Source organism: Lentzea californiensis, from assembly GCF_024648825.1.
Taxonomy (GTDB): domain Bacteria; phylum Actinomycetota; class Actinomycetes; order Mycobacteriales; family Pseudonocardiaceae; genus Lentzea; species Lentzea californiensis.
Genome location: NZ_JANBBE010000001.1, coordinates 1,016,756 through 1,073,867, shown reverse-complemented (window position 1 = coordinate 1,073,867; position 57,112 = coordinate 1,016,756). Strand labels below are relative to the sequence as shown.

The 57,112-nt window shown below is 69.1% G+C and carries 57 protein-coding genes and 1 tRNA gene (2 of these 58 cut by a window edge); 26 read left to right on the top strand and 32 right to left on the bottom strand.

Annotation, left to right across the window (positions count from 1 at the left end; translation table 11 throughout):
* From LX88_RS05680 to LX88_RS05670, 3 genes are all read left to right on the top strand, one after another.
* A protein-coding gene (locus LX88_RS05680) for a CPBP family intramembrane glutamic endopeptidase (protein WP_443674873.1) crosses the window boundary here: on the top strand, positions 1–300 show its 3' end. It extends 399 nt beyond the left edge of the window; 300 of the gene's 699 nt are visible here — the last part of the coding sequence; the start codon falls outside the window, past its left edge; it ends in the stop codon at positions 298–300.
* Between the two features lie 147 nt (positions 301–447).
* A complete protein-coding gene (locus LX88_RS05675) occupies positions 448–1,635 on the top strand; it encodes an arginine deiminase (RefSeq protein ID WP_258947616.1) in 1,188 nt (395 codons plus the stop codon).
* Positions 1,636–1,761: 126 nt separating this feature from the next.
* Positions 1,762–2,322 carry a ferritin gene (locus tag LX88_RS05670; protein WP_258946740.1) on the top strand — a complete coding sequence of 187 codons (561 nt, stop codon included), beginning with the start codon at positions 1,762–1,764 and terminating at the stop codon, positions 2,320–2,322.
* Positions 2,323–2,391: 69 nt separating this feature from the next.
* Here the strand turns inward: LX88_RS05670 and LX88_RS05665 are convergent, their stop codons facing one another.
* The 9 genes from LX88_RS05665 to LX88_RS05625 form a co-directional block, all read right to left on the bottom strand.
* The gene (locus tag LX88_RS05665) at positions 2,392–3,525 is read right to left on the bottom strand and encodes an RNA polymerase sigma factor (RefSeq protein WP_258946739.1); all 1,134 of its coding nucleotides are present in this window, start codon (positions 3,523–3,525) and stop codon (positions 2,392–2,394) included.
* Positions 3,526–3,527: 2 nt separating this feature from the next.
* Positions 3,528–3,935 carry a YciI family protein gene (locus tag LX88_RS05660; RefSeq protein WP_258946738.1) on the bottom strand — a complete coding sequence of 136 codons (408 nt, stop codon included), beginning with the start codon at positions 3,933–3,935 and terminating at the stop codon, positions 3,528–3,530.
* 104 nt (positions 3,936–4,039) lie between these two features.
* A complete protein-coding gene (locus LX88_RS05655; RefSeq protein ID WP_258946737.1) occupies positions 4,040–4,621 on the bottom strand; it encodes a hypothetical protein in 582 nt (193 codons plus the stop codon).
* Positions 4,622–4,712: 91 nt separating this feature from the next.
* The gene (locus LX88_RS05650) at positions 4,713–5,330 is read right to left on the bottom strand and encodes a hypothetical protein (protein WP_258946736.1); all 618 of its coding nucleotides are present in this window, start codon (positions 5,328–5,330) and stop codon (positions 4,713–4,715) included.
* Positions 5,331–5,494: 164 nt separating this feature from the next.
* Positions 5,495–6,304 (bottom strand): hypothetical protein, encoded by an 810-nt coding sequence (locus LX88_RS05645; RefSeq protein ID WP_258946735.1) that lies wholly within the window; start codon positions 6,302–6,304, stop codon positions 5,495–5,497.
* Positions 6,305–6,307: 3 nt separating this feature from the next.
* Positions 6,308–6,841: a SigE family RNA polymerase sigma factor gene (locus tag LX88_RS05640; RefSeq protein WP_372511187.1), complete on the bottom strand. Its 534-nt coding sequence runs from the start codon at positions 6,839–6,841 to the stop codon at positions 6,308–6,310.
* Positions 6,842–6,970: 129 nt separating this feature from the next.
* The gene (locus LX88_RS05635; protein ID WP_258946734.1) at positions 6,971–7,306 is read right to left on the bottom strand and encodes a DUF952 domain-containing protein; all 336 of its coding nucleotides are present in this window, start codon (positions 7,304–7,306) and stop codon (positions 6,971–6,973) included.
* A gap of 38 nt (positions 7,307–7,344) precedes the next feature.
* On the bottom strand, positions 7,345–8,280 hold the full coding sequence (locus LX88_RS05630; protein WP_258946733.1) for a DUF5926 family protein: 936 nt from the start codon (positions 8,278–8,280) through the stop codon (positions 7,345–7,347).
* Between the two features lie 27 nt (positions 8,281–8,307).
* Positions 8,308–9,048: a glycerophosphodiester phosphodiesterase gene (locus LX88_RS05625; protein ID WP_258946732.1), complete on the bottom strand. Its 741-nt coding sequence runs from the start codon at positions 9,046–9,048 to the stop codon at positions 8,308–8,310.
* Between the two features lie 88 nt (positions 9,049–9,136).
* Between LX88_RS05625 and LX88_RS05620 the strand changes: the two genes are divergently transcribed.
* Positions 9,137–10,321, top strand: coding sequence for a cytochrome P450 (locus tag LX88_RS05620; RefSeq protein ID WP_258946731.1), 1,185 nt, complete (start codon positions 9,137–9,139; stop codon positions 10,319–10,321).
* The gene (locus tag LX88_RS05615; protein ID WP_258946730.1) at positions 10,318–10,932 is read left to right on the top strand and encodes a hypothetical protein; all 615 of its coding nucleotides are present in this window, start codon (positions 10,318–10,320) and stop codon (positions 10,930–10,932) included. The genes LX88_RS05620 and LX88_RS05615 overlap by 4 nt, the downstream gene beginning before the upstream one ends.
* Here LX88_RS05615 and LX88_RS05610 read toward each other — a convergent pair.
* From LX88_RS05610 to LX88_RS05560, 11 genes are all read right to left on the bottom strand, one after another.
* Complete coding sequence (locus tag LX88_RS05610; RefSeq protein ID WP_258946729.1) at positions 10,929–11,936, bottom strand: glycerophosphodiester phosphodiesterase; 1,008 nt, start codon at positions 11,934–11,936, stop codon at positions 10,929–10,931. The genes LX88_RS05615 and LX88_RS05610 overlap by 4 nt on opposite strands.
* Positions 11,937–12,002: 66 nt before the next feature.
* Complete coding sequence (locus LX88_RS05605) at positions 12,003–12,908, bottom strand: DUF4328 domain-containing protein (RefSeq protein ID WP_258946728.1); 906 nt, start codon at positions 12,906–12,908, stop codon at positions 12,003–12,005.
* Positions 12,909–12,910: 2 nt separating this feature from the next.
* Positions 12,911–13,249 carry a rhodanese-like domain-containing protein gene (locus LX88_RS05600; RefSeq protein ID WP_258946727.1) on the bottom strand — a complete coding sequence of 113 codons (339 nt, stop codon included), beginning with the start codon at positions 13,247–13,249 and terminating at the stop codon, positions 12,911–12,913.
* A 66-nt stretch (positions 13,250–13,315) separates the two neighbouring features.
* Positions 13,316–14,206 carry a hypothetical protein gene (locus LX88_RS05595; protein WP_258946726.1) on the bottom strand — a complete coding sequence of 297 codons (891 nt, stop codon included), beginning with the start codon at positions 14,204–14,206 and terminating at the stop codon, positions 13,316–13,318.
* Entirely contained in the window at positions 14,206–14,697 is a 492-nt protein-coding gene (locus LX88_RS05590) for a SigE family RNA polymerase sigma factor (RefSeq protein ID WP_258946725.1), read from the bottom strand. Before LX88_RS05590 ends, LX88_RS05595 begins: the two co-directional genes overlap by 1 nt.
* A gap of 119 nt (positions 14,698–14,816) precedes the next feature.
* Complete coding sequence (locus LX88_RS05585; protein WP_258946724.1) at positions 14,817–16,409, bottom strand: monocarboxylic acid transporter; 1,593 nt, start codon at positions 16,407–16,409, stop codon at positions 14,817–14,819.
* Entirely contained in the window at positions 16,406–16,756 is a 351-nt protein-coding gene (locus tag LX88_RS05580; RefSeq protein ID WP_090072094.1) for a DUF485 domain-containing protein, read from the bottom strand. Before LX88_RS05580 ends, LX88_RS05585 begins: the two co-directional genes overlap by 4 nt.
* Positions 16,757–17,013: 257 nt before the next feature.
* Entirely contained in the window at positions 17,014–18,813 is a 1,800-nt protein-coding gene (locus LX88_RS05575) for a sodium/solute symporter (protein ID WP_258946723.1), read from the bottom strand.
* 1 nt (position 18,814) lies between these two features.
* Complete coding sequence (locus LX88_RS05570; protein WP_258946722.1) at positions 18,815–19,243, bottom strand: hypothetical protein; 429 nt, start codon at positions 19,241–19,243, stop codon at positions 18,815–18,817.
* Positions 19,240–20,106 carry a LytR/AlgR family response regulator transcription factor gene (locus LX88_RS05565; protein WP_258946721.1) on the bottom strand — a complete coding sequence of 289 codons (867 nt, stop codon included), beginning with the start codon at positions 20,104–20,106 and terminating at the stop codon, positions 19,240–19,242. The genes LX88_RS05570 and LX88_RS05565 overlap by 4 nt, the downstream gene beginning before the upstream one ends.
* 63 nt (positions 20,107–20,169) lie before the next feature.
* Entirely contained in the window at positions 20,170–21,030 is an 861-nt protein-coding gene (locus tag LX88_RS05560) for a S49 family peptidase (protein WP_258946720.1), read from the bottom strand.
* A 97-nt stretch (positions 21,031–21,127) separates the two neighbouring features.
* On the opposite strand from LX88_RS05560, the gene LX88_RS05555 reads away from it, so the two are divergent.
* The gene (locus tag LX88_RS05555) at positions 21,128–21,295 is read left to right on the top strand and encodes a hypothetical protein (RefSeq protein ID WP_166048541.1); all 168 of its coding nucleotides are present in this window, start codon (positions 21,128–21,130) and stop codon (positions 21,293–21,295) included.
* Positions 21,296–21,530: 235 nt separating this feature from the next.
* On the opposite strand, the gene LX88_RS05550 is transcribed toward LX88_RS05555, so the two are convergent.
* Positions 21,531–22,793 (bottom strand): sensor histidine kinase, encoded by a 1,263-nt coding sequence (locus tag LX88_RS05550; protein WP_090072091.1) that lies wholly within the window; start codon positions 22,791–22,793, stop codon positions 21,531–21,533.
* A 111-nt stretch (positions 22,794–22,904) separates the two neighbouring features.
* Between LX88_RS05550 and LX88_RS05545 the strand changes: the two genes are divergently transcribed.
* The 3 genes from LX88_RS05545 to LX88_RS05535 are packed head-to-tail and all read left to right on the top strand — an operon-like array spanning position 22,905 to position 25,599.
* Positions 22,905–23,612, top strand: a complete 708-nt coding sequence (locus tag LX88_RS05545; RefSeq protein WP_258947614.1) for a (Fe-S)-binding protein — start codon at positions 22,905–22,907, stop codon at positions 23,610–23,612.
* Complete coding sequence (locus tag LX88_RS05540; RefSeq protein ID WP_258946719.1) at positions 23,594–25,018, top strand: LutB/LldF family L-lactate oxidation iron-sulfur protein; 1,425 nt, start codon at positions 23,594–23,596, stop codon at positions 25,016–25,018. Before LX88_RS05545 ends, LX88_RS05540 begins: the two co-directional genes overlap by 19 nt.
* Positions 25,015–25,599: a LutC/YkgG family protein gene (locus LX88_RS05535; RefSeq protein ID WP_258946718.1), complete on the top strand. Its 585-nt coding sequence runs from the start codon at positions 25,015–25,017 to the stop codon at positions 25,597–25,599. Before LX88_RS05540 ends, LX88_RS05535 begins: the two co-directional genes overlap by 4 nt.
* An 8-nt stretch (positions 25,600–25,607) precedes the next feature.
* Here LX88_RS05535 and LX88_RS05530 read toward each other — a convergent pair whose 3' ends face one another.
* The 3 genes from LX88_RS05530 to LX88_RS05520 all read right to left on the bottom strand — a co-directional run bounded on the left by LX88_RS05530 (position 25,608) and on the right by LX88_RS05520 (position 28,338).
* Positions 25,608–26,474 carry an Fpg/Nei family DNA glycosylase gene (locus LX88_RS05530; RefSeq protein ID WP_090072087.1) on the bottom strand — a complete coding sequence of 289 codons (867 nt, stop codon included), beginning with the start codon at positions 26,472–26,474 and terminating at the stop codon, positions 25,608–25,610.
* A 15-nt stretch (positions 26,475–26,489) separates the two neighbouring features.
* A complete protein-coding gene (locus tag LX88_RS05525; RefSeq protein ID WP_258946717.1) occupies positions 26,490–26,927 on the bottom strand; it encodes a DUF983 domain-containing protein in 438 nt (145 codons plus the stop codon).
* A 94-nt stretch (positions 26,928–27,021) separates the two neighbouring features.
* On the bottom strand, positions 27,022–28,338 hold the full coding sequence (locus LX88_RS05520) for a sigma-70 family RNA polymerase sigma factor (protein ID WP_258946716.1): 1,317 nt from the start codon (positions 28,336–28,338) through the stop codon (positions 27,022–27,024).
* A 159-nt stretch (positions 28,339–28,497) separates the two neighbouring features.
* Between LX88_RS05520 and LX88_RS05515 the strand changes: the two genes are divergently transcribed.
* The 3 genes from LX88_RS05515 (at position 28,498) to LX88_RS05505 (ending at position 29,676) form a co-directional block, all read left to right on the top strand.
* The gene (locus LX88_RS05515) at positions 28,498–28,896 is read left to right on the top strand and encodes a DUF7674 family protein (protein ID WP_258946715.1); all 399 of its coding nucleotides are present in this window, start codon (positions 28,498–28,500) and stop codon (positions 28,894–28,896) included.
* Between the two features lie 33 nt (positions 28,897–28,929).
* A tRNA-Gly gene (locus LX88_RS05510) sits at positions 28,930–29,002 on the top strand.
* A 245-nt stretch (positions 29,003–29,247) separates the two neighbouring features.
* The gene (locus LX88_RS05505) at positions 29,248–29,676 is read left to right on the top strand and encodes an OsmC family protein (protein WP_090072083.1); all 429 of its coding nucleotides are present in this window, start codon (positions 29,248–29,250) and stop codon (positions 29,674–29,676) included.
* Here the strand turns inward: LX88_RS05505 and LX88_RS05500 are convergent.
* On the bottom strand, positions 29,651–30,697 hold the full coding sequence (locus LX88_RS05500) for a cytochrome P450 (RefSeq protein ID WP_258946714.1): 1,047 nt from the start codon (positions 30,695–30,697) through the stop codon (positions 29,651–29,653). The two genes, LX88_RS05505 and LX88_RS05500, sit on opposite strands and share 26 nt — an antisense overlap.
* A gap of 57 nt (positions 30,698–30,754) precedes the next feature.
* Here LX88_RS05500 and LX88_RS05495 point away from each other — a divergent pair, with 57 nt between their 5' ends.
* From LX88_RS05495 to LX88_RS05485, 3 genes are read left to right on the top strand one after another with little or no spacing between them, the layout of a single operon-like run.
* A complete protein-coding gene (locus LX88_RS05495; protein ID WP_258946713.1) occupies positions 30,755–33,544 on the top strand; it encodes an AfsR/SARP family transcriptional regulator in 2,790 nt (929 codons plus the stop codon).
* A gap of 39 nt (positions 33,545–33,583) precedes the next feature.
* On the top strand, positions 33,584–34,633 hold the full coding sequence (locus LX88_RS05490) for a contact-dependent growth inhibition system immunity protein (RefSeq protein WP_258946712.1): 1,050 nt from the start codon (positions 33,584–33,586) through the stop codon (positions 34,631–34,633).
* A gap of 45 nt (positions 34,634–34,678) precedes the next feature.
* Entirely contained in the window at positions 34,679–35,035 is a 357-nt protein-coding gene (locus LX88_RS05485; protein WP_258946711.1) for a septal ring lytic transglycosylase RlpA family protein, read from the top strand.
* 464 nt (positions 35,036–35,499) lie between these two features.
* Here the strand turns inward: LX88_RS05485 and LX88_RS05480 are convergent, their stop codons facing one another.
* On the bottom strand, positions 35,500–35,592 hold the full coding sequence (locus LX88_RS05480) for an LPXTG cell wall anchor domain-containing protein (RefSeq protein WP_258946710.1): 93 nt from the start codon (positions 35,590–35,592) through the stop codon (positions 35,500–35,502).
* A gap of 97 nt (positions 35,593–35,689) precedes the next feature.
* Positions 35,690–36,358 (bottom strand): peptide-methionine (S)-S-oxide reductase MsrA, encoded by a 669-nt coding sequence (gene msrA / locus LX88_RS05475; protein ID WP_258946709.1) that lies wholly within the window; start codon positions 36,356–36,358, stop codon positions 35,690–35,692.
* Positions 36,359–36,480: 122 nt separating this feature from the next.
* Here msrA and LX88_RS05470 point away from each other — a divergent pair, with 122 nt between their 5' ends.
* The 6 genes from LX88_RS05470 (at position 36,481) to LX88_RS05445 (ending at position 46,211) form a co-directional block, all read left to right on the top strand.
* Positions 36,481–37,110 carry a hypothetical protein gene (locus tag LX88_RS05470; RefSeq protein WP_258946708.1) on the top strand — a complete coding sequence of 210 codons (630 nt, stop codon included), beginning with the start codon at positions 36,481–36,483 and terminating at the stop codon, positions 37,108–37,110.
* Entirely contained in the window at positions 37,107–38,159 is a 1,053-nt protein-coding gene (locus LX88_RS05465; RefSeq protein ID WP_258946707.1) for a hypothetical protein, read from the top strand. The genes LX88_RS05470 and LX88_RS05465 overlap by 4 nt, the downstream gene beginning before the upstream one ends.
* Entirely contained in the window at positions 38,156–39,241 is a 1,086-nt protein-coding gene (locus tag LX88_RS05460) for an acyltransferase family protein (protein ID WP_258946706.1), read from the top strand. Before LX88_RS05465 ends, LX88_RS05460 begins: the two co-directional genes overlap by 4 nt.
* A 12-nt stretch (positions 39,242–39,253) precedes the next feature.
* Entirely contained in the window at positions 39,254–41,614 is a 2,361-nt protein-coding gene (locus tag LX88_RS05455; protein ID WP_258946705.1) for a glycosyltransferase family 4 protein, read from the top strand.
* A 69-nt stretch (positions 41,615–41,683) separates the two neighbouring features.
* Positions 41,684–42,808 carry a hypothetical protein gene (locus tag LX88_RS05450; RefSeq protein WP_258946704.1) on the top strand — a complete coding sequence of 375 codons (1,125 nt, stop codon included), beginning with the start codon at positions 41,684–41,686 and terminating at the stop codon, positions 42,806–42,808.
* 1 nt (position 42,809) lies between these two features.
* Positions 42,810–46,211 (top strand): glycosyltransferase, encoded by a 3,402-nt coding sequence (locus LX88_RS05445; protein WP_258946703.1) that lies wholly within the window; start codon positions 42,810–42,812, stop codon positions 46,209–46,211.
* Here the strand turns inward: LX88_RS05445 and LX88_RS05440 are convergent.
* Complete coding sequence (locus LX88_RS05440) at positions 46,208–47,479, bottom strand: glycosyltransferase family 2 protein (protein WP_258946702.1); 1,272 nt, start codon at positions 47,477–47,479, stop codon at positions 46,208–46,210. The two genes, LX88_RS05445 and LX88_RS05440, sit on opposite strands and share 4 nt — an antisense overlap.
* Complete coding sequence (locus LX88_RS44175; protein ID WP_258946701.1) at positions 47,476–48,699, bottom strand: hypothetical protein; 1,224 nt, start codon at positions 48,697–48,699, stop codon at positions 47,476–47,478. Before LX88_RS44175 ends, LX88_RS05440 begins: the two co-directional genes overlap by 4 nt.
* Before the next feature lie 355 nt (positions 48,700–49,054).
* Here LX88_RS44175 and LX88_RS05430 point away from each other — a divergent pair, with 355 nt between their 5' ends.
* Together LX88_RS05430 and LX88_RS05425 are read left to right on the top strand one after the other, a co-directional pair.
* Entirely contained in the window at positions 49,055–49,429 is a 375-nt protein-coding gene (locus tag LX88_RS05430) for a hypothetical protein (protein ID WP_030480275.1), read from the top strand.
* A 278-nt stretch (positions 49,430–49,707) separates the two neighbouring features.
* Positions 49,708–50,052: a hypothetical protein gene (locus LX88_RS05425; protein ID WP_258946700.1), complete on the top strand. Its 345-nt coding sequence runs from the start codon at positions 49,708–49,710 to the stop codon at positions 50,050–50,052.
* Positions 50,053–50,131: 79 nt separating this feature from the next.
* Here LX88_RS05425 and LX88_RS05420 read toward each other — a convergent pair whose 3' ends face one another.
* Complete coding sequence (locus LX88_RS05420) at positions 50,132–51,913, bottom strand: gamma-glutamyltransferase family protein (protein WP_258946699.1); 1,782 nt, start codon at positions 51,911–51,913, stop codon at positions 50,132–50,134.
* A 335-nt stretch (positions 51,914–52,248) separates the two neighbouring features.
* Between LX88_RS05420 and LX88_RS05415 the strand changes: the two genes are divergently transcribed.
* The gene (locus LX88_RS05415; RefSeq protein ID WP_090072060.1) at positions 52,249–53,007 is read left to right on the top strand and encodes an SDR family NAD(P)-dependent oxidoreductase; all 759 of its coding nucleotides are present in this window, start codon (positions 52,249–52,251) and stop codon (positions 53,005–53,007) included.
* Between the two features lie 11 nt (positions 53,008–53,018).
* On the opposite strand, the gene LX88_RS05410 is transcribed toward LX88_RS05415, so the two are convergent.
* On the bottom strand, positions 53,019–54,662 hold the full coding sequence (locus LX88_RS05410) for a TM0106 family RecB-like putative nuclease (RefSeq protein WP_258946698.1): 1,644 nt from the start codon (positions 54,660–54,662) through the stop codon (positions 53,019–53,021).
* Between the two features lie 83 nt (positions 54,663–54,745).
* Between LX88_RS05410 and LX88_RS05405 the strand changes: the two genes are divergently transcribed.
* Positions 54,746–55,180: a DUF6474 family protein gene (locus LX88_RS05405; protein ID WP_258946697.1), complete on the top strand. Its 435-nt coding sequence runs from the start codon at positions 54,746–54,748 to the stop codon at positions 55,178–55,180.
* Here the strand turns inward: LX88_RS05405 and LX88_RS05400 are convergent.
* Positions 55,158–56,807 (bottom strand): BCCT family transporter, encoded by a 1,650-nt coding sequence (locus LX88_RS05400; protein ID WP_258946696.1) that lies wholly within the window; start codon positions 56,805–56,807, stop codon positions 55,158–55,160. The two genes, LX88_RS05405 and LX88_RS05400, sit on opposite strands and share 23 nt — an antisense overlap.
* 59 nt (positions 56,808–56,866) lie before the next feature.
* Here LX88_RS05400 and LX88_RS05395 point away from each other — a divergent pair, with 59 nt between their 5' ends.
* Positions 56,867–57,112 carry the 5' portion of a hypothetical protein gene (locus LX88_RS05395; RefSeq protein WP_258946695.1) on the top strand. 270 nt of this gene lie beyond the right edge of the window, so the window shows 246 of its 516 coding nt (coding positions 1–246); its start codon is at positions 56,867–56,869; its stop codon lies off the right edge, out of view.

Below are 57,112 nucleotides of genomic sequence, written 5' to 3'. Positions count from 1 at the left end.
GCCGCCGGCAACGCGTGGGCGGAGGAGGTGCTCGTCGTCGGGTATCTGATCACGCGACTGGAGCAGCTGGGCTGGCGCCAGTACACGGCGCTGTTCGCGGCCGCCGTGCTGCGCGGCTCGTACCACCTCTACCAGGGCTTCGGCGGGTTCGTCGGCAACGTGGTCATGAGCCTGGTCTTCGGCTTCTACTGGCAGCGCACGAAGCGGTTGTGGCCGTTGGTGATCGCTCACACGATCCTCGACGTGGTCGCGTTCGTGGGCTACACAATGTTGCGCGGCAAAGTCAGCTGGTTGCCCTAATGATCAGATGGTCGATTCCGATTTCACGCCCCATTCGTTGCGTTTTCGAGCTCACAAGCGGCGATTTGTGCTGTTCAGGGTTACGCTCGATCGGTGACCGCGCACACGATCGCTGAGACCGAAGCACTTCCGGACGCCGCACCCCGGGTGGACAGCGAGGTCGGCCCCTTGCGCACGGTGCTGCTGCACCGGCCGGGCAACGAGCTCAAGAGGCTCACCCCGCGCAACAACGACCAGCTGCTGTTCGACGGCGTGCCGTGGGTCGGCAGGGCCCAGGAGGAGCACGACGCGTTCGCCGCGACGCTGACCTCCAGGGGCGTCGAGGTCCTGCTGCTGGCCGACGTGCTGGTGCAGGCGCTGGAGGACAACCGCGCGCGCATCGCGGGCATCCACAGCGCGGTCAACGAGCGCCGCCTGGGCATCGACCTGGCCGACGCGCTGCGCAGCCACCTCACGTCGCTCGACGCGCCGACGCTCGCGCAGGTGCTGATGACCGGCATGACGTTCGAGGAACTGCCGGCCGCCGAGGGCGCGTCGCTGGTGCGCAAGATGCACCTGCCGATCGACTTCGCCGTCGACCCGCTGCCGAACCTGCTCTTCACCCGCGACTCGTCGGTGTGGGTCGGCGACCGCGTGGCCATCACGTCGCTCGCGCTGCCCGCCCGTGACCGCGAGACGACGCTGACCGACCTGATCTACGCCTACCACCCGCGGTTCCGCCGCACGGGCCGTGCGTACGGCGCGCACTCGGCACCGCTGGAGGGCGGCGACGTGCTGCTGCTGGCCCCTGGTGTGATCGCCATCGGCGTCGGCGAGCGGACCACTCCGGCGGGCGCCGAGTCGTTCGCCCGCTCCGCTCTCGCGGACGGCCTCGCGCACACGGTGCTGGCGGTGCCGATCGCGCAGGAACGGGCCACGATGCACCTCGACACCGTCTGCACGATGGTCGACCGCGACGCCGTGGTGATGTACCCGGCGATCAGCGACGCGCTCACCGCCTTCCCGCTGCGCTCCGACGGCGACGGTGGCGTGCGGGTGGACGGCCCGGTGCCGTTCCTGGAGGCGGCGGCCGAGGCGATGGGCATCGAACGGCTGCGGGTGATCGACACCGGCCTCGACGTCGTCACCGCCGAGCGCGAGCAGTGGGACGACGGCAACAACACCCTCGCCGTGGCTCCCGGTCTCGTCGTGGCGTACGAGCGCAACGTCGAGACGAATGCGCGCCTGGAGGACGCGGGCGTCGAGGTGCTGCGGATCGCCGGTTCGGAGCTGGGCTCCGGCCGCGGTGGTCCCCGCTGCATGTCGTGCCCGATTGACCGCGCGCCATTGGTCTAGCGATGTGGGCCGGGCCACACCATTAGATCCTTAGGAATGCCTAACCTTTGTTTGGATTACCTTTCCAAACAAAGGTTAGCTTTTCCTGGAATGCAAGTAACTACGTTTTGGGTTAACGTACCGCTCATGGCCTCGAACGTGAAGAAGATCCTGTCCGGAAAGTCTGACTTCCACGAGCTGCTGCGGGCTCAGGTCGGCAACGAGTTCTCCGCTTCGCAGCAGTACATCGCGCTCGCCGTGTGGTTCGACAACGAGGACCTGCCGCGCCTCGGTGCGCACTTCTACAAGCAGGCGCTCGAAGAGCGCAACCACGCGATGATGATCGTGCAGTTCCTGATGGACAACGACATCGCGGTCGCGGTTCCCGGCGTCGAGACGCCGATCAACGACTTCAAGTCCCCGCGTGAGCTCGTCGCCCTGGCCCTGAGCCAGGAGCAGCAGGTCACCGCGCAGATCATCGCCCTCGCGAAGGCCGCTCGCGAGGAGAGCGACTACATCGGCGAGCAGTTCATGCAGTGGTTCCTGAAGGAGCAGGTCGAGGAGGTCTCCTCGATGAAGACGCTGCTCACGATCATGGACCGCGCGGACGGCAACATGTTCTACGTGGAGACGTTCCTCACCCGCGAAAGCGTCGGCGACGAGGGCGGCGACTCCAGCGCTCCGACCGCTGCCGGCGGCAAGATCTGAGTTTCTTCGCACGCTTGAGTGCCTGATCACAAAAGGACCGCCTGACCCGTTTCGGGGCAGGCGGTCCTTTCAGTTGTTGAGCCGGGCTGCCTGACGGGTGAGATGTTCCCGTTCGGCGAGGTTCGACGCTTTTCCGGCGGCCTCGGCGTAGAGTTTCGCGGCCGTTCGCCGCTCGCCGTCGCGCTCGTGGAGATAAGCCGCCACGGCCGCGTAGCGGGGCAGCGTGTCGTCCAGTTCCGCCAACGCTTTCAGCCCGGCCCGCGGTCCGTCCGCCTCACCTACGGCCACCGCCCGGTTCAGCCGGACGACGGGACTGTTCGTGAGCGCGAGCAGTTCGTCGTACCACTCGACGATCTGCACCCAGTCGGTCTCCGCGGCCACGGGCGCGTCCGCGTGCAGTGCCGCGATGGCCGCCTGCGCCTGGAACTCCCCCAGCCGGTCCTGTGCGAGCGCCGCCTGCAGGACCTCGACGCCCTCGGCGATCAGCGTGGTGTCCCACCGGCCGCGGTCCTGCTCGGCGAGCGGCACCAGACGGCCACTCGCCGTGGTCCGGGAGGCGCGGCGGGCGTGGTGCAGGAGCATGAGCGCGAGCAGCCCCGCGACCTCCGGGTGGTCGATCACCGCCGCGAGCTGCCGGGTGAGCCTGATGGCCTCGGCGGCCAGGTCGACGTCACCGGAGTAGCCCTCGTTGAACACCAGGTAGAGCACGCGCAGCACGGTGGCGACGTCGCCGGGCTGGTCGAACCGCACGTCGCCGACCGTCTTCTTGGCCCGGCTGATGCGCTGGGCCATCGTGGCCTCGGGCACCAGGTAGGCCTGCGCGATCTGACGGGTCGTGAGCCCGCCGACGGCCCGGAGCGTGAGCGCGACGGCCGACGACGGCGTGAGCGACGGATGCGCGCACAGGAAGTAGAGCTGCAAGGTGTCGTCGGTGTCCGGCGCGAGCCCCTGCTCCGGTTCGGCGTCGACGACGTCCTCCCGCCGGCGCCGCGCCGTCTCCGCCCTCGTGGCGTCGAGGAACCGCCGCCAGGCCACCGTGACCAGCCAGCCCAACGGATCCCGCGGCGGATCCTCCGGCCACACGCGGACGGCCTCGACCAGCGCGTCCTGCACGGCGTCCTCGGCCGCCGCGAAATCGGCTCCGCGGCGGACGAGGATGCCGAGCACGGCCGGCGTGAGGCTCCTGAGCAGTGCCTCGTCCACAGTTACTCCGTGATCGTCGGCGCGTGGCCGTAGAACGGGCGGATCTCCAGCCACTCGTGGATCGGCTTGCCGCCCTTGCCGGGCGCCGCCGACAACTCCGCGGCCAGTTCGAGCGCGCGCTCGTAGCTGTCGGTGTCGATGATCATCCAACCGGCGATGAGGTCCTTCGTCTCCGCGAACGGGCCGTCGGTGACCGGCGGCCGTCCCTCACCGTCGTAACGGACCCAGGTGCCTTCCTGAGCGAGCGCCTGTCCGTCCACGAACTCGCCGGTGCTCCTGAGCCTGTCCGCGAAGTCGTTCATGTACTTGACGTGCGCGGAGATCTCGTCCTGCGTCCACTGGTCCATGGGGACGTCGTTGATCGGGGCAGGGGCGCCGCGGTAGTGCTTGAGCAGCAGGTACTTGGCCATCTCGGGTCGTCTCCCTCGGTGCGGTCGCGACCATCCTGGCCGCTTTCACCGGGGAGACGGAGCCGAAACGCGGATCTCGACATCGCGGGCCGAGATCTTCTCGCCTAGTTGTTGTGGCAGTCCTGGCCCTTGTTCATCAGGTAGGCGCCGGTGAGCTTGCCCTCGCGCACGCCGAACAGGAAGTAGGCGTCCGGGTTGTTGTCGGCCTCGGCCCGGTAGGAGTAGTTCGGCCCCGCCGGCACCAGGTTGGTGTACTCGACCTTGAGCTTCTGCTCTGTCGCTCCCACGCCGACACCGTCGGAGGACATGCCGGCGCTGAAGCCGACGGACGCCACACCCTTCGCTTTGGAGATCCACGTTCTCTCACCGGTACCGGTGATGTCGTGGAGCGTGCACTCATCCCCGTTCAGGGCAGGACCGATCAGCTTGGTGTTCAGCGCGTCCTGCAGTGACATGCCGAGCTTGAGGTCGCCGTAACCGAACGAGCCGATCACCGGCTTGGCCGGCGGCGCGACCGGCTTGGTGACGGTCTCGGTCACGACCTGGGCCACCACCGAGTTCGACGGTGTGGTGGTGGCGCTGGACGGCGTGGTCGTGGCTGTGTTGTCCGGCGCCGGCGGTGTGGACGTGCACGCGGCCAGGCCGAGAGCGGCGGCGATCGTGACGATGGTGAGCGAGCGGTTCATCTTTCTTCCCCCAGGAAGCGTTGTCGTGGTCAGTGCTGGCTGCTGTGCCCGCCCCACCCCCAGCGGGGCGGGCACAGCGGTTCGGTGAGGTTCAGAGATCGGCCATCGAGCAGTTGACGGCTCCCGCGACGAGCTTGACGCGCTGGATCTTGTCCGCGTCTCCGAACCGGGCGAGGTCGAAGCTGCCGATGAAGTGGTAGTACGCGTTGTCCGCGACCTTGGCCGACCAGCCGGAGCGGTACTCGGAGGCGCTCGGGTAGGCCCGCTGCACCTCGCCGAAGGTCGAGCCGACACCGATGCCCTTGGACGTCCTGGCGTCCGCGGGCAGCGTGATCCGCTCGACGCCGTTCGCCTTGGAGATCGCCACGTGCCTGTCCACGACGCAGTTGTCAGCGACGGCCTTGTCCCAGGTCAGGTCGGTCAGACCGGCGGCACGCGCCTCCTCCAGCGTCATGCCCAGCTTGAGACCGCCGTAGCCGAGCCGGTCGTCCACCTTCGCGATGGCCTGCGGCGCAGCGGTCACCGTCGCGGTGATGACCTCCGTGACCACTTGGACGGGCGGCGGCGCGATCGAAGACGTGGACGTGGACGGGGTGGAAATCGGCGTGACGGGAGCGGAGTTCTGTTCCGGCGCCGGCGCGGAGGTGCACGCGGCAATTCCAGCAATGGCGATCGCAGTGACGAATGCAGTCTTGATCGAGTTCTTCATTTTGGTTTCCCCCATGTTTGATGAGACAACCGTAAGACGTCACCTCCACAACGAGGTTGCGCAGGTCGGAGTCACGAAGAAGTCACGGCGGAAAGGCCGCACAAGCGCACGCCGAAGTCCCGCTGCACCAACAGGAGCAGCGGGACTTCGGCAATTCTCAATGATCAGACGGAGGCGCAGTCGTTCGCATTCAGGCGCATGAACACGGCCGTCACCGTGGCGCCGTCAGTCTCGAAGACATATGTCCACGGAGGCGTTGCGGACATTGGTGCGAGCACACTGGAACCGCTTTGCGTGGAATTCTTGTAGGCGGCTTTCACATCGGAAACCGACGAACCCGCGCCGACGTTCTTGGGGGTCTTGGCGTAGCTCGGCATGGTGATCCGCACGATTCCCTTGGCCGGTGAGACGATAACGGCGTCGGCGTCGGGCACCGACTTCGTCGCGTAGGCCTTGCACCTGCCGTCCGGGTCGGCGGGACTGCTGGGTTCGACCAGCGAGCCCGTCGCCAGCGCGTCGGCCTCGGACATCCCCAGCGCGAGCGTTCCGTACCTGCCCGCCTGCGACTCCGGTGTGGGCGGTGATGACGACGGTGTCGAGTTCGGCCTGCTCGTGCCGCCGGGGTTGGGCTTGCCGGTGTTGCCACCGGTCGAGTTCGGTGGTTGCCCCAGCGTCACGGTCTCGGTCGAGATGACCGTGCTGACCGGCGGTGGCGGCGTGGACGTCGTGGGGGCCGAGGTGGACGTCGTCAGGAGCGCACCGACCGTGCTGTCCGGTGACGGCACGCCGAGGCGACTCAGCCCGATCCCGGCACCGACCAGTGTCACCAGCGCGAAGGTCCCGGCCACGGCGGTTCGGCGCCGCCTGCGCCGCTCCGCGCCGCGGAGCACGTCCTCGGTGGAGACCGGCGCGGAGTGGACGTCCAGCCGATCGTCGCTGAAGAGCCTGCGCAGATCATCGTCTAGATCACCCACCGGTCAGTCCTCTCCCAGGCGTGTTCGAAGACTCGCCATCGCCTTGCTGCTCTGACTCTTCACCGTGCCGCACGAGATCCCGAGCGCGTGGGCGATCTCGGCCTCGGAGAGGTTCTCGTAGTAGCGCAGCACGACGACTGCTCGCTGCCGTGGCGGCAACGAGCGCAGTGCTTGCCAGAGCGGTTCGTTTTCGAGCCTGCTCAACTCGGGAGCCACGGCCCCGCTGTCCGGGATGTCGGCCACGAGGTTCTCGCGGCGACGCCGGCGCCAGATGCTGATGTGCGTGTTGGCCATGGCCCGGCGGACGTACGCGAGCGGGTCGTCGCCCTTGCGCTGCACGGCGACCCAGCGTGAACCGACCTTCTCCAGCACCGCCTGCACCAGGTCCGCGGAGTCGTGCGGGTTTCCGGTCAGTGCGTGGCCGTAACGCAGTAGTCCTGGCATCGAGATGCGCACGAACTCAGCGAAGTCCCCCACGGCTTCCGCTCTTCCCCCGCCGTGTTCGACGGCTGATCCCAGCTGCAACACCGCCGTCACGGCACGCCCCCTCCCCCGAAGCAAACTGGCTCGGGGTGTTCACGCGTGGGTCCGAGAAGCGGTTGCCGCCACTTTAATCACGGAAAGGCAACGGCCGCAGGCAGTTCCGTCATTTCCGGTACCAGGCCGTCACGGAGCGGCGACGGCCTCCGGCAGGACGAACGAACCGTCGGGCTCGCACGGGAAGTCGTGCACCTCCAGCACCGCCGCGACCGGGATGTGGCCGTACACGTGCGGGAACCACAGCGGCGAGTCCGCCACGGCCTCCCACCGCACCGGCACGTCGAGCAGCTCCGGGTCGACGACGAGCAGCAACAGCCCGCTCTGCCCGTGGAAGAACTTGCCGGCCGTCACGTGCACGACTCCCCGATCGGAGCAGTGCACGAAGTCCTCGCCGACGGGCGCGATCGAGCCGGCCGGCTGGGCGGCTGCCCAGTCGGCCTTCGAGATGATGTGCAGCAGCACTTATCCACAGCTCCTTGTGGACAACCCTGTGGACAGGGTCAGCGAAGCGTGATCTGACGGCCGCGCAGGCCGTCGCGGGCGCGGCGTTCGGCGTCGGACAGCGGCTCGTCGGAGGCGAGGGCCTCCAGCAGGCGCTTGCCCAGCGCCTCGGCGGGCTCGGCCCACTCGCGGGCGTGCATCTCGCGGTCGAGGTCCCAGACCGGCACGAGCAGGCCGTGCGCGCGGAACGAACCGGCGTAGCGCGAGCCCTCGCCGAGGTCGAGCTCACCGCGGGCGGCCAGCCTGGCCATCGCGGGGACCAGCTTCTCCTCGGGCTCCGGACGGACCCAGCGCAGGTGCGCCTTGTCGCCCGCGTCGACCCAGTAGGCGGCCTTCACGCCGGGGGCGTCGAGGCGCTCGGTCGGCAGGATCGCGGCGTTCGCGCGCTCCAGGGACAGCGCCACCTCACCGGTCGGCTCGGTGCCCTCCGGCATCCACCACACGAAGTCGGTGTGCAGCACGGGGGTGATGTCCGCGTCGGTGTCGAGCAGGTCCTGCAGCCGGGCGGGGTTCTCGCCGGCGTCCGGGCCCACGACGGGCAGCACGTCACCGGTCTTCGCCTGCTGCGCCCACTGCACCGCGCGCGCCAGGTCGCGGCTGATGTCACCGGACCGCGTCTGCACCTGCAGGCCCACGAACGGCACGTCGTCGCCGCGGATCAGACCGGCGGCGGCCATCGGCAGCACGGTGGCGAGCGTGACCTCGCGACCCTCCTTGACCGGCAGCTTCACGATCGCGGACGGCACGAACTCACGCAGGGCGATCAGCTCGCACTCGGCGGTCAGGCCCTCGAACGGCCGGGACACGATCACGTCCGTCGCGCCGCCGGGCGCGCCGTGGCAGGCCTTGTAGCGCTTGCCGGACCCGCACGGGCAGGGCTGCTTCGGGTTGATGCCGTCCTTCGGTGCGTCCTTGACCGCGGTCCGCTTGGCCACCTTGGCCCTCCTCGTGCTCAGGCTTGTCTAGGTGGCCAAATTAGCCGTCAGCAGGCGGCGGGTGTTCGCCGGGGCATTGGTCGCGAGATACCGGACCCCCAGGTCACGGCACAGCGCGACGTCCTCGGCGCCGTCCACCGTCCACACGTAGGTCTCGTGACCGGCGCGCCGCGCCCGATCCACGTAGCCGGGGTCGTTGCGCAGCACGTGCACGCCGGGCCCGGTGTAGTCGGCGAACGACGGCAGCGCACCGCTGCGGTACCGGCCCAGGCGGTCGAGGAGCAGCACCGTGCGGATGTCCGGGGCGTGGTCGCGGAACGCCTTCACCGCCGTCGGCGAGAACGACATCATGACGATCTGCGAGCTCAGCCCGTGCCTCTTCAACGCCTCGGCGAGCTTGCGTTCGACCTCGTTGCGGTACCGGACCGGGTGCTTGGTCTCGACGAAGAGCTGCACGTTCGTACCCCGGACCAGCTCCAGCAGCTCGTCGAGCACCAGCAGTCCGGCCGGTTGACCGTGGCGGTGCCAGCTGCCGTAGTCGAACGCCTTCAGCTTTTCGACCGTGAGCGCGCTGACCGTGCCACGGCCGTTGGACGTGCGGGCGAGCGAGCGGTCGTGCACACACACGAGCTCGCCGTCCTTCGACAACCGGATGTCGCACTCAAGGCCGTCAGCACCCTCTTCGAGCGCGAGCTCGTAGGCGCCGATGGTGTGCTCGGGACGGTCTGTGGACGCGCCGCGGTGCGCGACGATCGCAGGCTGCTGCACACCCCGAACGATAGTTCCTCGGCAACAATTTGAGTCATCAATCAAATCGGCGTGGACGAAACACGAATCGCGACCTACCGTCCGCCTTGTGACGTTCGACCAGCGTGATCCCGAGTTCATCGCCGACCCGTACCCGGCCTTCGCGGCCCTGCGCGAAGCCGGTGAGGTCCATCACCACGAACAGATGGACGTCGCTGTCGCCGTCTCGCACGCCGCCTGCTCCGCGGTCCTGCGGCACCGCTCGCTCGGCCGGATCTGGTCGGACGTGAAGCCGGTCGAGCAGTTCATGGCCTTCAACCTGCTGCACCGCAACTCGCTGCTGGAGAACGAGCCGCCCACGCACACCCGCCTGCGCCGCCTGGTCGCCGCCGCGTTCGGCCGGGGCCACGTCGAACGCCTGCGCCCGTGGGTCGCCGACCTGGCCGACAAGCTCGTCGACGAACTCGTCGCCAAGGTCAAGGACCAGGGCCAGGCGGACCTGCTCGCCCACGTCGCCGCGCCGCTGCCGGTCGAGGTGATCGCCGAACTGCTCGGCGTGCCGGGTGAGGACCGCTACCTGCTCCAGCCGTGGTCGAACGCCATCGTGAAGATGTACGAGTACGGCCTGCCCGCCGAACAGCAGAACGCCGCGGAACGCGCCGCCACCGAGTTCGTCGCCTACCTGCGCGAGCTGATCGCGTTGCGCCGCGTCTCCCCCGGCGACGACCTCGTGTCCGACCTGGTCGCCGTCACCGACACCGACGGCGCGAGGCTCACCGAGGACGAACTCGTCGCCACCGCGGTGCTCCTGCTGATGGCAGGCCACGAGGCCACGGTCAACGTCATCGGCAACGGCGTCTACGCGCTGATGCAGCACCGTTCGCAGTGGGAACGCCTCTCGCCGCAGCTGTTGCCCACGGCCGTGGAGGAACTCATCCGCTACGACTCGCCGTTGCAGCTCTTCGAACGCACCGCCACCGAACGCGTCGAGATCGCCGGCCACGTCATCGAACCCGGCGAGAAGATCGCCGCGCTGCTCGGTGCCGCCGCGCGTGACCCGCTGGTCTTCGAGAACCCGGACGTCCTCGACATCGGCCGCGAGAAGAACCAGCACCTCGGCTTCGGCATGGGCATCCACTACTGCCTGGGCGCGCCGCTGGCCCGCATCGAGGTGGAGGCGGCGCTGTCCTCGTTGCACCGCAAGCTGCCCGGCGCCGTGCTGGCCGAGGAACCCAGCAGGCGCGCGGAGTTCGTGATCCGCGGCCTGCACTCGCTGCCGCTCAGCGCTGAGTGAGCGACGAGGCGGAGTGGCTGCGTCGTGCCGACGCCGCGCTGGAGATCCGCATCAGGACGTCGCTGGGTGACGAGTCGCGAGCGGCGGCCCGCGCGCTGCACGAGCTGACCAGGGAACGCGACGGGGAGGTACGTGAGGCGCAGCGGCGTGCGCGGCAGGAGTGGGACGAGAACGGGCCCAAGGAGCCGCAGGTGTGGTTCGGGCGCTGGCAGCGCTGGTTCGCCTGGGACATGGCACGAACCGAGATCGTGCGGAAAGCCGAAGCAGCCGCGAGTCAGCAGTACCGCGCGACCTACCTGCAGGCTCACGGACAGGACTTCGACGAGCTGGTCCGCGCCGCGACGGAGAAGTCCGAACGGCTGGCGCGGGAACGGGCCGCGGAGATCTCCGCGGCGGAGCGCGAGATCGTCGCGGTGGTCAGAGCCCTCAACCGCCAGTTGCGCTGGGCTCCCGAACGGATCGTCCGCCGGCTGGGACTGGACTCGGCAACCGTCAGGTCCACGCTGGGCCTGCCCCAGCTACCGCGCCACTCCCACCGCCCGAGTGGCGGTGGAGGCGGCGACTTCAGCGACACCGGTGACGGTGACAGCGGCGGTGACGGCGGAGACTAGCCGCGGTACTTGCGCGGGAGCTTGAAACCCTTCTCCTGCATGACCTTCCGCAGCCGGTCCGGGTAGTCGGTGATGATCCCGTCGACGCCGTCGTCGATCAGCTTGTGCATCGTGGCCGGGTCGTTGGTGGTCCACGGGATCACTTTGAGGCCGTGCCGATGCGCGTCCTGGACCAACGCCTTGGTCGTGAACGGCACGTAGTCCGGGTCGCCGACTTTGCCGCCCTGCGGGTTGCCGTGCACCGGCGAAAGCGCTGCCGCACCGAAGCTCTTCGCCATCTTCGCGACGCTGCCGCCGAAGTCGGCGAGTTCGAGGCCGCCCGTCCACGGCGAGCCCGGCCGCAGCATCTCCGGCTGCGTCAGCGCCACCAGCGGGATACGCGGCTCGACCTGACGCAACCGCCTCAGGGTGCCCCAGTCGAAGGACTGGACGGTGATGTTGCGCAGGAAGCCCGAGCGGCGGATCTCGTGGACGGCGCGTTGCACGAACTGCTCTCGTGGCGCGGTCTCGTGCGGGGCCGCGGCCTCGACCTTGGTCTCGATGTTGAAGCGAATGCCCCACGCGCGGTGCTCGCGGGCGAGGTCGAAGAGCTCGGCCAGGGTGGGCATGCGGGCGCCCGGCGAGAGTTCCTGGTCCGGGTACTGCGACCACCTCGTGCTGCCGCAGTCGAGCGTGCGCACCTGGGCGAACGTCAGGTCCTTCACGTACTTGCCGGCGTAGGGGAACCCGGGGTCGCCGGGGAACGCGGGCGCGGTGTCGAGGCACTTCGACGGGTTCGTCCTGCGGTCGTGGGTGATGACCTCACGGCCGTCCCTGGTGATCTGCAGGTCGAGTTCCAGGGTCGTCACACCGAGTTCGAGCGCCTTGCCGAACGCCTTGAGCGTGCTCTCGACGGTCAGGCCGATGCCGCCGCGGTGCGCCTGGAGGTCGAAGTCACGGTGGTGTGCCTGGGCGACGCCTGGTGTGAGCAGTGCGATCACCAGAGCACCGATGAGTGTCCGCATTCCTCCAACCTGGCACTGCCCCGAGCACTTCGGAAGGGCCTTGCAGGCGAACGTGCGGGGAACAGATCAGCGGGGCGAGCCGGACGCGCGGAGTGGCCGCAGCGGCGGCTGCGGGGCGTCCTTGACCTCTACCACGCGCATCAGCCGGACGGACGCGGCGTCCACCGGCAGCAGCAGCGTAGTGATCCGGCGGACGACCAGCGCCGTCGTCACCGCGACGCTGGCGAGCACCAGGTTGGCGAACGCGTGCAGCAGCACGCCGTCCGCGAGGGCCTGGGTGCTGTCCCGAATCCTCCACAGCATCGTGAGCCAGAACATCACCCCGGCGGCGACCCAGAAGCCCCACCACCAGCGCAGCAGCTTCGACGGCCGGGGGCGTTCGTCGACCGGCTTGCGCTCCACCGCGTGTTCCAGTTCGGCGAGCACCGAGCCGGGCACGACGAGGTTCACACCGGGCACCGCCAGCAGGAGCAGCGCCTTGACGCCCGAACGGGACGGCCCGTAGCCCACGAGTTCCGCGGCCACGTTCCGCGCTCGCCGCACCCACAGCACGGTGAGCACCAACGCCACCTGCCAGACGAAGTAGAAGATCGTGAAAGAGGCGATGACCATCGCGTCCGACGTCAGCACGACGTTCTGGGACAGCGCGCCGTGACGGCTCTGCGCTACCAGCACGTACCGCCAGATCTCGGAGCCCATCGCCCATAGGTCGATCAGGGCGAGCAGCCACAGCGTGTTCTGCGCGGCCTTCGCCAGCCTGCGGACGCCGTCGACGGAGTTCGCCTTCTCCGCGGCGCCCGGCACGGCCGTGGGCCAGCGCCACGCGAGCAGCGGGAAGCCCCAGCGCGGCGTGACCGGGTAGTTCGGCGGGCCGCCGTAGGACGGCCGCTGCGACCGGTGCGACGGCTGCGGGTACGCACCGGGTGGCGGAGTCGCCACCCAGTCCACGCGCATCGGCTGCAGCGGTTGCACGATCAGATGACCTCGGGTGCCATGCCGTCGGTGCCGCCCTCGAGCGGACGACCGGCGGCTTCCCAGTGCTGCATGCCGCCCTCGACGTTGACGGCCTCCCAGCCGTTCTCGTTGAGGTACTGGGTCACGCGGGCGGAACGGCCACCGGCACGGCACACGACGTAGAGCTGCACGTCGTTCGGCACCTCTTCGAGCCGGGCAGCGATCTCGCTCATGGGGACGTGCAGCGCGCCGGGTGCGTGGCCGGCGTCCCACTCGTCCTGCTCGCGCACGTCCAGCAGAACGGCGCCCTCGGGCAGCTGCGCCGGCACGTCGGCGATCTCCACGCTTGGAACAGTCACGCCCTAGATGTTGCCATGCCGGAGGTTGCACGGACGTGAACCTCCGGCACGGCACACCCCCGGTCGCTACTCCGCGAAGATGGGACCGAGCCTCGAGAACTGCTCTTCGGACAACGGCAGCGTCGGACGGCCCGCACCGGTGCGCCGCCGCGAGCCGGGACTCTCCGGGTCGTCGCCGATGTCCGGGCTGCCGAAGTTGTGCAGTTCGACCTGGATCATCGAGCTGTCCACGCGGTAGACCCTCAGCACCTGCTTCAGCGACTGGAACGGCTCGTACGGCCTGATGCTGTGCAGCTGCATGATCGAGCCGCCCGACTGGAGCCGCCGGGCGGGCTCGCAGTCACCGGTCTCCCACAGCGAGTCGTTCGCGTGCGCCAGCGGCGTGCCGGTGAACCTGCCGACGGTGATCCTGATGCTGCCGGTTCCCCGGGAATCGGACACGTCGGCCTCGTAGGCGGTGCTCGTCTCGTTGGGCGTCGCGGCGCCGATGGTGACCTCCGGCAGCACCTTGCGCGCCTCGTCGAGCCACTTGTCGACGGCCTCGGGGTTGAACGCCACCACGCCCACGTCAGTCCTGTCCGGTCGCTTCGTCGGCTTGATGTCGCAAAGGGGGACGCCGATCGAGAGCCAGCCGGGAGGCGGCGGCGCGGTGGACGCGGGCGACCACGTCCCGTACGGCTTCTGCGGTGGCGTGTCGACCCGCGGCCAGTCCAGCACGTGCTCCACGGTCGCGGGACCCGCGTCCGGCCGGTCGGCCTGCTCGGGTGGCGGTGCGGCCTGGTTCAGCGTCGTGGCGCCGATCCCGATGCCGGCGACCACCGCGAACACGCCCAGCACGGCGCCGGCGCGCTGGGCGAACACCCGGCGGCGGCCGCGCTTCATGACCACGTCCAGCGTCGTCGTGGGAGGTGGTGCGGAGACGTCGAGAGCTCCGCGCAGCTCGTCTTCGATGTTCATCAGGCACTCTCCGAGTTGACCGGTTCGCCGTACGCCTCGCGGAGCGTCGCCAAACCCCTGGCTGTCTGACTTTTGACGTTGCCCACCGAGCAACCGAGCTCGGCGGCCGTCTGTTCGATGGACAGGTCGTGCACGAAACGCAGCACGAGCGCGGCCCGCTGTTTCGGCGCCACCTGTTGCAGCGCCGCGTTCAGCCGGGCGTCGGGGTCGGAGAAACCACCGCCGACGCCGTGTTCGGGCAGCTCGGCGACCGGGTGCTCGCGGCCTCGGCCACGGCGCCTGCTGTCGAGGAACAGACGCGTCACGATGGTGCGGACATAGCCCTCCGCCGTTTCCCGCCTGATGCTCGGCCACTTCGCATACGCCTTCACGAAAGCGTTCTGCGCCAGTTCTTCCGCCTCCGACCAGTCACCGCACAACGCGTACGCCGTGCGCCGTGCCCAGTCGAATCTGCTCGTGAAGAACTCCGAGAACTCCTCGTCTCGTCGCACTCCGGTCCCCCAAGTTTCTGCCGCGTTCGCAGTCAATACGCGGGCAGCACCGGCGGGGTTGCACACACGCGAAAACGGGCCGCCCCCGTGGAGGACGGCCCGTTCTCGTCGAACAGGAACTAGTGCGCGGTGGCCTTCTCGGCGCCCGCACCGGTGAGGGAGCGGACCTCCATCTCGGCCTGCTTGGTCGGGTCGGCCTTGTCCTTCGACAGGATCGTGCCGACGTAGCCGAGCAGGAACGCGACCGGGATCGACACGATGCCGGGGTTCGACAGCGGGAAGAGCGCGAAATCGGCGTTCTTGAACATCGAGGTCGGCGAGCCGGAGACGGCCGGCGACAGGATGATCAGGGTGATCGTGACGACCAGACCGCCGTAGATGCTCCACAGCGCGCCCGAGGTGTTGAACCTCTTCCAGAACAGCGAGTAGAGGATCGTCGGCAGGTTCGCCGAGGCGGCGACCGCGAAGGCCAGTGCCACGAGGAACGCGATGTTCTGGCCGTTGGCGATGATGCCGCCGCCGATGGAGACGAGACCGATGACGATCGCGGTGAGGCGAGCGACCTTGACCTCGGAGTCCTTGTCCTCCTCCTTGCCCTTCTTGATGATGTTGGCGTAGATGTCGTGTGCGAACGACGCCGACGCCGTGATCGTCAAGCCCGCCACGACCGCGAGGATCGTCGCGAAGGCGACGGCCGCGATCAGGCCGAGCAGGATCGGGCCACCCAGTTCCAGCGCGAGCAGCGGGGCGGCCGAGTTGGCCTTGCCGGGCGCCGCGTTGATCTTGTCCGGGCCGACGAGCGCACCGGCGCCGTAGCCCAGGACCAGGGTGAACAGGTAGAAGATGCCGATCAGCCAGATGGCCCACACGACCGAGCGACGGGCTTCTTTGGCCGTGGGCACGGTGTAGAAGCGCATCAGGATGTGCGGCAGACCCGCGGTGCCGAGCACCAGGGCCAGCGCCAGCGAGAGGAAGTCCAGCTTGCTGGTGCCGGTCTTGCCGTACTGCAGGCCGGGGCCGAGGAGCTTCTCGCCCGCCTTCGGCGCGGCGTCGACAGCGGCGCCGAGCAGGGACGAGAGGTTGAAGCCGTACTTGCCGAGCACCCAGACGGTCATGATGCCGGCACCGGCGATCAGCAGCACCGCCTTGATGATCTGCACCCAGGTGGTGCCCTTCATGCCGCCGATGAGGACGTAGGCGATCATCAGGGCGCCGACCACGGCGATGACCAGGGCCTGGCCACCGGCGCCCGTGATGCCGAGCAGCAGGGCGACGAGACCACCGGCACCGGCCATCTGGGCCAGCAGGTAGAAGAACGAGACGGCCATCGTCGACGTGGCGGCGGCGGCTCGGACCGGACGCTGGCGCATCCGGAAGCTCAGCACGTCGCCCATCGTGTACTTGCCGGTGTTGCGCAGCAGTTCGGCGACCAGCAGCAGCGCGATGAGCCACGCCACCAGGAAGCCGATCGAGTACAGGAAGCCGTCGTAGCCGTTGAGGGCGATGGCACCCGCGATGCCGAGGAACGACGCCGCGGACAGGTAGTCACCCGCGATCGCGATGCCGTTCTGCGGACCGGTGAACGCGCGACCGGCGGCGAGGTAGTCGGCAGCGGTCTTGGTGTTGCGGCTCGCCCGGATGACCACGAAGAGCGTGATCAGGACGAAGACACCGAAGATGCTGATGTTCAGGATCGGGCTGGACTCGTTCACTTGCCGTCTCCCTCGATCTCACCGCGGAGCTTCTCCGCCAACGGGTCGAGGTTCTTGTTCGCGTGCCGCACGTACAGCGTCGTGATGACGAACGTCGACACGAACTGCAGCAGGCCGAAGATGAGCCCGACGTTGATGTTGCCGAACACCTTGGTGGACATGAAGCCGTGCGCGTAGTCCGCCAGCAGCACGTACAGCAGGTACCAGGCGAGAAACAGGCCGGTGACGGGAAATACGAACTTGCGCAGTCGGTGCTTCAGCTCGATGAAGTCATCGCTCGCTTGGACGTCGACCCACTGTTGCGCGTCCGGGGCCGACTCAGACGGGGTGTGGTCAACAGAGCTCACAGTCCCCTCCTCGCGGTACTCGTCGTAGGTGTCAGCAACGTGACGTGCACGTAATGCCTCCAGGTGCGGTCTGTTCTTGGTCGAGACCGTATGGAGACTTGAGTCACTCAGGTAAGACCCCGACCGTGGCGTTGCGCCCAGCAGTCGGGTGATGCGACGAACGGTCAGTATGCGTAGACGAACAGCACTCTGCGTGACCTTGTTCACCGTTCACCGATTCGAGTGACCAATTTTCACCCATTCGAATCGGCGCCTACTCACCGTGTTCGACCAGCTCCCCTGCGCTTGTCGTCCGCCAGCCTGGCCTTCTCCTCGGCGGTCCCGAAGCGGGCGATGGAGCGGTCCTGGATGAAACCGAGCGGGTCCGGCGCGTGCAGCCGGAGCAGGATCTGGCTGACGTCGGCCGGCACCCGTCTGCGCGTCGCCTTGCTCACCACGATCATGATGATGAACGCGACCGGCACCGTGATCAGCGCTGGCTGGGTGATGAACGCGGGCGCCCAGCGTCCGGTGTAGGAGCTGACGACGCTGACGACCTGAGCGGTGATGACCAGGCCGCCGCCGACCACGAGGCCGCAGACCGCGCCCACCCAGGTGAGTCCCCTCCACCAGATGCCGAGGACCAGGAGCGGGCAGAACGTCGACGCCGCCAGCGCGAAGGACATCGCCACGGTCAGTGACGCGTCGGAGCGCGGCAGCAGCAGGGCGAGACCGATCGCGACGAGTCCGGTGAACACGGTCGCCCACCGGAAGTCACGGACCTTGCCCGGCATGATGTCCGTCGACACCACCCCGGCGACCGACACCACGAGTCCCGACGAGGTCGACAGGAACGCCGCGAACGCGCCCGCCGCGACGATCGCACCGACGATCTGACCGCCCAGGTTCGGCAGCATCGTCTCGGGCAGCATCAGCACCGCCGCGTCGGTGTTGCCGTTCACCAGCAGTTGCGGCAGGTACAGCTTCGACAGCACGCCCAGCACCGTCGGGAAGATGTAGAACAGGCCCAGCAGGTAGAGCACGTGCAGCGCCGTGCGGCGGGCCGCCTTGCCGTCCGGGTTGGTGTAGAAGCGCACCAGGACGTGCGGCAGGCCCATCGTGCCGAGGAACGTCGCGAAGATCAGCGAGTACGTCCTGATCAGCTCGGAGATGCCGCCGGTCTGCGGGCGCGACCAGTCGCGGTTCGTCGTCGGCGAGCCCTCGACCACCGGCACCGGGCTGCCCGCGGTGAACTCCAGCGTCGTGCCGGGGCTCAGCTCGTAGACGCCGCGGCTCCAGTACACCGACCCGTCCGCGTTCCTGCCGTCGATCCGGCCGCTCACCTTCAACCTGAGCGGCTCGTCGACGCGGACCTTCACGACCTGCTCGGCCACGGTGATCTTCTCGGCCTGCGGGAACCTGACCACGCCGTCGTCGCTGAGCGGCTGCGTGCCCCGGTCCGGAGAGGCAAGGAACACCACGAAGAGCACGAACGTGGGCGCGGCGATCGCGAAGAGCTTGCCCCAGTACTGGAACGCCTGCACGAGCGTGATCGCGCGCATGCCGCCGCCCAGCACGTTGACCACCACGATGGCCGTGACGATCAGGCCGCCGAACCACGCGGGCAGGCCGGTGATCGTGGTCAGCGTGAGGCCGGCGGACTGCAGCTGCGGCACCAGGTACAGCACGCCGATGCACACCACGAAGAACGTGCTGAAGTGCCGCACGTTCACCGATCCCAGCCGGGCCTCGGCGAAGTCCGGCAGCGTGTACGCGCCGGAACGGCGCAGCGGTGCAGCGACGAACAGCAGCAGCGCGAGGTAGCCGGCGGTGAAGCCGACCGGGTACCAGAGCGCGTCGACGCCGTCCTTGAGCACGAGCCCGGCGACACCGAGGAACGACGCCGCGGACAGGTACTCGCCGGAGATCGCGGCGGCGTTGCGGGTGGCCGGGATCGCGCGGCGGGCCACCAGGAAGTCCGGGGTGGTGTTCGCCTTGCGCGACCCGACGTAGCCGAGCAGGAACGTCACGGCCGCAACGGCGACGATGGCGCTGAGGCTGTAGATGGTGGCGTTCACGTCAGCGGTCGACCATGTTCACGAAGTCGCGTTCGTGCCGTTCGGCCTGCCTGCGGAAGATCCACCCGACTCCGTAGAGGATCGGGAAGGGGGCGAGACCGAGCACGAGCCACGGGATGGGAATGCCGAGGATCTTCAGTTCCCCGATCGAGGGGACCAGGTAGAAGGTGATCGGGAGCAGGCACATCCCGATCAGGACGGCGAACGCGAGCCCGAACGCGGACTTGAGCTGCTGGCGGATGAGGTCGCGTACCAGCTTCTCACCGACGCTGGTCTGCTCCTCCAGCTCGATGATCGTCCGTAACGCCTTGCCGCTCTTCTTCGTGGAGTCCGCGAGCACGACCCTGCGGCGGCGAGGCCTGCTGCCCTGCTCGCCGAGCCAGGCCTCCCGGGCGGGTGGCTCGGGCTTTCCCGCGTCGTGCCTGCTCACCAGCCGCTCTTCGGCGGTCGCACGATCCGTTCCTTGAGCTCCTTGGTGCGCCGGCGGCTCACCGGGAGCTCCTTCGCACCGTCACCGGTGCCGATGACGACCGCGTAGCCGTTCGCCGTCATCCGCAGCTCGCTCACCAGAGGCAACGCCACCAGGTACGAGCGGTGGATGCGCACGAAACCCGCGTTCGCCCAGCGCTCCTCGAGCTGCGCGAGCGGGATGCGGACGAGATGGCTGCCGTCCTGCGTGTGGAGGCGGGCGTAGTCGCCCTGCGCCTCGACGTACCGCACGGACGCGCGCGGCACGAGCTTGATGGTGCCGCCGAGCTCGACGGGGATGACCTCGTCATCGGTCGGTTCGGCGGGGTTCTGCGCGGCCTGGCCCGACGGGTTCGCCGGTGCCGCCGTGCGACCCACCCGGTCCGCGACCCGGGAGATCGCCTTGAGGACGCGCTCCTCGTTGATCGGCTTGTTGATGAAGTCGAGCGCGCCCACGTCGAACGCCGTGACGAGCGCGTCGCGTTCCTCGACGCCCGTCACGAAGACGAGCGCGGGCGGGTACCGGAACGCGCTGAGCACCCGTGCGAGGTCCATTCCGGACAGTCCGGGCATGTTGATGTCCGCGAACACCGCGTCGACCGGCGGCAGGCCGGCCTTGGTCCGCGCCATGACCTCCTGCTCGTAGTCACCCCTCAGGATGCGCAGAGCCTCGGCGGCGTCGAACGCCGTGAGGACGCGCCTGATGTGAGGGCTGCTCTCGAGCAGGAACTTGATCTCGCTCAGGCCAGGGGCCTCGTCATCGACTGCGAGGACGAGGAGACCGGTGTTGTCATGGGTACTCACTGTGTCGGGCATCTTGCCCATCAATGTGCGGTCATGTCTACGCCGGGGTAGGCCTCGACACGCCCTGTGAAACCGAACTGATGCTCACAGCCCGAATCGGGACCAGCGAGCACGTTCCTCGACGCTCGCGAGCACCTGCGTCACGAGATCGCCCGATCGGGTGGACGCCCCGGTCAGCCCGAGCTTGGCCAGCAACGGCCTGCGCGGCTCCGCGATCGTGAGCTCGGCGTCCGGGAAGCGCTTGGCGATGACGGACCGGATGGTGCCGATGCCGTCGATCAGGCCGAGCTGCTGGGCCTTGGTGCCGGTCCAGATCTCACCGCTGAAGAGGTCTTCCTCGCTCTTGAGCTTGGCCCCGCGGCGTTCGGTGACCCATGCCTTGAACTGCTCGTGCAGATCGGCGTGCAGCGACTTCAGCCACTCGACGTCCTCGGGCTTCTCGGCCTGGAACGGGTCGAGCCGGACCTTGTTCTCGCCCGCCGTGTAGACGCGGCGCTCCACACCGGCCTTGTCCAGCAGGCCGTTGAGCCCGAACCCGGCGCTCACGACACCGATGGAACCCACGAGAGAGGTGCCGTGCGCGTAGATCTCGTCCCCGGCGCAGGCCAGCCAGTAGCCGCCCGACGCCGCCACGTCCTCGCAGAACGCGAGCACCGGCACGTGCTTCTTGGTGGCGAGCTCACGGATGCGCTCGGCGATCAGCGCGCTCTGGGTGGGCGCGCCACCCGGAGAGTTGATGAGCAGCGCCACGGCGATCAGGCGCTCGTTGTCGAACGCCCGGTTGATGGCCGACTCGACGTTCTGGAGGTTGATCGTGTTGCGCGCGACAGGCGAGGACTGCGGGGTGATGACCCCGTGCAACCGCACCGCCGCGACCACCGGCGGCCGCTCACCCCGGTCCATGACCCTCGGGAGCCTGGCCGCGATCTTGTCCGTGACGCTCATGTACTCGACAGTACGTGCGTTTCGCGGACACGCGGGAGCCTCGATGGTGGTCGGTTGCTCCCACGTGACCTGGAACACAAGGTGCTAGGTTCGGGCTGTGACGTTCAACCCGATCCGCTGGCTCGAACGGTATGTCGAGTGGTGGGACGACCGGGGCAGGCAGAACGCAGCCGGGCCGACGCCGATGCACATCTACTGGATGTGGGTGAGCTGGAGCGTGTGCGCCGTCGTGCTGATCACGACTTTGGCGGTCGCAGCTCGCTGAACCGGGCGCTCGTCAGCACTTGCAGCTGCTGAACCCCTTGGCGGTGCACTTGATGCAGACGCGGACGCGCTCGGGTGCTTTTTGTTCCTGCACTGGATGTTGGCCTTTGCTCGCGGGCGGCGTCTGTTTCTTTCAAACGGCCGGCTGTTCATTGGTCAACACCACAATCGGCACGATGCGCGTCCAGGTTGAGCATGATTGACCTTGCAACTTCTCAACGGAGCATCGGCGCACGTCAGGCGCGGATCGCGGCCTGCTCCGCCGTCATCGGCTCGTCGGTCATCTGAGACCCGATGTTCAGGTTCGGCAGCACGTTGCGGGCGAACTTCGGCACCTTCAGGATGACCTTGGTGCCCGCGTTCGGTGCCGTCTCGACGACCAGCGCGTACTCGGCGCCGAACACCGTGCGCATGCGGTCGTTGATGTTGCCGATGCCGACGTGCGCGCCGGTCTGGTGGGCGTCCTTGATGTCGTCGAGGCGGTCGGGGTCCATGCCGACACCGTCGTCCTCGACGCTGATCAGGGCCTCGTTGCCGTTGTCCTCGGCGGTGATGGTGAGCATGCCGCCGCCGGGTTTCTTGGCCAGGCCGTGGCGCACCGCGTTCTCGACCAGGGGTTGCAGCACGAGGAACGGCAGGACGACCTGCAGGACCTCGGGGGCGATGCGCAGCCGGACGCTCAGCCGGGCGCCGTAGCGGGCCTGTTCGATGGTCAGGTAGCGATGGATGTTGGTCAACTCATCGGCGAGGGTCGTGAACAAGCCGTCGGTGCGGAACGAGTAGCGCGTGAACTCCGCGAACTCCTGCAGCAGCTCACGGGCGTGCGAGGGGTCGGTACGGATCAGCGAGGAGATCGTGTTCAGCGCGTTGTAGACGAAGTGCGGCGAGATCTGGGCTCGCAGGGCCTTCACCTCGGCCTGGGCCAGCGCCTGGCGTTGCTTCTGGACGACTTCCAGCTCGAGCTGGGTCGAGACGAAGCGGGCGGTCTCCTCGGCCATGCGGATCTGGCGCTTCGACGCGACGCCGGAGACCACGATCAACGTGCCGGCGACGTCTCCCTCGACGACCAGCGGCACGACGACGACGCTGTGCAGTGAGCACGGACCCTGCAGCTCGCAGCCGAGTTTGCGGTGGTCCACGTGTTCCTTGTGGCAGTTGTTGATGGCACGGGCCACCGTGTCGCGGAGGTACTCGTAGTGGTCGTTCGCGCCACCGTCCCACGACAGGACGGTGCCCTCTTCGTCGGTGATGGCGACCGCGACGCACCGCAGCATCTCGCGCAGGTGGGGGGTGGCCTTGTCCGCGGCCTCCTGGGTCAAGCCCGCGCGGAGGTCGCTCGACGCCTTGGACATCCGGTCGAGCATGTCCATCACAGCATCCTCGACAGAGGTGCTGACACGTCGAGCGCGGCACAGCATCACGAAGAGGCCCAGAACGGCCAGGGTCGCGATGACACCGAGCACGGCGCGCTCGGTCAACAGGTCGCCCACGGTGCACATGCTGTGCTGTGGGGCACCCCTATAGCAAGAGGCGCGCCCGGCGTACCCCCGTACGGTCCACCGGCCCGGGTAGACATCCGATGAATTTGGGGAGAGGGTGTGCCCGTGAAAGTGGCACTGTTCGCGACCTGCCTGACGGACACGTTCTTCCCGGAAACGGCCCGTGCCGTGGTGCGTCTGCTGGAGCGGCTCGACTGTTCGGTCGAGTTCCCGCTCGATCAGACGTGCTGCGGCCAGATGCACTTCAACACCGGCTACCGGGAGCATTCGAAGCCGCTGGCCCGCAAGTACACCGACGTCTTCGGAAGCTACGACTACGTGGTTGCGCCATCCGGGTCATGCGCCGGCATGGTCCGGGAGGTCCACCCCACCCTGGGTGAGTCCCCGCCGCGCACGTTCGAGCTCGCGGAGTTCCTCGTCGACGTGCTCGGTGTGACCGACGTCGGCGCCTGGTTCCCCCACCGGGTCACCTACCACCCCACGTGTCACTCGTTGCGCATGCTGGGGGTCGGCGACAAGCCGTTGGCGCTGCTCAGGGCCGTGAAGGCACTCGATCTGGTGGAGCTGCCCGACGCGACGCAGTGCTGCGGCTTCGGCGGCACGTTCGCGGTGAAGAACGCCGAGACGTCCACGGCGATGCTCGCGGACAAGATGCGGTGCGTGCTGGACACCGGCGCCGAGGTGGTGTCCGCCGGTGACAACTCCTGCCTCATGCACATCGGAGGCGGGCTCTCGCGGCTGCGCACGGGCGTGCGACCGGTGCACCTGGCGGAGATCCTGGCTTCGACGGAGGAGGACCCGTGGCTCGCAACCCGGTGACGTGGCTGGGCAGCCCGACGTTCCCCAAGGCCGCGAGAGAGGCCTTGCAGGACACCCAGCTGCGGCAGAACCTGCGCAAGGCCACCGGCACCATCCGGGGGCGCAGGGAGGCGGCGGTCGCCGAGATGACCGACTGGGAGATGCTCAGGGTCGCCGGCGAGCAGATCAAGGACGACGTCCTGGCACGCCTCGACACCCTGCTCGTGCAGCTCGAGGAGACGGTCACGGCCCGCGGCGGCGTCGTCCACTGGGCGCGGGACGCCGAGGAGGCGAACCGGATCGTGCTCGACCTCTGCCGCGCCGAACAGGCCGACGAGGTCGTCAAGGTCAAGTCCATGGCCACGGCCGAGATCGGGCTCAACGAGGCCCTCGAAGCCGGTGGCGTGCGCGCGATCGAGACCGATCTCGCCGAGCTGATCGTGCAGCTCGGTGACGACCGTCCGTCGCACATCCTGGTGCCCGCGATCCACCGCAACCGCTCGGAGATCCGCGAGATCTTCCAGCGCCGCATGGGGATCGAGGTCTCCGACGAACCGGCGGACCTCGCCGAGGCCGCCCGCGTCTACCTGCGCGAGAAGTTCCTCACCACCAAGGTGGCGATCTCCGGAGCGAACTTCGCCGTCGCCGACACCGGGTCGATCGTGGTGCTGGAGTCCGAGGGCAACGGCCGGATGTGCCTGACGCTGCCGGACACGCTGATCACCGTGATGGGCATCGAGAAGCTCGTGCCGACCTGGCAGGACCTCGAGGTCTTTTTGCAGCTGCTGCCCCGCTCGTCCACGGCGGAGCGGATGAACCCGTACACGAGCGTGTGGACCGGCGTGACGCCCGGCGACGGGCCGCAACGGTTCCACCTCGTGCTGATCGACAACGGCCGCACCGCGACATTGATGGATTCCGTTGGGCGCCAGGCACTCCGGTGCATCCGCTGCTCGGCGTGCCTCAACGTGTGCCCCGTCTACGAACGCACCGGCGGCAAGTCGTACGGCTCGGTCTACCCCGGACCGATCGGCGCGATCCTGACACCGCAGCTGGTCGGCGACATGCACGACCCGCAGGCGGCCTCACTTCCTTACGCCTCTTCGCTTTGCGGCGCCTGCTTCGAGGTCTGCCCGGTGCGGATCGACATCCCGTCCGTCCTCACGCACCTGCGCGCCGAGGTCGTCGAGGCCAAGGGACGCACGCCGGAGTCCGTCGCGATGGCGGCCGCCGCGTGGATCTTCCGTGAGGCCTCGCGCTACGAGAAGGCGCAGAAAGCCGGTTCCCTGGCGCGGTTCCTGGCCAGGGACGGCAAGATCACGTCACTGCCGTGGCCGGGGTCGAGGTGGACGTCGTCGCGCGACGTGCCCGCGCCGCCGGCCGAGTCGTTCCGCTCGTGGTGGAGGAAGAACCGTTGCCAAGAATGATCAATTCAGCCGCACGAGAAGAGATCCTCCAGCGCATCCGGAACGCGAAGGTGCCGGCCGCACCGCAGACCGTCCGGGGCTACAACCAGACAGGGCCCGGCGGCGTCGAGCTGTTCGCCGAACGGGTCGCCGACTACCGCGCCATCGTGCACGTCGTCAGCGACGTGCCCGAAGCTCTGGCTCTCCTCAAGGGCAAGAGGATCGTTGCGCCCCAGGGCCTTCCCGCCGAGTGGCTGATCGACGGCGTCACGTGGCTGCACGAACCGCTGACCATCGGGGAACTCGACCAGGCCGACGGCGTGCTGACGGGGTGTGCGGTGGCCATCGCGGACACCGGCACGATCGTGCTGGACGGCGGCGAGGGGCAGGGACGCCGCGCGCTCACCCTGCTGCCCGACTACCACCTGTGCGTGGTCCGCCAGGACCAGATCGCAGCCTCGGTGCCGGAAGCGTTGCGGCGGCTGGAGCCCACGCGGCCGCTGACGTTCATCAGCGGCCCCTCGGCGACGAGCGACATCGAGCTCAACCGGGTGGAGGGCGTGCACGGCCCTCGCACCCTGGAGGTCCTGATCGTCACCTAGCAGCGGGACTACTTGAGCAGCCGGGACAGCCGCCGGTCGGCCAGCGGCTTGCCGCCGGTCTGACACGTCGGGCAGTACTGGAACGCCTTGTCCGCGAACGACACCTCACGAACCGTGTCACCGCAGATCGGACACGGCAGCCCCGTGCGCGCGTGCACCCGCAACCCCGACCGCTTCTCACCCTTGAGACGAGCCGCGTCCTGCCCAACGGACCGTGCGACCGCATCGGTCAGGGTGGTGAGCATGGCCTCGTGCAGGTGGTCGAGCTGCTCCGAGTTCAGCTTGCCCGCCGTCGCGTACGGCGAAAGCCGCGCCATGTGCATGATCTCGTCGGAGTAGGCGTTGCCGATGCCCGCGATCAGGCTCTGGTCCGTGAGCGACGTCTTGAGCCGCTCGGTGCGCTTGTGGAACAGGTCTTCCAGCTGCGTGCGGGTGATCCCCAACGCGTCCGGGCCCAGCCTGGCGACGCTCGCGATGGTCTTCGGGTCGCGCACGATCCACGCCGCGAGCCCCTTCTTCGTGCCTGCTTCCGTCAGGTCGAACCCAGGCCCCTGGCCGGGTGGACCTAGGTGGACGCGCAACGCCAGTGGTCCGCGTCCCTGTTTGGGCGGTGGTGCGGACATGGTGTCGGCCCAGCGCAGCCAACCGGCGCGGGCGAGGTGGACGACCAGGTGCAGGCCGTCCGCGACTTCCAGGTCGAGGTGCTTGCCGTGCCGGTGCGCGGCCACGACCTCTTGGCCGTGCAGCGCCGTCCACGGCGGGTCGAACGTCTTCAACACCTGCAGCGAAGCCACGTCGACGCGATGCACCACACGGCCCACCGCGTTCTCACGCAGGTGGTGGACCAGTGCTTCTACCTCGGGTAGTTCGGGCACCGGTCCAGTGTCGCATCAGTCGACGGGTTGCAGCGGGCCTTCGACGTCCGGCAGCGAGTGCATCTCGATCGTCCGGGCGACCCTGGAGGCCTCCTGGCGCACCGCCATCGGCCCGCGGACGGAGCCGATCCACCGCTCGGGTGGCAGCTCGTCGGCCGTGGCCTTGCTCTCCGCGACCAGCGTGTGCGGGCGGCGCAGCGCCCAGCGGACCGGGAAGAAGGCGAACAGGAAGATCAGCGCCAGGATCAGCCACGCCGGCACGACGACCTGCTCCGGCGTCCAGGCGATCAGCACGACCACCATCGCGACGAGCATGCCGCCCATCATGATGCCGGGCAGAGCACCGCCGCTGACGTCGTGCTCGAAGTCGTCGGACTCCACCGGGTTGCGCCACTCGATGCGGCTGTGGACCGTCCACATCCGCCCGTCAGCACCGCGCACCAGCCGCGTCATGTACCCGTCTCCCACGCTAGGTCGGTCTTGGTCAAACCGTACCTGGCGCGGGCAGAGCCTTGTGGGTGAACTCGCCGGAGCTTGATCGTCACCGTCAGTTCAGACGTGGCTCTGTCGGATAGAGCGTGGCCGTCGTGACCGTGGTCCGCGGCGACGAGCACGGCACGGAGGACGGCGTCGGCGATCCGGACGACGACTTCACGTCGAGCGACTTGATGTCGCGCGACGTCGACGTCGCCGCCGTGCTGACCAGGCCGGACTGCCCAGACGACTCGACGATCTTCTCGGCCCGCTCGACCGGCGGGTCCTGGTGCTGCTCGCTGGTCGGCGCCGGCACGGACGAGGCGGTCCTGCGCACGGTCTCCTGGCGCTGCCCACCGGGGTTGACCACGTTCTCCTGCGGCTTCACCCGCTGCTGCTCGGGCGGCGGCGGCTGGGCCACCGCGAGCTCCTGGCTGTGCTCGGAGCTCGACGACCCGGACGTCTCCATGGCGATCACCGGGTTCTGGTCCGGCTGCAGCACGGCGACACCCGCGGCGCCGTTGAACACCGCGGCCATCGTCCCGAACAGGCCGACGGTCGCCACGCTCGCCGCCGCGAACGCCAGCTTCGCCTTCGTCAGGAACACCTTCCCGGCGAACGCGAGTCCCAGCGCCGGCACGGCCAGGTACGCCGCGCTGGCGCGCAATGTCGCGCAGACCTCGTTCAGCTCGGTGTAGAGCTGCGTGCAGGCGGAACAGGTGTCGAGGTGGGCGCGGATCCGGCGTTCCTCGACGCCCTGGACCCCGCCCGCGGTGTAGGTGCCGAGCTTCGACCGGATCGCCGCGCACGACGACCGCCCGTCGTCGGCCGCGAGGTGGGCCTGCAGGTATGCCGCGCGCAACCCCTCGCGCGCACGGCGGGCCAACGCCGACATGGCGTTCGGCGAGAGTCCGAAGTGCGGTGCCACGGTGGCGGGGCGTTCGCCCTCGACCTCGACGCGCCACAGCACGACCCGCCAGCGTTCGGGCAGGCTGGAGAAAGCCCTGGAGATGAGGTTGTGCTCGGCTCTGCTGGTCGCGTCGTCGCTCACCGGCTCGACGCGACGGCCCAGCTCCTCGTCCTCCACCGGCACGTCGCGGCGTCGTCCGCTCCACTCCCACGCGACCCGGCGCGCGACGGTGAACAGGTACGTGCGGACGTGGTCGGTGGGCCCGCTGCCGCGGCGGATCGCCTGCAGCATGCGGAAGAACGATTCAGCGGTGAGGTCGTCGGCCTCGGCCGCCTCCCGGACGTGCCTGAGAGAAAAACGGCGGATCGCGTCCGCATGCCGGGAGAACAGTTCGCCGTAGGCCGAGTCGTCTCCCTCGCGCACCCTGGCGAGCAGGTCCCGGTCGACCTCGTTCTCGTCGACCATCACAGGCCTCAACATGCCACAAGGGGCCAGACCTGCTCCTCGATGAGAACAGGTCGATATACAAGACCATCCGTTCGGCGTGGGCCGATCAGCGCAACGCGATCGGTGACAGGACGGTCACAGGTGGGCGTCGGACGGTCGGCGGGACAAGATCCAGCGACTATCGTCACGCACGTGGTGGACTGGCGAGAACGTGCTTCGGCCCTGGTGCCGGAACTCCGGGCTGTCGCCGAAACCGAGGAGTGGTCCTGCCACGTCTTCTTCTCCGAGCTGTACCAGCTGGCGCAGGAAGCGCACCGCGCGCAGGACGACGACGTGCTGCGTCGCACGTACGGCTTCGCGCACTGGTGCTTCCACCAGCCGGAGCAGTTCCTGGAGAACGCGGCACTGGTCAGCTTCTACGAGCACGTGTTCGACGACTGGGACCTCCGCGAGGAGGTGGCCGCGTGGCTGCCGGTCGACGTGCTGCCCAAGGTCCGGGCGCTGTGGGAGTGGCGCTGGCCGAAGGAGCAGTTGGACGAGGTAGATCAACTGCTGGCCGGTTTGGAACCCCCCTCGAAAGATGCCGTCTGACCCCTGTTGTATAGTTCTCTCCCGTAAGGCAGTGCGGATGTAGCGCAGTTGGTAGCGCATCACCTTGCCAAGGTGAGGGTCGCGAGTTCGAGTCTCGTCATCCGCTCTTCACGAAGAACGGCTCACGCTCACAGAGAGCGTGAGCCGTTCTTCGTTTCGAATCATGTTGGGGGGACGACCCCCCAAACCCCCCGCAGTCACCTAGAGGCTCGGTGCCCGGCCGGGCACCGAGCCTCTGTTGTTCTCCCGGCTCGTGGATCTCGAGGTGATCTCGGGGGCGACCCGTGAAAAGGTGGTCCCAGACCGCTCGCATCAACCTGATCGAGCCCGTTCGACAAGGACCTGGAGATCATGGCCATCAAGCAGACGGCAAACGCTCACTGGGAAGGCTCCCTCGTCGAGGGCAAGGGGAACGTCAGCCTCGCCACCTCCAACAGCGGCAGCTTCGACATCGACTGGAAGGCGCGCGCCGAGGAGGCGGGCGGCAAAACCAGCCCCGAGGAGCTCATCGCCGCCGCGCACTCGGCCTGCTACTCGATGGCGCTCTCGCACGGTCTGACCGGTGCGGGCACGCCGCCCACCTCGATCGACACCAAGGCCGAGGTCTCGTTCCAGGCGGGCGTCGGCATCACCGGCATCCACCTGACCGTCCGCGCCAACGTGCCGGGCCTGTCCCAGGAGGACTTCGTCGCGGCCGCCGAGGGCGCCAAGGCGAACTGCCCGGTCTCCAAGGCGCTCGCGGCCGTCGAGAACATCACCCTCGACGCTGCCCTGGCCTGAACCGCAGCTCCGCGGGCCCGTGACTGATCAGGTGCCTGCGGTAACGCACGTCGCCGGGCTGCTCGGCCACCTCGGACGAGCGGTCGAGCAGCTCTTCGGCGACGATCCGGCCCTCCAGCCGGGCCAGGTGGGCACCCAGGCAGTAGTGCGGGCCGTGCCCGAAGCCGAGATGTCCCGGCACGGACGGCCTGCCGGGGTCGAAGTCCGCGCTGAACACCTTGGGGTCGCGGTTGCCGGCCGCGTAGTCGAGGAACAGGTGCTCGCCCTTCTCGACTCTCACCCCGCCCGTGGTCACCGGGCACGTCGCCGTCCGGAAGAACCCGGCGAACGGCGTGTCGAGCCGCACCACCTCCTCCACCACGCCGCCCAGCCTGCGTTCCTTGCGGTCGAGCCGCAGGAACGTGCTGGCCAGCACGTTCGTCGTCGAGTCGGTGCCGGCCACGACGATCGCGAGGCACAGCGACAGCCGTTCCTGCTCGGACAGCTGCCCGCCCCGGAACGCGTCCGAGCGCGCGAAGTAGGCGCAGAACTCGTTCATCCCGGCGAAGTACGAACCCAGCGCACGCTCGGAGACCTCCTCGCCGCTGGTCAGTTCCAGCACGGGCGCCACGAACTCGCGGAACAGCGGGAAGTCCGCTTCGGGTACGCCGAGCACGTCACCGACGACCCCGAGCGCGAACGGTGCGGCGAACTCGCCGACGAACTCGGCTTCTTCCGGTAGTTCGTCGAGCAGGGTTCTCGCGCGTTGCCTAATTGAGTCAGCCATGTGGCGCACGGCCGTTGGAGTGAATTTCTGATTCGCCGCCGCACGAATTCGGGTGTGCCTCGTGCCGTCCGCCGCATTGAGCGAGTACATCAATTCAAGTAATCGCCGCTGCTCCGGCGGCATCAGCGCCACCACGGCCGCGACCTGCGGACCTGCCATGTTCCGGGAGGAGAACGTCACCGGATCAGCCAGCACGGCACGCAGGTCCGCGTATGCGGTGACGCGCTGGGCGTTGATTCTCGGGTCGAATTCCATTGCGCTATCTTTGCGCGGTTCCGGCCTTTGTCGGGGGCTGACGACAGGACCAAAAACGTGATCATCCGCCTGCTCGGGCCGCTCGAACTCACCGGTCCGAACGGAGCAGTCCAGCTCAGCAGTGCGGGACAGAGAACCCTCGTGGCCCGGCTGGCGCTGAACCCGGGAGAGACGGTGCCGAGGAGTGCGCTCGTGGACGCGCTCTGGTCGGACGAGGTGCCCGCGTCCGCCACGAAGACGCTGCACAGCCTGCTCGCACGCCTGCGCGGCCAGATCCGCGACGCCGGGCTCGGTGAGCTGATCACCACCCGCGAGCCGGGCTACGTCCTGAACGCGCCCGCGGACACCGTCGACGCCGCACGGTTCGAGGCGCTCGTCGCAGCAGCACGGCACAGCGACGAACCGTTGGCATCCGCGAAGATGCTGCGCGAAGCCCTCGCGTTGTGGACGGGCGACCCGCTCGCGGACTGCCGTCCCGGTGAGTGGACGCGGCAGGAGTCCGCGCGGCTCACCGACCTGCGGATGGACGCGACCGAGGAGCTGATGGAGTGCTCGCTCGCGCTCGGCGAACACGCCGCGGTGGCGCCGCTGGTCAACGCGCTGGTCGAGCGGCACCCGTTCCGTGAGCGGCTGTGGGAGCAGCTGATGATCGCGCTCTACCGGTGCGGGCGGCAGGCCGAGTCGCTGGCCGCGTTCCAGCGGGCGCGCGGCGTCCTGGTCGACGAGCTCGGCATCGAACCCGGCCCCCGGCTGCGCGACCTCGAACAGGCGGTGCTGACCGCCGACCCCCGCCTCGACCTGCCGGAACGCACGCCGGTCGTGGTGCGCGGCAACCTGCCCGCCGACCGGTCGAGCTTCGTGGACCGCCCGGAGACCACGCACGTCGCGGACCTGATCAGGAAGCACCGGCTGGTCACGCTGATCGGCGTCGGCGGGGTGGGCAAGACGCGGCTCGCGCTGCACGTGGCACGCGGCGAACACCCAGCGGACGGCGTGTGGCTGGTGGAGCTCGCGGCGTTGCGCGACAGGGCTCTCGTGCCGCACACCGTCGCCGAGGCGCTGGGCGTCGTCGACCAGACCGGGCGCGGGCAGCTCAGCGTGCTCACGGAGTTCCTGGCCGGCAAGGACGCGTTGCTGGTGCTGGACAACTGCGAGCACGTCGTGGACCACTGCGCGGTGCTGGTGGACACGCTGCTGCGGGTCGCGCCGAACCTCCGTGTCATCGCCACGTCCCGGCGCGCGCTACGGGTCTATGGCGAGCAGGTCATGTCCGTGGCGCCGTTGTCCGTGCCGTATCCGGCTGCGACGTTATTCGCCCAACGCGCTGACGCGGCGATTCCCGGCTCGTTCGTCATCACGGCGGCGAACGAGCAGGCCGTCACCGACCTGTGCCGGCGGCTGGACGGCATCCCGCTGGCGATCGAGATGGCGGCGTTGCGGGTGCGCGCGCTGACTCCGGCACAGCTGCTGGAACGGCTCGACGACAGGTTCCGGGTGCTGACCGACGGCGGGCGGACGGCGTTGCCGCAGCACCAGACCCTGTTCGCGACGATGGAGTGGAGCTTCGACCTCTGCTCACCGCGCGAGCAGCTGCTGTGGGCGCGGGCGTCGGTGTTCGCCGGCAGTTTCGACCTGGCCGCGGCGGAGGCGGTGTGCTCGGACGACTCGCTGACCGCGGACTTCATGTTCGACGCGGTCGACGGGCTGGTCGACAAGTCCGTGCTGCAGCGCGAAGAACATGCGGGCGTGGCGCGCTATCGGTTGCTGGAGACCATGCGCCAGTTCGGGCAGACGCGGTTGCGTGCGACCGATGAAGAGCCACGGCTGAAGACGCGCCATCGTGACTGGTACGCGGGCATTGCCCTGCAAGGAGAACGGGCTTGGTTCACCCCGCGGCAAGCGGCGACCGTCGGGGCGATGACGGCCGAGCGCGGCAACCTGCGGGCGGCGCTGGAGCACTCGCTGACGACGCCGGGCGAGGCCGACTCGGGCCTGCGGCTGGCGGCGACGCTGTGGTTCTACTGGGTGGGTTGCGGGCGCTTCGCCGAGGGGCGGCACTGGCTGAACTGGGCGCTGTCCCTGGAGACCGAGCCGTCGCGGGCGCGCTGCAAGGCGTTGTGGGTCACCGGGTACCTGGCGACGTTGCAGGGCAACACCTCCGCGGTGCCGGCGTTGCTGGAGGCCTGCCGTGCCGAGGCCGCGGTGCTGGAGGACGAGGACGCCGACGTCTACGCGACCTACGTGCAGGGCGCGGCGGCGGTGTTCGACGACGACCTGGCGCTGGGCGCGAGGCTGCTGGCCGAAGCCGACCGCAGGCACGCGGAGCTCGGGCACATGGACAGCAACGTGGTCATGGCGCGGGTGGCGCTGGCGATCACCGCGGCGTTCGGCGGCGAACTCGACCGTGCGGCGGAGATCTGCACCGAGGCGCGGGTCGTGTGCGAGGAGAACGGCGAGCTGTGGGCGCGCGCGTTCGCGTTGTACGTCCTGGCTTTCGTGGCCATGGGACGCGGCGACGTCGTCGAGGCCCGCGAGCTGGCCACGTCGTCGTTGCGCATCAAGGAGAAGTTCCACGACCTGCTGGGCATCGCGGTGTCGGTCGAGCTGCTGGCGCTGATCTCGGTGGTCGCCGGGTCCGCGTCGCACGCCGCGTTGCTGCTGGGCGGGGCGGACCGGGTGTGGCAGTCGGTCGGGTTGCCGCTCTTCGGATCGGCGAACTTCGCCGCGTCACACGACCAATGCGTGGCCTTGTGCCGGCAGGCGTTAGGACCTGAGGAGTACGAAGAGCACTTCTCGCGCGGTGCGGCGATGACGGTGCCATTGGTGGTCGCGGCCGCGCAGTCGTGACGCAGGTTCCGCGCAGCCGGGCGCCGGGACGCTGTCCGGATGAGGACCAGCGTTCGCACACCCGACGCGGGAACCGTCGAGGAAGTGCTGAAACTCGCCGCCAGGGCACCGTCGTTCGGCATCGTTCCGCCGTGGCGGTGGCGGAACGGCAACGAGTGCCTTGAGCTCGTGACGGCGCGCACGGACCAGACGGCGTTGCTCGCGTGTGGCGCGGTCCTGCACCACACACGGGTCGCGTTGTCGGCGATGGGCTGGGACTGCCACGTGCTGCGGACTCCGCAGCCGGACGGCCAGGTCGCGTCGGTGCACCCGCGCTGGGAGCTGGACCCGTTCTCGTGCGAGGTGGCCTCCGCGGCGGCGATCTCGTTGCGCAGGAACGATCCGCGCCCCTACCTCGCCGACGAGGTGCCGGACTCGGCGCTGACGTGGCTGCTGCACGCGGCCCGCGCGGAGAACTGCGAGCTGGAGCTGGTGGCGCGGCGCAGCGGGGTGCTGCTGCGGATGCTCGGGCCCGACTCGCTGAGCAAGGGCGAGGCGGTCAGCGCCGTGCTGCTGGCGTCGACGGTGTGGGGCCTGGCGTCGCAGCCGTTGCTGCACGAGGGCGAGGTGCTCGTCCGCGTGGGATGGCAGTGCCCAATGCAGAACCGTTGCCTCGGTCGGCCCGCTAGCGACTGCCTTTGCGGGGACTATGGGGGCGTGGACCGGGACAGCACGCTGGCGCACCTCAGCGAGGACGACTGGGGCAGGCCCGACTCGTCGTCGACCCAGCTCTACCGGGACCTGTGTGCGCTGCGCGATCTGCCCGTCGGGCAGCTGACGCCGACGTCGTTGCACCTGCTCGTGACGCATCAGGTGGGGCTGGACGTGACCGCGCTGCTGGCGCTGGAACACGTCGAGGGCGACCCGTTGCGGTCGGTCGCCCTGTACCCCGGCGACCTGCTCGCCGCTCTACTGAGAGTAGATCACTCGTTCTGGGCCGATCACCCAGCGTTGCTGTCCAGGATGTCCGCTTTGCTCGATCGACTGCGCACCCTGCCGGACGGCGACTGGCATCTGCTGGTGTCCGCGGCCGAGCAGTTCCCCGGTTAAGCGCGCATTAGGCGGCTCTTTGCCGACGGATGAGTTGCTTGCACCATGGCAAAGACCCTCGCGGCGGCCGGCCTCACGCTGGCCTCTCTCGCCGCCACCGCTGTGCTCTTCTCGCCCGTGGCTTCCGCCGAGACCTGCAAGGCTTCCTACTACTCAGGCGGCGGCACGACCGCCAGCGGCGAGCGCTTCGACCCCGACAAGCTGACGGCCGCGCACAAGACGCTGCCGTTCGGCACTCGGGTGAAGGTGAAGAACCGCACCAACGGCAAGACGGTGACCGTGCGGATCAACGACCGAGGCCCGTTCATCACCGGCCGCTGCGTCGACCTGACGCCCAAGGCCTTCAAGACGATCGCCCCGCTGTCACAGGGTGTAGTGGGCGTGACAGTGACAAAGGTGTGAACGAGTAGAAAAAGACCGGTTTGCTTGACCCAATCGAGTGAACGAGATAGTCAGTCCGGGTGTTCGCGGCGATGAGTGGGCCTGCCAGGCTCGCAACCGGAGCTTTGGTCGGCGTGGTCGTCGCCGCGTTTTGCGTGCTGGGCACGTATGTCGGGTCGCTCGTGTCGAGCGATCCGACAGCTCCGGGAGGCGGCGAACCGGCCCGCGTGTCGCTCATCAACACGCCTTCGCTGCTCCCCACGGAATCCGAGATTCCGTCACAGACAGTGTTGTCCAGCTCATCGTCCGCAGCATCTTCGAGCTCCACCAGCAAGACGACGGCTTCGACGACCACCACGACCACGACCACGACCACCACGACTCAGGCACCGCCGCCAGTGACCACAACGACCCCGCGACCGCGGCCGACGACTACAACGACGACCACGACCACGAGGCCGTGCGGACTCATCTTCTGTTAGTGGCTAAGCGGTCCTGCGTCGCGCGAGGAACACCGACGCGCCACCGAGGAGCAGCGTCAACGCGCCGACCAGGCCCAGACCCCCGACGTCTCGCACGAAACCCCCGCCGTGCGGTGAACGTGGTTTCAGCGAGGACGCTGAGTGGACCGACCTGGGAAGACAAGTAACTTTCAGCTCACGACGACCTCGCGGCTCACTGCTCCGCGAGTCTCAGGCCGACCGGACACGACACACCGGTGCCGCCCGCCCCGCAGTACCCGAAGGGGTTCTTGGCATCGGACAGGTACTGCTGGTGGTAGTCCTCCGCGTAGTAGAACTCCCCCAGCGGCGCCAGTTCCGTGGTGATCGCCCCGCGCCCCGCCTCGTTCAACGCCCGCTGGTACACGGCCGCGGAAGCCTCGGCGGTGACCCGCTGGCCTTCGTCGGCGTACAGGACCACCGACCGGTACTGCGTGCCGACGTCGGCGCCCTGCCGCATGCCCTGCGTCGGGTCGTGGCCCTCCCAGAACACCCGCAGCAGTTCCTGGAACGGCAGCGCGGCCGGGTCGAAGACGACCAGGACGACCTCGGCGTGGCCGGTGCGGCCGGAGCAGACCTCTTCGTAGGTCGGGTTCGGGGTGACGCCACCCGCGTAGCCGACGGCCGTGGACCAGACGCCGGGTGTCTGCCAGAAGAGCCGTTCGGCGCCCCAGAAGCAGCCCAGGCCGAAGACGGCGGTGCGGTGGCCTGAGGGGAACGGTGGCGCAACGCGACGGTCCGGGAACACCGCGTGGAAGTCGGGCGGGGAGATCGGGTCCGGGCGGCCTGGCAACGCGTCGGCGTCAGTCACCCGGCGGGCTTTGTCTCGACCGAACAGGGCCATGACCTGCATTGTATGGATCAGGTGGTCACCGTGTGAGCTAGCACATGAAACCACCCGAAGTAGGCCCTCGAACCGGTGTTGATCAGCGAGAATCCTCTGAACGTCGCTCTGGGGAGTTCGTCATGTCCGATCGCTTTCGCCGCGCCGCGCCGGTGGCGGCCGTGCTGGCGTTGCTCGCCGCCGTCAGTGCCGGGGCGTGGGTGGTCTGGGGGGACGGCTCGGATCCCGCGCTGGCGAGCAACGTCACGCTGCCCGATCCGACCCCGCGACTGCCGTACCAGGAGATCAAGGACGTGGTGGTCGAGCCGCCCGGTGACGTGGTCTTCGAACGCAAGGGACAGCTCGCCGGGTACAACGCGAACGGGTTGCTGACCGAGGCCGAGCTCAAGATCGTCGAAGAGCAGGGCGGCGCACGGATCTCCTCGACCGTGACCAGGGACGGCGGCACCACGCTCGGCATCTGGAGGTTCACCGTGAAGGACGGGGTGGCACCGGGCGGACTGTTCGCCGAGATGGACGGGTTGTACAAGCGCGGGGGCCACAAGGACGTCCAGGTCCAGCACCAGGACGTGTCGCTGCGCCTCGCCACGAGCCCTGAGGGGATTTCGGTGTACCACGGCCACTACGTCCACGGGCAGGACGTGTTCCGGATCGAGGGTTACGGCAAGGATGCCGCGGCCGTCACCAAGGCGGTCACCGAACTGCTCGACCGGCAGGTCAAGCGGACGCCCGCGCAGAGACCAGCCGCATGACCGCCACCGAGCAGACCGTCATCGAGCAGTCCTCCGAGCCGACCGTCCGGCTCGCACCCGTCCCCGCCGCCGCGCCCGGCATCACGTTCGTGCGCGCCGCTGCGGCCGTGCTCGTGCTGCACGGCTTCCTCGTCGGACTCTGGGCCACCCAGCACGGGCTGCAGCTCGGCTACCTCGACGCCGTGCGGTTCGTCCTCAACCGGACGCTCGGCATCGGCGAGGACTTCGGCGTCTTCGCGGTCATGCTCTTGCTGACGGCGGGCGGCTATCTCGCCCAGCTCCAGCGCGGCCGGCTGATGCGCAGGCTCATCAGCGGCTATCTGCCCGCCGGGGTGACCACGCTGCTCGCCGCCGGGCTCGTCACGCTCGGCGCCGGCATCTGGAACTGGCCGACGGCGTCCCACACGTCACCGCTCGCCGTGATCGGCAACCTCAGTCTCGGCAGCCAGCTCGTCACCGGTAAGCCGCTGCTCGTGCCACTGGCATGGTTCGTGCTGCTGTTGCTCACGGGCACGCTCGCCGCTGCCGCCACGAACAGGTTCGGTGTGGCGGTGCCGATCGTGCAGATCGCCGCGGTCTGCGCGACGGTCGTCGTGGCGCCGGACAGCCGGGCGGCGTCGGTGCTGGTGTTCTTCTCCCTGGTGGTGGCCGGTCAGCTGATCGCGCTGCACCAGCGCGGAGACGTGAAGACGTGGGTGGCGACAACGGTCGGCGCACTCGGTGCGGCTCCGCTGCTGCTGCTCGGCGCGATGAACGAGGAGATCGCCAAGTGGTGGTACCCGGTGTCGGCGCTCTACGCCGTGCTGCTCACGACCGTCGCCGTCGTGTTCAGCGGTGAGACCGCCGCCAAGGCCGCGGCGCACCCGGTCGTGCGGTGGCTCTCCGACCACGCGATCTGGCTCGCGCTGCTCCAGGGCGTCGCCGGTTATCCGGTGCTCGCGTTGCTGCACGGCCTGGTCCCGCTCGGCGTGGCCTTCCCCGCCGCGATCGTCGCCACCGCCGTGGCCGCCGCACTGTCCCATCGATTGACGGACGGCCTACGCGCATGAGCGACAACAAGCGGTACATGTACGGCCTCGACCTGCTGCGGGTCATCGCGGCGGTGGCCGTCATCTACAACCACTACTCGAACTGGCTGAAGCTGAACCACGAGGACTTCGCGATCGCGACCGTGGTCGACGCGGTCCTGATCCGGCCGCTCCACCTCAACCAGCAGCTCGCCTTCGTCGGCGTCGGCGTGTTCCTGATGATCAGCGGCATCGTCGTCACCCACGTCGCGTTCCGCGAGACCAGCGCGCAGTTCCTCCTGCGCCGGGCCGTGCGACTGCTGCCGGCGATGTGGGTGATGATCACCGTCGCGTGGGTGCTGGTGTCGGCCAGGCAGCTCAGCGCGAACCAGCGGCCCGACCTCGGCGACCTCTTCCTGAACCTCGGGCTGGTCAACTACTCGGTGCCGCAGACCTCGCACGTCCTCGCGCTCACGTGGACCCTCGCGGTACAGGTCGTCTTCTACTTCTTCGTCGCCGCCACGATGCCGCTGCTCAAGCGGTGGCCATGGGTCCCGCCGGCCATCGCGGTGGCGCTGGTGTCGGTGCTGATCTCGGTCACCCCACCGCAGGGCCCCGCTCCGCTGAGCTTCGTGCGGATGGCGACGACGTTCCTGCCCGTGCTGTTCATCGGCCAGCTGATCTCACTGGTCCGCTCGAAGAAGATTCCCGTCGGCGCGGGCATCGCGTTCGGCGTGCTCCAGTACCTGTTGTTCGTCAGGGCGGATCTGACGAGCGACCGCTGGCCACTCGGTGAGGCCTATCCCCGCACGTTCGTGTTCCTCTTCCTGGTCCTGCTGCTCGCGACTCGCGCGAACGGCGCGCTCGTCCGGGCGAAATGGGTCGGCGAGGTGGCCAAGCGCACGTACGCGATCTACCTCGTGCACATCCCGGTGGGCTTCCCCTTGCTTCGCTTGCTGACGCCGCACACCGGATACTGGATCTCGGTCGCCGTGGCGCTGATCGCCGTGGCCGTGGCCTCCGAGCTGCTGCACCGGTTGGTCGAGGAGCCGATCGCCCAGTGGTACCGGCGCCGCGAGAAGCGCCGCACCGCCAAACCCGTTGCAGTCCCATCGCCGATCTGAGAACTGAGGATCATGAACACCGTCGCCTGCACGATCACGACGGAGAGCGGTCTGCCCGCCGCGACGGTGCTCGCCCGCTCGTACCTCGCTCACCACCGGGGTGGCCGGTTCGTCGTCGCGGTGCTGGACGCGGAACCTGGCACACGAACCCAGAACGGCATCACGTTCCTCGGGCCGGACAGCCTCGGCCTGACCCACGACGACTTCCTCGGGCTCGCCACGGCCTACCCGCCGGAGCAACTCGCCGAAGCGGTGAAACCGTTCCTGCTCGGGCACCTGCTCGTCGAGGCCGAGGTCGCCGTCCACCTGACGGCGTCGAGCTACGTCCTCGCGCCGATGCACGACGTGCTGAGCGGCGACCACGCCCTCGTGGTCGCGCCGCACTCCCTGCGCCCGATCGAGAACGCGAAGTCGGACGAGTACCGGCTGATCGGCACCGGTGTGTTCGACCCCGGTTTCGTCGTGGTGTCCCTCGGAGCGGCGGACTTCCTGCAGCACTGGGTCTCGGCGGTGCGCGAGTTCCGGACCGTGGACCCGAACCGTTCCGTGTTCGCCGAGCAGGCGTGGTTCGACCAGGCGGTGAGCCAGCATCCGCACCACGTCACCCACACCACCATCGGTGTGTGGAACGCCTTCGAACGTCAGGTGGACGAACACACGCAGGTCGTCGATCTGGTCGGCTTCGACCCGACCAGGCCCTGGCTGCTCAGCACGCACCTCGCCGACAAGCCGCTCACGTTGCTCTCCGCCAGGCCGGACCTCCGCGCGGTGACCACCGCGTACGCGGAAGCGTTGCTGGACAGCGGTTACATCGTCCCCGAGGACGTGCCTGCGTCATGGTTGAGCGAGCTCACCGATGGGACGCCGATCACGCCGCTCGTGCGGGGGATGTACCGGCAGGCCGTGACGAACGGGGATGCGGTCCCGCACGCGTTCAGCGGCAAGGACTTCCGTGACTGGCTCACCGCACGGCAGGCGGGCGCGCTGAACCGCTGGGCCGCCGCCGTCTGGGACAACCGCCCGGATCTGCGCGTGTACTACGAGAACAACCCGGCGCATCCCGGCTTCCTCGAGTGGCTGCGCGTCTTCGGCGTGCCGGAGAAGGTCATGCCCTCCTGGGCGATCCCCACGCCGCCCCCACCGGTGGCTCCGGCCTGCGACGAGCTCGGCGTCAACCTGCTCGGCCACCTCACCGCCGTGCTCGGCGTCGGCGAGCTCGGCCGGGCGCTGCACGACGCGCTCGACGCCGCGGGGCTGCCGACGGCGTCGGTCGTCGAGGACGAGCTGATCGTGAACGAGCTCGGCATCGCCGAACCGGCCGACGTCGGCACACCGCGCTTCCCGGTGAGCGTGCTGTGCGTGAACGCGGACCTCACCCGTGCGGTGATCAGCAGGCACCCCGAGGTCGCCGAGGGACGGCACAAGATCGGTGTGTGGTCGTGGGAGCTGGACGAGTTCCCCGAGGCGATGCACGAGTACGGCTGCCTCGACGAGATCTGGACCATCAGCGAGTTCTGCCGCGAGGCGATCGCCGCGCACACCGACAAGCCGGTGAAGGTGTTCCCCATTCCGATCGCGGAGAGGGAGGCCATCTCGAGGAAGCCCGGCGGCCGCACCAGGTTCCTCTTCGCGATGGACTTCAACAGCGTGTTCAGGCGGAAGAACCCGCTCGGCACCATCGAGGCGTTCCGGCGCGCGTTCCCGGGACGCGACGACGTCGAGCTGGTGCTGAAGGTGATCAACGGCAAGCAGCACGTCCCGGCCGCGGAGCGACTGCGTGCCGCGGTCGCCGGGGACGACCGGGTCACGTTGATCGAGAGGTACCTGTCCGTCGAGGAGCTGCACGAGCTGTACGAGAGCAGCGACTGCTACGTGTCGCTGCACCGCTCGGAGGGCTTCGGCTTCACGGTCGCCGAGGCGATGTCCATGGGCATCCCGGTGATCAGCACCGACTACTCCGGCACGGCCGAGTTCCTGGACCCGGTGAACTGCTGGCCGGTGCCGTACGAGATCGTTGAGGTCGGACCGGACGCCGCGCCGTATCCGCCTGGCGCGCGCTGGGCCGAACCGGATCTCGACGCGGCCGCACAGGCCATGCGCGAGGTCGCGGACGATCCGGCACGAGCCGCCGAACGAGGACTGGCCGCGCGGGAGCACCTGCATCGCACGCGCAGCACCGAAGCAGCAGCGAAATGGATCGAGGACCAGGTCGGGGACGCGTTGCAGGCCTGGCGGAAGCGCTCCCACCCGGCCCCGCCCGTCGTTGTCGAACCGGAACCGGCGCCAGGTGTGACGCCGGTTCTGCGCAAGGCGATACTGCGGGTGGTCAGTCAGGTCGAGCGGTATAGGTCATCCGGACCAAAGGTCCGGTAGGCCGGATCACGACTTGGCGGTTGGCCGGTCAGCTCTCAGGCGGGACATGCACAATGGCCGGGTTCGGACATGGAGAAAGGGGCTGTCAGCGTGAACTGGCAGGACGAACTGCGCAAGCTGGACGACGAGCTTGCGAGCGGCCGGATCTCGGCTGACGACTACCGGGTTCGCCGCGACCAGGTGCTGTCCTCCAGCAACGCGGGCGGTCAGCAGGCGCCAGGACAGCGCTGGCAGGCCCAGCCGCCGCCGGCGGGGCCTTCGACCGGCTCCCAGGCGACCCAGTACATCGCCCCGGTCGGTGGTGGTGAGCAGCCGAAGCCGAACCCCGACGCCACGCAGGTCGTGACGCCGCGGCCCCCCGACGCCGACCGCACGCAGGCCGTGCCGAGCGCCGGCATGGGCCAGCCGAACTACGGCCCTCCCTCTCCCGCTCACGGTTTCCAGCAGCCCGGGCCGCCGTGGCAGGCCGGCAGCGACCAGGCACCGCCGTGGCTGACCCAGTCGAACGACAGCTGGGCGCGCTCCGGCCCCGAGGTCTTCGACGAGAGCTCGCCGGGCAAGGGCAAGAAGGTGTTCGCCATCATCGGCGTGGTGCTGGTGATCGCGCTGATCGGTGGTGCGGTCTGGTGGTTCGGACTGCGGAGCGGCTCCGGCGGCGGTGATCCGACGACGCCCGCTGCGACGTCGACGACGTCCACGACCACCAAGCCCAAGACCGCGCTCGAGCTGCTGCCCGACGCACCGGGCACGGCGGACCCGAACAACGGCGAGGCGACGGCGGACAAGCTCGTCACGGCCGGCTTCCTCACCGCGGACGACGCCGTCGCGCTCACCACCGCGGGCGTGCAGAAGATCGCTTTCAAGGGCAGCAAGCAGGACGCGTTCACCTACCACGCCGAGGTGTTCGAGACCGACTCGGCCGAGAAGGCGACCAAGCTCGCCACCGATCTCGTCGACGCGGCGGAGAAGAGTGGTCTGGTCGAGGGCGCGCGCGGCAGGCTGCCGGCGAAGTCCACGGTCCTGCAGCTGATCAAGAAGACGCAGAACGGCACCTACCAGGTCGTCTACGCGACGGGCAAGCAGGTCGTGCGTGTGACGACGGTCCAGGAACCCATCGCCGACTCCGACGCCGACCTGATCAAGAAGTTCCAGGACTACGGCTTCGCGGTGTCGAAGAAGTTCCCGATCGCCTGACATGAGCAACGACGTCGTCGACTACGCGGACGGCGCCGAGGACGCCGTTCTCGAACGGCTCCGCGCGGCGGCGGACGTCAGCGCCGGTTCGGCTGAGCTCGCCACGGACCTGGGTGGTTCGTGGGAGCTCACCTACCACTTCTCACCGCAGCGACTCGGGCTGCTCGCACCCCTGGACATCCGGCCGGGGCAACGCGTGCTCGACGTCGGCTGCGGAAGTGGCGTCCTGAGCCGCGCCATGGGCGAGGCGGGTGCGGAGGTCGTCGGTGTCGAGGGCGTGCCGTTGCGCGCGGCCGCGGCCCGAGAACGATGCCGGGACCTGCCGGGTGTGCGGATCGTCGACAGTCCTGCCGTAGAGCTGAGCAAGCACGGGACGTTCGACGTCGCGATGGTCTGCGGAGTGCTGGAGTACTGCGACCCCGAGCAGCTGCTGGGTGACGTGGCCGAGGCGCTGGACGCCGACGGCGCACTGGTGCTGGCGATCGAGAACCAGCTCGGGCTCGGATACCTGCTCGGCCGGGCGGAGGACCACCGCGGGAAGTCGTGGGTCGGCCCGGCCGGCTATCCGGGTTCCGGTGCACGGACGTGGAACAGGCAGCGGCTCGGCGAACTGCTCACCGCCGCCGGCTTCACAGCACAGCGCTGGCTGGCGCCGTACCCGGACTACAAGATCCCGCGGATCGTCGTGGACGCGTCGCTGCACGACCGTCCCGACGCGCCCGAACTGATCGACAAGCTCGTGCGCGACCCGCTGCAGGGCGCGTTCGGCGGCACCGTCGGCGCGGTCGCCGGACGACTGCCGCACCGCCTGGCCGTCGCCGACGGGTTCGGCATGGCGGTCTCGCCCTCGTTCCTCGTGATCGCGGCGCGCTCGCGGGAGTCCGTCGACCGGACCATGCGTCCGGGCCTCGCCTGGATGGTCAACAACGGCAGGTTGCCGCGGTGGCGCCGTTCGCGGACGCTCACCCGCGATCTCGACCTGGTGATGGCCGACGGCCGCGAGAGCGCGGCGGGATGGCTGCGTCAGGTGCTCGTCGAGCGCGATCCGGTGTTGCCGGGCGTCGCCCTGGACAGCCTGCTGCTCGACGCCTTGGCGGACAACGACCTCACCGGACTGCGCGGTCACCTGGAGCGCTGGCGCCGGTACTGCACGGCGGACGCGCGGCCGGTCACCGACGCGGACGTGCGCCACCCGTTCCTGCCCGGCCGCGAGGGTGTCGCGGTGCTGCCTTCGGACTGCCTCGACGTGCACCCAGGTAACTTCATCGTCGCCGACCACGGCACGTACCACCGGATCGACCTCGAGTGGCAGACCGAGTCCGGGGTGGACGCCGAGCTGGCGCTCGTGCGGGCGCTGCTGGAGTTCGCCCGCGAGGTCCACCGCAGCGCCGCCGCGCACCCGTGGCCCGCGCAGTGGTCGATCCGGGAGCTCACCGAGGAGTTGACCGCGCTCGCCTCATTGCCCGCACCGAGGTGGGACGACCTGCTCCAGGCCGAGGCGACGCTGCAGGAACTGGTCAGCGGCACGCCGGCGGACGAGGTGCTCGCCGCGTTGCGCAGCGAGCTCGACGTGCCCGGCAGGCCGAGGCTCTGGGAGGGGCCCGCACTCACCGAGCTGCAGGACGCCGCGGCCTCGATGACGCACCTGCGCGCACAGGCGACGGAGCTGACCGAGCAGCTGCACGAACGCTCCGTCGAACTGGAGAAGCTGCACGAGCAGTCGAACACGGCCGCCGCCGCGTTGCGCGAGGAGATCGGCCGCCTGGACGACCTGGTCGGCAAGTCGTTGATGGAACTCGCCGACACCGACGCACGCCTCGACGACCAGACGGCGCTGGCGGAACGGCTCGCCCAGGAGAACGCGGAACTGCGCGCACGCCTGGACAAGCTCGACTCGTCGTCCATCGTCCACATAGGACGGGACTACGTCTGGCCCGCCGCCCGCGCGGTGCGCGGCACGCGTGACCTCCTGCTCGGCAGGGGCGGCGAGGAGACCGACGCGGTGCTGCGCCGGCTGGGCCCGATCGCACCGCTGGTCGGTGGCCGGGTCCGCGAGGTGAGCAAGCACCAGCGCGCCGAACGGATGCGCTACGAGGTCGCGGTGCCGGAGGACGAGGTCGTGGTCGGCCGCGGCCAGGTCGTCGAACTGGAAGGCACGGCCACGCACGAGGACCTGCCGGTGCACGCCGTCGCCATCCGCGCCGACGGCAGGACCTACCCCGGCACGACCGGCCATCCCGGCAACGGAATCCGGCTGCGCGTACCCGTGCGCGCCCGCACGTCACCGGGTTCCATCGCGCTCGAACTCCTGGTGACGCTGGCGGACGGCACGCTCTTCCGCTGCGACCTGCCGCCGTTGCGCGTCCGTCCACGAGCGACGGTCGAGCGCGTCGGGACGGCCTGGCCCGCCACCGGGCCGAAGGTCGCGATCTGCCTCGCCACCTACAACCCGCCGCGGCACCACTTCGCCGCCCAGCTCGACACGATCCGCGCGCAGACTCACCAGAACTGGGTGTGCGTCATCAGCGACGACAACTCGGACGAGGCCGGCCGGGCCACGCTGCACGACGTGGTGGGCGACGACCCCAGGTTCGTCGTGGTCGAGCACGAGCGGAACGCGGGCTTCTACGGCAACTTCGAGCGGGCACTGCAGATCGTGCCGGCGGACGCGGAGTTCGTCGCGCTGTCCGATCAGGACGACCTGTGGGACGCCGACAAGATCGAGACGTTGCTGGCCGAGTTCGACGACCCGTCGGTGCAGCTGGCGTACGCCGACATGCGGTTGGTCGACGACCACGACACGGTGATCGCCGAAAGCGTGTGGACCGGCAGGTCGCGCCAGAACACCGACCTGGAGCAGTTGCTGCTGCTCAACACGGTGACCGGCGCCGCGAGCATGGTGCGTGCGGACGTGCTGGCCGAGCGCATGTTGCCGTTGCCGCCGAGCACTCCGGCGTCGTACCACGACCAGTGGCTCGCCGCCTGCGCGCTGTCGATCGGCCGGATCGCGTTCGTCGACCGGGCGCTGCACTCCTACCGCCAGCACGGTGCGAACGTCACCGGCTGGCAGGTGCCCCGCCTCGCCGACGGCCTGCCGGGGCTCAAGGGCCTGGCCAGGTACGCGCTCGGCCTCGACCAGAACTCGTTGGCGCAGAAGCAGCCCGAGCTCGACCACATCGTCGAGCACGAGACCCGTCGGATCGCGCAGTTCGCGACGGTGCTGCTGATGCGCAACCACGACCTCATGTCGCCGGAAGCGGTCCAGCACATCTCGCGGCTGACCACGGCCGAACGCCGGCTGTGGCCGTTGGTGCGCCTCGCGCTCGAAGGCGACCGCCCGGACACGGCTGGTGCCGAACGGAGGCTGCTCGCGGCCGCGTTGTTGCGGCGCGCCCAGCGCTAACGGGTTTTCGCAGGCGCCAGACCGCAGTCGACGAGCACGTCGTCCAGCACGGCGTCCGCGCGCATGACGGTCTGCGCCCACTCCTCGGCGCCGGCGAGCCGCGCACGTTCGACACCGGCCCGGATCGCGTCCTCGCGCTTGCGGTCGCGTGCGTACTTCTTCTCCCAGGCGACGTGCGGCAGGACGTCCAGGCGCAGCACGCGGACGGCCTGCGGCTGCCACTCGGTGATCTCCGCCGCGACCGTGCCGGGGCCGAGCGCGATGACGACGTCGTAGAGGCCGACGCGTTCACGGCTCCACGGCTCAGGTTCGGCATCGGACACGACCTCGATCCCCGCCGGACGCCAGTCGTGCTCGGGTTCCTCCGGCACGAACAACGTGACGGCGGCCTCGGGGTCGCGGTCCCTGAGTTCGGTGAGCAGGGCCGCGTCGAGCTCGTCCTCACCGGCGACCACCAGGATCCGCGCGGTCGCGGGGCGGTCGCGCAGCCACCAGAGCCGGTGGGTGTGTTCGTGGATGCCCAGCGCCGGCGGGCGGGTCGCCAGGTCGTCGGAGTGACGCCGGCGGAACACCTCGCGGTTGATGTCGGAGAGGCGTTCGGCGGTGGCCGTCGAGCTCGTGCCGTGCCGGACGTGCAGCACCCGTGACGCGGGCTGGACCCACACCTGCCAGCCGTGCCGGCGCAACATGAACTGCAGGTCGGTGTCCTCGTAGTAGGCGATGTGGTACTCCGGCGAGAACCCGCCGACCTCGTAGAACGCCTTGCGCCGCATCACCAGGCACGCGGCGGAGGCGTAGTCGACGACGCGGGGGTAGAACGAGTCGACGTCGTACTGCCCGTCGCCCCAGCCCCTGCTGTACGCGTCACCGCCGAGGAGACTGCCCGCCTCCTGCACCCGTCCGTCCGGGAAGACCATCAGCGGTGCGACCGCGGCTGCCTCGGGCTTGCCGTCGAGGAACTCGAGCAGCGGGGGCAGCCAGCCCTCGGTCACCTCGACGTCGGCGTTGAGGAAGCAGACGAACTCGGTGCCCGCGTGTTCGACGCCGACGTTGCACCCGGCACCGAACCCGAGGTTCTGGCTGAGCCGGACCACGGTCGCCGTGTCGAGGTTCTCCTGGAGCCACTGCCCGGTGCCGTCGGGCGACGCGCTGTCGACGACCACGACCTCGTAGGGCTCGTCGGTGTGCTCGGCGAGGACCTCCAGGCAGCGCGCGGCCATCGGCCCGCCGCCGTAGGTGACCAGGACGAACGTGACGCGGGGGTTCACCGGCCGCGCAGCTTTCCGTAAACGACGCGCGGCAGCCGTGACCACCGGTAGAGCTTGGTGGAGCGCATCGCCGCCAGCTCGGCCCGTTCGGCGGCCAGCGTGGCGAGCACGTCGCGGTGCCGCACGGCCAGATCGGCGTGCAACCGCCGCTCCGTCGCCAGGTCGGGCCCGACGTCGCCGCTGCGGCTGAGCATGTGCTCGACGACCGCCTCCCGTTCGGCGATCAGCCGCGCGTGCAGCTGCCGGTGCGCCCTGCGCAGCGCCCGGTTCTCCGCGGCGAGCAACGCGATGCGCGGCTCGACGGCGCCGGTCTTGACGAAAGCCTCCTCCGCCAGCCGGGCAACGGCGTTGAGGTGCTCGTCCAGCAGCCGGACGGCCTTGGCGGACCGCTCGACCTCGAGCGCCCGCCGCATGGCCGTGACCAGCCTGCTCGGGGCGGTGACGACCTGCTCGGGGCTGCCGAACTGCTCGACGGCCTGCCGGTCGGCGCCTTTCGGGTCGAACAGCACCCACGTCCGGCCAAACGCTTGCGCGGCCGCCGCGACGTGTTCGTCGCAGGCCACGACCGCGGCGGCGTTCGCGATCACGGCGAGCCGGTCTTCCACGACGGCGTCGTGCGGCATCGTCGGCCAGCCGGAGTCCTCGGGTTGGACGCCGGTCGGCAGCACCACGACGTGGTCGATGGCCAGCAGTTCGGCGGCCTTGGCGACAGCGGGCCTGAGCCGGGCGAGCGGCGTGGTCGCGGTGACGTGCAGGACCAGGTACTGGTGCTCTGGCAGCCTGCCGAGCTGCCGGAGGTGCTGCACGCGAGCGGTGAGGACCTCCGGTTCGACCAGCCGGTCGGCGAGGACGCCGAGGTTAGGCACCACGTCGGGACCCTCGTCCCGCGTCGAGAGCACCTCGATGCCGGTCCTGCCGCCCGACCTGACCGCGACCCCGACCGCGCGGCCGGGCAGTTCGGTGATCGCGAGCGGCTCGGACAGCGACACGACGATCAGGTGGAAGTCGTCGGGGCCGACCGAGCTGATCGGTGTCGCCCCCAGCCCGCCGTCGGCGCGATGCGAGTGCTCCCGCCGCGCGAGCGCGGTGATGCGCCAGTCACCCAGCCGGTCACGCAGTTCCCGTTCGAGGAGGCGCACGGGCAACTGGTCGCCGAGCCCGTCCAGCTCGGTGCTGCACAGCAGGCCGAGTGCTCCCCCGACGGCGGTTTCTCCACGCACCGTCCTGACTCTACTGGGCGGACCTCGCCCAGAACGGCGAGTCGGCAAAGGTGCAACCCACGACGCGTGCTACACGTCTAGTACGGGTGTAGGAGCCACTCGGAGGCGACACATGTTGATCACCGTGACATTAGTCACATTAGGCGGTTTGGCGTTCTTGGTGCGAACCGTAGCGGTCCTCCTGGTCGTTTCCTCTACCAAGAAGGCCAACGATTACCGTGCGCCACAAACGTCCACCAATTGAGATACTCGTTCGGAGTACGTCTTACGGCGGAACGTTGACTTACCGTACGATCCTTTCGGGTCGTATGACTGATCAGTCACCCGAAGGGGACCTCACAGGGGTAGGTGCGCCATGGACCACGCACTGAACAAGGTCATCGAGCTGCGCGAGAGTGGCTTTCAGTTCCTCCACCTGAGGGACGACGCCGGGCAGCTCGACCGCATCATGGCGTTCAAGCAGCGCAGAGGCTTCATCGACTCGATCCTGTTCTGGTCGGAGACGGAGGCGCGCGCGGGACGACTCCCCGCGGTCCGCGACTCGGCTCGCCCGGCACAGGCCGTGTGGATCTACGAGGGCCCGTTGATCGAGGCCGTGGACAGGCTGCTGGACCTGCCTGAACCCGGCGCGCGCAACGCCCCCATGCTGATGAAGGCGACGGCCTCGGACTTGGCCGTCGTGACGACGCTGCCGTTCAAGCTGAAGCTGCCGCCGGGGGCCATCGCCTAGCCGGTCCGTCAGCTCTTTTCGAGGTCGCCGCGCTTCACAGCGTTGATGAACGCTGCCCAACGGGGCGCGGCGATGACAAACCCTGCCCTGTTGGCCGACGGACCTGTTGTGTCCAATACGACCAGAATCGTGACGTTCGGTAGCAACTCGGTGTGTGGGCGGCCCGGATCGGGTTTGCACGACAATTGCGCGTTGGCGTCCCCTAAAGGATGAAGAACTTCCCTCACCTGAGTTACGCAGCTTGATGTAGAGGGTCCGGACAGGACACGTTCGCGCCTATGAACCTCAGGAAGACCGTCGCGGGGGCCGCTGTTGCCCTCGGCAGCGCTACCGTCATGCTCGGCCTGGGTGGTATCGCCAACGCGGACACCGGGTCCGCCGCCGTTCACACCACGCCCGACCTCGGTGGTCAGCTGGGCGACATCGCCACCGTCGGCGACCTCGCGTCCGTGGACACCGCCGATGCGGCCGGCAAGATCCAGGCGCTCAACGCGCAGGACCTCGACGCCGCCGCGCTGGTCGAGAACGTCGACGCCGGTGCCACCGGTCTGCCGGCCTCCACGCTGCTCGGCCTGAGCGAGCCGAACGGTGTGCCGACCGGCGCCGCGGCCCTCGACATCTGATCTGACCAGACCTTCCTGGCCGGGGCGGCGCCCGATTCCCTCCCCCTCGAATCGGGCGCCGTTCCTCTTTCCTGGAGAGTCAGCGGCCTGCCGCGTAGCCCTGCGCGCCGCGTGGGTTCGCGCCGGCGCGCAGCAGTCCGTCGAAGGCATCCCTCGCCACGGCGGACATCCGGCCGAGAGTCCACTCGCCGGCGTCCACGACCTGGTGGCCACGCGAGCGCAACGCATCCAGGACGTCCGCGCCGACGCGGGACTCGATGACGAGTTCGCCCGGCGTCCAGGCCCGCGGGTAGAACGAGCTCGGGAACGCGTTCGAGTGCCACATCGGCGAGTCGATCGCCTCCTGCAGGTTCAGGCCCGCCTGGTGCGCCAGCCAGAAGCCGAGCTGCCACTGGTCCTGCTGGTCACCGCCGGGAGTGCCGAACGCCAGTGCGGGGCGGCCGTCGCGCAGCGCCATCGACGGCGACAGGGTGATGCGCGGGCGCTTGCCGGGGGCCAGCGAGTTCGGCAGCCCCTTGTCCAGCCAGAACATCTGGGCGCGGCTGCCCAGGCAGAAACCGAGCGACGGGATCGTCGGCGACGACTGCAACCAGCCGCCGGACGGGGTCGCGGAGATCATGTTGCCCCAGCGGTCCACGACGTCCACGTGCACGGTGTCGCCGCGCGTCACGCCGGAGCGTTCCACGGTCGGTTCGCCGATCGCGCCGGTCGGGTCGGAGACCAGCGCCGACGGACCGCTGGCGATGTGCTTGGGCAGCAACGGTTCGCGGCCATCGGGTGAGCCGGGGCGAAGGTCGTAGGACGCGGTGTCGCTGATCAGCGCACGGCGTTCGGAGGCGTACGAGCGCGACAGCAGGGTCTCCAGCGGCACGTCCGGAACGTCGCCGTACCAGGCCTCGCGATCGGCGAACGCCAGCTTCGCGGCCTCGACGGCGAGGTGCACGGTCTCCGCGGTGGGCTTTCCGTCCACATAGGACAGGTCGTAGCCCTCCAGCAACCGGAGTTGCTGTGCCAGCACGGGTCCCTGCGTCCACGCGCCGGCCTTGACCAGCGACCACTCACCGAAGTCCGCGACGAGCGCGTCCTCGTAGGACGCCTCCCACGACGCCATGTCGGCACCGGTCAGCAGACCCGCGTGGTCGCGGCCGGAGTCGTCGCGGAACTCCGAACGGCAGAACTCGTCGATCTGCGCGGCGACGAACCCCTGCGACCACGCCCGGCGCGCGGCCTCGATCTGCGCCTCGCGATCGGCACCGGCGGCCTCGGCGGCGGCCAGCAGCCACTCCCAGGTGTCGGCGAGCTTGGGGTTGCGGAACCGGCCGCCGGGAGCCGGAAGGACGCCGTCGGGCATCCACTGCGCGGCGGAGGTCGGCCAGTGGTCGCGGAAGAGGTCCGAGACCATGCCGATCGTGTAGGCGGCCCGTTCGACGAGGGGGAAACCGTCGCGGGCGTAGCCGATCGCGCGGTCCAGCACCTCACGCAGGGTCTTGGTGCCGTGGTCGCGCAGAAGCGTGAGCCATCCGTCCCACGCGCCCGGCACCGTCGCGGCCAGCAGTCCACTGCCGGGGATCAGCGACAGACCCAGATCGGCGTAGTGCTCGATCGTCGCTCCGGCGGGCGCCACGCCCTGCCCGCAGAGCACCTGGGGGGCCGCGCCGGCGGCCGAGAAGAGGATCGGCACCTCGCCGCCGGGGCCGTTGAGGTGCGGTTCCACGACCTGCAGGACGAATCCCGCGGTCACGGCGGCGTCGAAGGCGTTGCCGCCGTCCTCCAGCACCGCCATGGCCGACGCGGAGGCCAGCCAGTGGGTCGAAGCGACCATGCCGAAGGTGCCGACGAGTTCGGGGCGCGTGGTGAACACACCATAAAGGTACGCGAGGCTAACTATATTGCGTGACTCCAAGTGACCTACACCCCAGGACCGAACGGAGCAGACCCTGATGCCGGTACGACTTTGGTCGTAGCGGACCGTGACAGATCTCCTACCAGAGGTCTACCGACGCGGACGATGTTTCGAACACCGTCGAACGGCACAGTTCTACACATGGGAATTCTGGGAATCGCGACGATCTTCATCGGCCTCGCGCTCGTGGCAGCGGTGCCGTTGGTGGCCCTGCTCCACTGGACCGACCGTTGAGTTCGAGGTAACGAGCGTTAACCTCCTCGCGAGCAGTTCGCTTCGAGGAGGATGAAGGCATGGAGATCTCGGGTACCGCGGCCATCGTCACCGGTGGCGCGTCCGGCCTCGGCGGCGCGACGGCACGTGCGCTGGCGGCGCGTGGAGCGCAGGTGTTCGCGCTCGACCTGCCCAGCGCCATCGCGAACGCCGACGTGATCGAGAACGTCACCTACCTGGCCGCCGACGTGACGTCGGGCGAAGAGGTCCAGGCCGCCGTCGACACCGCAGCCGGCTCCGGCGCCCCGCTGCGCATCACGGTGAACTGCGCGGGCATCGGCCCGTCGTCCCGCACCGTCGGCAAGTCCGGCCCGCACGACCTCGACCTCTACCGCAAGATCATCGAGGTCAACCTGATCGGCACGTTCAACGTCCTGCGCCTGGCCGCCGCGGCCATGGGCAAGACCGAGGAGCTCGAGCACGGCGCGCGCGGCGTCATCATCAACACCGCGTCGATCGCCGCGTTCGACGGCCAGATCGGCCAGGTCGCCTACGCCTCGTCCAAGGGCGGCGTCGTCGGCATGACCCTCCCGGCCGCCCGCGACCTGAGCAACGTCGGCATCCGCGTGCTGACCATCGCACCCGGCATCGTCGACACCCCGATGCTCGCCACGGTCTCGGACGAGTTCCGCGCGGGTCTCGCCGCCGGCATCCCGTTCCCGAAGCGCCTGGCCCAGCCGTCGGAGTACGCGCAGCTCGCGCTCTCGATCATCGAGCACGACTACCTGAACGCGGAGGTCATCCGCATGGACGGCGCTCTGCGCATGGCGCCTCGCTAGAGATCGCCGCGCTAGAGATCGCCTGCGAACGGTAGACGGGTCATCGCGTCCGAGGTCATCCACTCGCGCAGGCGGTGGGTGGCCCGGACGTCGTCCTCGTTGTACCAGAGCAACCGCTGCCGCTGGTCGACGTCGAGCTCGTCGCCGTTCATCCCGACCGCGGACCGGTACCAGCGCATGGAGTTCTCGCCGCCGGCCTCGGGGTCGCGCCACGAGAACCCCGCGGCGGGCGCGATGACCTTCAGACCCTTGCCGTGCGCGCACAGGAACTGCTCGCGGACGATCCCGAACAGGTCCACCCACGAGTCGGACCCGATGAACTCCTTGATCTGCGCGACCTTCGGGATTCCCGGCTTGCCGGCGAACCGTTCCGCCGACGCCAGCAGCCAGCGGTTCTCCGCGAGCTCGTTGTAGCAGTAGGCGCGGAACGACAGCCCGCGCGCCTTGGCCCGCAACCGGATGCCGGTCAGCCAGTTCCAGAACTCGGCGAACGACCGCGCCTCGTCATCGCACGGCAGCGCGTCCCACGTCACGAATGCGCGGTAGCCCTGCTCCTCGTCGATGTCCTTTCCGGACAGCAGGCAGCCCCACATGTACGCGCCCAGATCGCCGAAGCTCTCCATGTCGACGTCGACCTCGACGTCCGCGCGCGGCACGTTCATCTCGGGCACCCGGCGCACCAGCGTCAGGTCGCGCAGCCAGGCCCGCGCCAGCACCACGGCGTCGCCGAACGGCATGCCGACCAGCTGGACCGGGCCCTCCGCCAGCGGGTCGAGCTCGGCCAGCGCGTCCACAGTGGACAGTCCGATCTTGCGCAACGCCACCGCGTCCTCGCCGCGCACGACGAGGCTGACGTCCCTGCCCTGCTTCAGGTCCCGGTCGCAGGTCGGCCACCACGGGCACGTCTTGCAGTCGACGATCCGCGACGGGCGGGCCAGCGGGTCCTTCTCGTTCGCGGCCGCCAGCGCCACGGACAGCCGGTCGCTGAACCGCGCGTCGTACTCGGCCAGCGCGTTGCGGCCGCCGGGCCACGTCGGAGCCTCGAGGTCGTGCCACAGCACGACGTCCGCGTCCATGCCGATCACGCCGCCGGTGGCGCGCCCGTTGCGCGCGTAGCCGGCGGCCTGCAGCTGCCGTTGCGCGTGGGCCAGCCGCAGCTGGTCGCGGGGCTGGGGGCGGACCTTGCGGTGCGGGTCCGTGCGGCTGCCGTCGGGCAACGGCATCGTCAACGGGCTCGTGCGGGCGCCCTGCCCCGGGTCCGTGATCTTGTGCCGGACCACCAGCACCGGCACGTAACCGGTGGAGTCCTTGACCAGCAGGTCGATTCCGCCTCGGCGGCCGCCGCGTGGATCACGGGGCAACGCCGCACCCCAGATGTACTGCGCGCCCATCTCCATCGCGGCGAGCGTCACGCGTTCGCGGTCCGCGCTGCGCACGTCGGGTCCGCTCGGCACCTCGAAGAGGTTCGAGCCGACGATCCGGCCGAGCGCGTCCGCCACCGCGCGACGGTGGCTCGCCGCGTCCGCTTTCCGTTGTTCCGAAGCCGGATCCGGCGCCGCCTTGGGGGCGTCGCGCATTTCCGGATCGTTTTCGAGGTGCACCCGCCGCCGACAACGAGTGACCACGCCGGCGTCTAGCTGCACCTGGGAAGTCACAGGATGCAGGGTATGTCGCGCGTCCACCTGATGTGTCGGCAACCTGGGCAGTAAGTTTCACGTGACGGAGGAGGTGTACCCGAATGGCGCGCAAAGCGAAGGCCGGCTTCACGCCCGGCCGAGCCAAGAACCTGGTCGGTGTCGCGAAGGTGGTGGCGCCCGCGCTCATTCCGGTGCTGGCTCCGGTGATCGCCCGCGGAGCTGGGGTTTTGAGCGAGCAGTACGACCGGTACCGGGCACGCAGGCTCGGCATCGACGTCGCGGACATCGGCAGGTACTCCGGGTACGGCGCCCGGCTGCACGCGCGAATTGTCGGCTTTTCGGATTCGCTCGAGACAGTGCGGGCAACAGATTCCGATTGGGTTTCGAAGACCGAGGCCCGGCTGGCACAGTTGCTCGCCGCTGTTCGCGCATCCGAACGCATGCCGACGGCCCGGCGCAAAGCAGCGCACCGGGCCGTCGGGACTGATCTGGAGGTGCTGGAGCAGGAGTTGCTCAGGCGCCTGAACGTGCGCTGACGTCCGGCGTCCTGCCGGTCACCTCGGCCACGGCCCTGACCGCCGCCTCCTCGACCACCTGACCGGGGTCGAGGTGCGCGGTGACCTCTTCCATCACCTCGGCGACGCGTTCCTCACGCCTGATCATCGGGTCGGAACGCAGGTCCTTGGCCAGCGAGACGCACAGCCCGACCATGACGACCATGAACGGCAGCGCCGCGATGATCGTCAGGTTCTGCAGCCCTGTCAGCGCGTTCGACCCGCCGACCAGCAGCATGACCGCGGCCACGGCACCGGTCAGCACGCCCCAGAAGATCACCACCGGCTTCTTGGGCTGGATGGTGCCCTCCTGCGAGAGCGTTCCCATCACGATGGACGCGGCGTCGGCGCCGGACACGAAGAAGATCGCCACCAGGATCATGACGATCACCCCGGCGACTCCCGCGAGCGGGAACTGGTCGAGCAGCGAGAAGAGCTGCGACTCGGGCGACGCCTGACCGGCGAGATCCACTCCGTTGCGCTGCTCGAAGATGGCCGTGCCACCCAGGATCGCGAACCACACGAGCGACACCGCGGACGGCACCATGATCACGCCGGTCACGAACTGCTTGATCGTGCGGCCACGCGAGATCCGCGCGATGAACATGCCGACGAACGGCGTCCACGAGATCCACCACGCCCAGTAGAAGATCGTCCACCCGGACATCCACGTCTCGGTCGCGTCGCCACCGGAGGCGGCGGTCCGGCCGGCCATGTTCGCGAGTTCGCGGAAGTAGTCGCCCAGCGCGGTCGGCACCAGGTTCAGGATGAAGACCGTCGGGCCGACCACGAACAGGAACAGCGCCAGCACGACGGCCAGCACCATGTTGATGTTCGACAGCCACTGGATGCCCTTCGCGACACCCGAGACGGCGGACGCGACGAAGGCCACGGTCAGGATCGCGATGATCGCGACCAGCACGCCCTTGCCGACACCACCGGCCCAACCGGCGGCCTCCAGCCCGCTCCCGATCTGCAGGGCACCGAGACCGAGGGAGGCGGCCGAGCCGAACAGGGTCGCGAAGATGGCCATCACGTCGATCGCGCGACCCCAGCCCGACGAGGCACGACGGCCCAGCAGTGGCGTGAACGCCGAGCTGATCAGAGAGGACCTGCCGCGGCGGAAGCTGCTGTACGCGATGGCGATGCCGACGATGGCGTAGATCGCCCACGGGTGCAGCGTCCAGTGGAACAGCGTGGTGGCCATCGCGGTCTCGAGGGGATCGCCCTCGGTGCCGGGCGGCGGCTTCACGAAGTGGGTCAGCGGCTCGTTGACGCCGTAGAACATGAGGCCGATGCCCATGCCGGCGCTGAACATCATCGCGACCCAGGACACGGTCTTGAACTCGGGTTTCTCGTCGTCCTGGCCGAGCGGGATCTTCCCGTACCGGCTGAACGCGAGCCACAGGGCGAAGACCACGAACCCGGAGGCCGAGATCACGAAAGCCCATCCCAGATTCTGGATGATCCAGCCGAGCGCGGCCTTCGAGGCGGCGGCCAACGAGTCTGTTCCTACGATTCCCCAGGTCACGAACGCAAGCGTGAGACCTGCGGCAACGCCGAACACAACCCGGTCGGTACGGCCCGGCCTGTCGCATTGAACGGTCATGCGGCCCCTGGTACCCGGTCATGGACCTGTCCAAACTCCTCCGATTACTCTCAAGCCTCGTGAGCACACGGACGAGTGAGTTGCGCACCCTCCGGGGTGCCGCGCTCGCGCTGACGTCCGCCGCGCTCACGATCACCGCCCACGGGCTGGGCGGCGGTGAGATCTCCGAGTTCATCCACGCGCTGCCGCTGGTGGTGCTGATCGCGTTCGCGGCGGCGTCACTGGCCGACAAGCGCACCGGGAAGCTCTCGGTCATCGCCGGCCTCGGCACGGCCCAGCTCGCGCAGCACCTGCTGCTGACCTGG

Coding starts and splice junctions, on each gene's coding strand:
- LX88_RS05670 (WP_258946740.1), top strand. CDS start 1,762: ATGGCCTCGAACGTGAAGAAGATCCTGTCCGGAAAGTCTGACTTCCAC.
- LX88_RS05660 (WP_258946738.1), bottom strand. CDS start 3,935: ATGGCCAAGTACCTGCTGCTCAAGCACTACCGCGGCGCCCCTGCCCCG.
- LX88_RS05655 (WP_258946737.1), bottom strand. CDS start 4,621: ATGAACCGCTCGCTCACCATCGTCACGATCGCCGCCGCTCTCGGCCTG.
- LX88_RS05650 (WP_258946736.1), bottom strand. CDS start 5,330: ATGAAGAACTCGATCAAGACTGCATTCGTCACTGCGATCGCCATTGCT.
- LX88_RS05610 (WP_258946729.1), bottom strand. CDS start 11,936: ATGCGGACACTCATCGGTGCTCTGGTGATCGCACTGCTCACACCAGGC.
- LX88_RS05595 (WP_258946726.1), bottom strand. CDS start 14,206: ATGAACATCGAAGACGAGCTGCGCGGAGCTCTCGACGTCTCCGCACCA.
- LX88_RS05565 (WP_258946721.1), bottom strand. CDS start 20,106: ATGGGCAAGATGCCCGACACAGTGAGTACCCATGACAACACCGGTCTC.
- LX88_RS05560 (WP_258946720.1), bottom strand. CDS start 21,030: ATGAGCGTCACGGACAAGATCGCGGCCAGGCTCCCGAGGGTCATGGAC.
- LX88_RS05550 (WP_090072091.1), bottom strand. CDS start 22,793: ATGTGCACCGTGGGCGACCTGTTGACCGAGCGCGCCGTGCTCGGTGTC.
- LX88_RS05535 (WP_258946718.1), top strand. CDS start 25,015: ATGATCAATTCAGCCGCACGAGAAGAGATCCTCCAGCGCATCCGGAAC.
- LX88_RS05525 (WP_258946717.1), bottom strand. CDS start 26,927: ATGACGCGGCTGGTGCGCGGTGCTGACGGGCGGATGTGGACGGTCCAC.
- LX88_RS05520 (WP_258946716.1), bottom strand. CDS start 28,338: ATGTTGAGGCCTGTGATGGTCGACGAGAACGAGGTCGACCGGGACCTG.
- LX88_RS05505 (WP_090072083.1), top strand. CDS start 29,248: ATGGCCATCAAGCAGACGGCAAACGCTCACTGGGAAGGCTCCCTCGTC.
- LX88_RS05500 (WP_258946714.1), bottom strand. CDS start 30,697: ATGGAATTCGACCCGAGAATCAACGCCCAGCGCGTCACCGCATACGCG.
- LX88_RS05490 (WP_258946712.1), top strand. CDS start 33,584: ATGAGGACCAGCGTTCGCACACCCGACGCGGGAACCGTCGAGGAAGTG.
- LX88_RS05485 (WP_258946711.1), top strand. CDS start 34,679: ATGGCAAAGACCCTCGCGGCGGCCGGCCTCACGCTGGCCTCTCTCGCC.
- msrA (WP_258946709.1), bottom strand. CDS start 36,358: ATGGCCCTGTTCGGTCGAGACAAAGCCCGCCGGGTGACTGACGCCGAC.
- LX88_RS05470 (WP_258946708.1), top strand. CDS start 36,481: ATGTCCGATCGCTTTCGCCGCGCCGCGCCGGTGGCGGCCGTGCTGGCG.
- LX88_RS05465 (WP_258946707.1), top strand. CDS start 37,107: ATGACCGCCACCGAGCAGACCGTCATCGAGCAGTCCTCCGAGCCGACC.
- LX88_RS05460 (WP_258946706.1), top strand. CDS start 38,156: ATGAGCGACAACAAGCGGTACATGTACGGCCTCGACCTGCTGCGGGTC.
- LX88_RS05455 (WP_258946705.1), top strand. CDS start 39,254: ATGAACACCGTCGCCTGCACGATCACGACGGAGAGCGGTCTGCCCGCC.
- LX88_RS05450 (WP_258946704.1), top strand. CDS start 41,684: ATGGAGAAAGGGGCTGTCAGCGTGAACTGGCAGGACGAACTGCGCAAG.
- LX88_RS05445 (WP_258946703.1), top strand. CDS start 42,810: ATGAGCAACGACGTCGTCGACTACGCGGACGGCGCCGAGGACGCCGTT.
- LX88_RS05430 (WP_030480275.1), top strand. CDS start 49,055: ATGGACCACGCACTGAACAAGGTCATCGAGCTGCGCGAGAGTGGCTTT.
- LX88_RS05425 (WP_258946700.1), top strand. CDS start 49,708: ATGAACCTCAGGAAGACCGTCGCGGGGGCCGCTGTTGCCCTCGGCAGC.
- LX88_RS05415 (WP_090072060.1), top strand. CDS start 52,249: ATGGAGATCTCGGGTACCGCGGCCATCGTCACCGGTGGCGCGTCCGGC.
- LX88_RS05405 (WP_258946697.1), top strand. CDS start 54,746: ATGGCGCGCAAAGCGAAGGCCGGCTTCACGCCCGGCCGAGCCAAGAAC.
- LX88_RS05400 (WP_258946696.1), bottom strand. CDS start 56,807: ATGACCGTTCAATGCGACAGGCCGGGCCGTACCGACCGGGTTGTGTTC.